We start from the raw sequence: 56662 nt of genomic DNA, 5'->3' as shown, positions 1-56662 counted from the left end.
TTGGCAAGAGCCACCCTATCGGCGCGCGCCGCACGAAATTCGCGGAGGCGGGTAGCGTCGAGGAGGTGCCGCTCGAGGCGATGATCGACCGCGAGCCGATTACCGTGGTGTGCAGCCAAATGGGGTGGATCAGGGCCATGACCGGGCATCTTGATCTGAGCCGCGAGTTGAAATTCAAGGATGGCGACGCGCCGCGGTTCATGTTCCATGCCGAAACCACCGACCGGATTCTGGTGTTTGGCAGCAATGGGCGCTTCTACACGCTGAGCGCCGCCAACCTGCCCGGTGGGCGCGGCATGGGTGAGCCGCTGCGCCTGATGGTCGATCTGCCCAACGAGGCCGCAATCGTCGACCTGCTCATTCACAAGCCGGGGCGCAAATTGCTGGTTGCTTCAACTGCTGGAGATGGATTCATCGTGCCCGAAGATGAAGTGATCGCCCAGACCCGCAGCGGCAAGCAGGTGCTGAACCTCAAGGACCCGGCACGGGCCTCTGTCTGTCGTCCGGTGACGGGGGATCACGTCGCCTGTGTGGGTGACAACCGCAAGGTGCTGGTCTTCAGCCTGGATGAATTGCCGGAGCTTGGGCGCGGCAAGGGTGTGCGGCTTCAGAAATACAAGGATGGTGGGCTGAGTGATGCAACCACCTTTAATCTGGCCGAGGGGCTGACATGGCGCGATCCGGCGGGGCGCACCCGCACCGAGAGCAATCTTGAGGAATGGCTGGGCAAGCGCGCAGGATCGGGCCGTATGGCACCGCGCGGTTTTCCCCGTGACAACCGCTTTACCTGATCGGCCCTTGTCTGTTGCGGATGGGCGGCGTATAGCCCCGGCCTGACCCAAAAGGAGCCCTTGCAATGGTAGGTAGTGCCAATCTCAACGTCATGCTCAAGGCCGCGCGCAAAGCGGGGCGGGCACTGGCCAAGGATTTCCGAGAGGTCGAGAACCTGCAGGTCAGTATGAAGGGGGCCGGCGACTTTGTCAGCCGCGCCGATATCGCCGCCGAGAAGATCCTCAAGACCGAGTTGATGGGCGCGCGTCCGACCTATGGCTGGTTGGCCGAAGAGGGCGGCGAGGAAGAGGGGCAGGACCCCACGCGCCGCTGGATTGTTGACCCGCTGGATGGCACCACGAATTTTCTGCACGGCCTGCCGCATTGGGCCGTTTCCATTGCGCTCGAGCACAAGGGCGAGGTCGTGGCGGGCGTGATCTACGATGCCAGCAAGGACGAGGCGTTTTTTGCCGAAAAAGGTGCCGGCGCCTGGATGAACGAGAGCCGTTTGCGCGTCTCGGGGCGCAGCAAGATGATCGAGTCGATTTTTGCCACTGGCCTGCCCTTTGGCGGGCGGGCCGACCTGCCCGAAACCTTGCAGGATCTGGCGCGGCTGATGCCCACCTGTGCTGGGGTGCGTCGGTGGGGATCGGCGGCGCTCGATATGGCCTATGTGGCGGCGGGGCGCTACGAGGGGTTCTGGGAGCGGCGGCTGAACGCTTGGGATCTGGCGGCAGGCGTGATCATCGTGCGCGAGGCGGGCGGATTTGTTGAGCCGTTGCGCCCCGTTGGGAATATTCTCGCCGATGGCGAGGTGATCTGTGGAAACGAGGCGATTTTCGATAAGTTTTCGGGCGTGATCCGGGGCTGACACGCTAAAATTGCAGCGCGTGGATGCTCTTAGCGGTCCGAGGGATGGTTGACCCCGTCCACCCATCCGATCGGGTCCAGATCGCGTGGATTCACGCCCTCAAGCGCCCCCAGATTGATGCCGTATTCATTGGGGTCGGATCGACGCTGATGGTGGGTGTAGATGCCGCAGGTCTTGCAAAAATAGTGTTTTGCCGTCCCGGTTCCCCATTGGTAGAGCGTGAGATTGTCGGCACCCTTGACGATCTCTACCCCGCTGAGGGGGGCCGAGACCGCCGCAGCGCCACGCCGTCTGCAAAATGAACAATCACATCGCCGCGCCGCATTCAGCCCCTCCGAGAGCGTGACGCGCAGTTCTACAGCACCGCAATGACAGGTGGCCTTGAGGGGATGGGTCATCGGCGTTTGCTCACCTTTGGAATGGAACTGCGGCGAAAGCGATAGTCAGCTTCGGGATGGGGCGGGGTGCCATGGGTTTCGCGCCAAAAGCGCGGCCCTCCAAGCCGTAGAAATACCGGCAAGGTCAGGACCACGCCCGCCACAAAGCCACCAGCATGGGCCCAATAGGCAACCCCGCCCATGTCGGGATCGCTGCCGAGACCAGCCATCACCTGAAACGCGAACCAAAGCGCCAGCATGAGTGCTGCCGGAATGGTGATGACGCGGAAAAACACGATGAATATGAGCAAGATATCGACACGCGCCTTGGGAAAGAGCAGGAGGTAGCCGCCCATCACCCCGGCAATCGCTCCCGAGGCCCCCACGGTTGGCACCATCGACCCCGGGCCGCCCAAGATATGCGCGAGCCCCGCCGCGACGCCGGTGGCAAGGTAGAAGGCGAGATAAGGCAGATGGCCCATCCGATCCTCCATATTGTCACCGAAGATCCAGAGAAACAGCATGTTGCCCGCCAGATGCAGCACGCCCCCATGCAGGAACATCGAGGTCAGCAACCCGGTGAAATCGCCCAGCTGCGTCACTTTGGCGGGGATCATCGCCCAGTCGTAGAAAAAGAGATTGAGCGCCCGCTCATCCGCGAAAAGCGGCGAATAGGCCATAAAAACCACCACGTTGAGCGCAATCAGCCCGTAGGTGACATAGGGTCTGCGCCCCGAAGGGTTATGATCGCGGATCGGGAACATGAGCGAAAGCTAGCGCGCATTCGCCCGGTCGGAAAGCGCCAAATCGCGAGGTATGCACCGCTGTCTTGAAAAGAAAGCGGTCCGAAATCTCTTGAAGATTTCGGACCCTAGTCTTTGCTTCAGGACATGCCGCTCAAAAGCGCCGCATTTCCGCCCGCTGCCGTGGTATCCACGCAGACATGACGCTCGTGCAGGGCGTGGCCGGTATCGGGCAAGCCGGTGATGAGTGGCAGGATCGGACCTGCGCGCCGTGCCATGGCCCCGGCATAGCTGCGCGCCTCGCTCTCGCATCCCCACCAGAGCACGCCCGAGAGGCCGCCCATGGTCACAAGCGCCTCGGGATCGACGCGGCCCGTGGCGATCACCGCGACACCGCCCAACGCCTCGACCGATCGCGCCTGCGCCGCCGCCAGATCCGCCCCCGGTCCCATGCAAAGGAGCGCGGGACGCACATGGCTGGTCAGCCGGTTCGATTCCCCCGTCGGCCCCGGCAGAACAAGGGCGGCGCGGGGCGCACGGGCGGCGGCATTGGCGGCATCGAGTGCCTTTTGGGCCGCATTGGCCGACATGGCCTCAGTCCACTTTTCGCCCTGTTCCGGCGCGGGGTGCGCCGTAAAGCGCGTAAGGTAATGCGGCCCGCCCGCCTTGGGGCCGGTGCCGGACATGCCTTCGCCGCCAAAGGGCTGGCTGCCCACGATGGCGCCGATCTGGTTGCGGTTGACATAGATATTGCCCGCGTGCACGGCCTCGGTCACGTGCTGCACGCGGTCGTCGATCCGGGTCATTAGGCCAAAGGTCAGGCCATAGCCGGTGGCGTTGATCGCACTGATCACGCGGTCAAGATCGCCTGATTTGAACGTGGCGACATGCAGGACAGGACCAAAGATTTCGCGCTCGATATCACCAATCCCGCCGATCTTGATCAGCGTTGGCGCAATATAGGTGCCCGCGTTGGGGGTCTTCAGCTCATGCAAGAGCCGCCCCTCGGCGCGCGCGGTCTGGATATGCGCGGCAATGCCCGCGCGCGCCTCTTCGTCGATCACCGGGCCGCAATCGGTCGCAAGGTGCCACGGGTTGCCGACAGTGAGCGCATCCATCGCGCCGGTCAGCATTTCGAGAAAATGTGGCGCGATGTCGTCCTGCACATAAAGGCAACGCAGCGCGGAACAGCGTTGACCGGCCGATTGAAACGCGCTCTCGACAATCGCCTGCACGGCCTGTTCGGGCAGCGCTGTAGAGTCCACGATCATGGCGTTCATGCCGCCGGTTTCCGCGATGAGCGGCGCGCCGGGACGCAGGTTCTTGGCCATGGCCGCGCGGATTTTCAGCGCGGTTTCTGTCGAGCCGGTAAAGGCCACGCCACCGACGCGCGCGTCAGAGGTAAGCGCCGCGCCTACATCGCCCGCACCGGGCAGAAGTTGAAGCGCTGTGGCAGGCACGCCCGCCTTGTGCATCAGACCCACAGCCAGATGTGCGATCAGCGGCGTCTGCTCCGCCGGTTTGGACAGGACGGCATTGCCAGCGGCCAGTGCGGCGGCGATCTGGCCGGTAAAGATGGCCAGCGGGAAATTCCATGGGCTGATGCAAGTGAAGGTGCCGATGGGCGTGCCCTCGGGCGCATTGGCAGCGTAGTAACGCAGGAAATCCACCGCCTCGCGCAACTCGGCCACCGCATCGGGGATGGATTTCCCGGCCTCGCGGGTGAGGACCGCGAAAATCTCACCGTAATTCTGCTCGTAGAGGTCCGCCACGCGGTTGAGGATCACGCCCCGTTCCTTGGCTTGGGCGCTCCAAGGCGTCGCAGCGGCTAGGGCCGCCTCGATATCGTCCTTGCTGGCCCAGGCCACGCTGCCGGGCGTGTCGGCGGGATCGGCGGGGTTCTCGACGGCGTCCGGCGCGTGCGGCGCGGGCGTGGCTGCGATCAGCGGTGTGGCCTCCCAGCGGTGCTGGGCATAGGGCACACGCGCCGCTTCGATGCTGTCGAGTGTTGGCTGGTGGCGCAGGTCAAAGCCGCGCGAATTGGGACGCTCGGGCTGGAACAGCTCCGGACCCTTGGGTAAGTGCGGTTGCGGATCGTTAACGGCGACAAACGGATCGCGGGCAACGTCTTCAGGGCTGACCTCTTCGTCAACGATTTGATTGACAAAGCTGGAATTTGCCCCGTTTTCCAACAGACGCCGCACCAGATAGGCCAAGAGATCGCGATGCGCGCCGACGGGGGCATAGATGCGGCACCGGGTGGCTTCTGCCTTGAGAATGATGTCATGCAGGGCCTCGCCCATGCCATGCAGGCGCTGGAATTCAAAGGTGCTCTTGTCGCTTGCCATGTCGAGGATGGCAGCGGCGGTATGGGCGTTATGGGTGGCGAATTGCGGATAGATGCGGTCCGTCATCGACAGGAGCTTGCGCGCATTGGCGATATAGCTCACATCCGTCGCCGGTTTGGAGGTGAAGACCGGAAAGCCGTCGATCCCCGCCACCTGTGCGCGCTTGATCTCGGTATCCCAGTAGGCGCCCTTGACGAGGCGCACCATGATCTTGCGGTCGAGGCGGGTGGCAAGGTCGTAAAGGAAATCAATCACATGGCTGGCGCGTTGACCGTAAGCCTGCACCACAACGCCAAAGCCGTCCCATCCGGCAAGCGCCGACTCTTCCAGAACGGTCTCGATCACGTCGAGCGACAGCGACAGGCGATCCGCCTCTTCGGCGTCAATGTTGAGGCCCATCTTGGCGGATTTCGCCAAGAGTGCGAGGCTGCGCAAGCGCGGCACCAGAACCGCCATGACCTGCTCGCGCTGCGCCACCTCATAGCGAGGGTGCAGCGCCGAAAGCTTGACCGAAATGCCGGGGTTGCTGCGGATGTCCGGGTTGGTGCAGGCAGTGGCGATCGCGGTGATCGCGCGGCTGTAACTGAGATGATAGCGGGTGGCGTCCCCATCGGTGCGCGCGGCCTCTCCCAGCATGTCATAGGAATAGCTGTAGCCCTTTTTCTCCATGCCTGCCGCGCGGTCCATGGCACCCTGAATGGTCTCGCCCAGCACGAATTGGCGGCCCATCTCCTTCATTGCGCGGCCCACGGCGGTGCGGATCACCGGCTCGCCCAGCCGCTTGATGGCGCTGCGCAGATGGCCCACGGGGCCAGGTTTTTCGTCCTTGAGCACCTTGCCGGTCAGCATCAGAGCCCAGGTTGAGGCATTGACCAAAGGTGAGGTGGAATGGCCCATATGCCTGCCCCAGTCCGAGGGCGCGATCTTGTCCTCGATCAGGGCGTCGATCGTGTCGGCATCGGGCACGCGCAAGAGCGCCTCTGCCAGACACATGAGCGCAATGCCCTCATCGGTCGAGAGACCGTATTCGGCCAGAAACACCTCCATCAGTCCGGGACTCGACTGGCCACGAATATCGCGCACCAAACCCGCGCCGCGTGCGCAAATCCGTGCCCGGTCCGCGTCAGAGAGGGCAGCAGCGGCTTTGAGGCGCGCCAGTGTTTCAGCTTCATCCGCGTAGGTGGAAAGGTCGATGGCGCGGCGGATATCGGTGTCGTATGGCATAGAGGCCCCCAATGGTTCGATGGTGCATCATAGCATCATTGAACAAGTGACTTTTCCTGATTAGAATGAATTTTTAGGCCGGATGGTTTGAAAATGGAGGGGTCGATGGATCAAAACGAGCAGCTTGACCTCGACCGCTTTGACCGGGCGATTCTGCGGGTTCTCGCGGGGGATGGACGGATCAGCGTCACCGAGTTGGCGCGCGAGATTGGGTTGTCGAAATCGCCCACGCAGGCGCGGCTTCGGCGGCTGGAGCGCGACGGCGTCATCACCGGCTACCGCGCGCTTTTCGATCCCATCCGCCTCGGGCTCGATCACGTCAGTTTCGTCGAAGTGCGCCTGCATGATACCCGCGAAGCGGCGCTGGCAGAGTTCAACGCCGCGGTGTCAAAAATCCCCGAGATCGAGCAAGTGCATCTGATCGCAGGGAACTTTGACTACCTGATGAAAATCCGCACGCAGAGCATGGCCGATTATCGCCGGGTGCTGGCCGAACATATCTCGACCCTGCCGCATCTGGCGAATACCTCGACCTATGTGGCGATGCAGGCGGTCAAGGAAAATGCGCTCTCGGATGTGATCTGATCCGCCGACCCGGCCCGCCTTTGGCTTTACACCCCCGTCAAAGCGGATATTGTCCGCTCCGCAGACCCCGTGCCCGCGTGGTGGAATGGTAGACACATGAGACTTAAAATCTCCCGGCCGTATGGCCGTGCCGGTTCGAGTCCGGCCGCGGGCACCATGATATCTTAGAGAATTATAGGTTTGCAGCTTTCCGAATGAGAAATCTGTGATGGATTGCCTTGGTTTGACGGGCGCGATGCTTCTGTTGCTGAGCACTTGGCGAGGCGGCGCCAGCCGCAGTGAGAGGCCGCCTGTTCCAAATCATTCGACGACGATGGGTCTCGAAAAGGTGATGGAGTTCGACCGACTCCTGCCGGAAGCGTTACAGTCGCGCATTCTGGAGGCGACGCAATTGGCCTGCCTGTTCTTCGCAGTATCGGGCTTGCAAAGGAGCGGCTTGGCCAGTTTGACCTCCTCGCAACGGGTGTCGATGTGGATGGGTCTTACTGTGAACCCCTGACCTATCTCCTGCGCTCCGTCGATGTCATCAAGAGCGGACTGAACCCTGTAGATCATTAAATCCGTCATCGACGCGGAAAAACGCGCAGACCAGCGTACGAAAAGATGGCAGATGACCGGCTTGCATCAGGGTGCGCCGGTCCTGAGTGCGGTCCAGACTTGGTCAAAGGCGTTGTCGAAGTAGGCGGTATTGCAGTGGACGTCCCACGGGTGCCTATGCGCGGCAAACTTGTCCTTCGAAAAGCCGCTGGCCTCGCATAGCTCCTGCGTCGGATGACAAACCACTTGAACTCGGTTGGAAGACTTGAGCGCTGCGCGGAGGGACCGGGCATACGCCTCGCGATGATGGACAAGTGAGCCGGACTCGACGAATTCATCTCCTAGCCGGAAACGGGCGGTTGCTTCGCACATATCCGGAGCTGCAATCCAGAAGACGTGTTCGAAATCGCAGAAATCTTCCAATTTGCGAATATTCTGCGCGATCTGGCGTGTGGCGGAGTCGTAGAATTTTATCAGGTTAGCCGAGACCTCGTGAACGATCGGCACGTTCGGTGAAATCTTGCGTCCGTTGCACCCCGGAAATCCGGCACGCAGGTCACCATGTGCCCGAATGATTCCATCGCCCATCAAACCACAGCCTACAATGATCAAGGTGCGGGCCTCGTCCGCGACCACATCGGCAAATTGGTCCCGCACATTGTCACGATATTTGAAGGTCCGGAACCGCGTGGTTTTGATCTTTGCGAAAGGATCGGTTCTCAAGAAGTTCAGCATCGCAAATTGCGCGGTTTGGCCAAAAGGGTTTGCCAGAGCATGGTCCCTTGCCCCGCCCAGATGGCTGTTGCCAACCACGAGCAGGGGCGTGGTGTTTGGGCGGCCTGCCGTCCGAGTGTTTCCTGCAAAGGCGTCAAGCAGTGCCTCTTCACAGTCCACATCCCCTATTCCGGCAGATGTGGCCGGGGTGTCTGACTCCCCCTCCAGACAGAGCCGCTCAAAGATCGTCATCACGCTGGCAACAGAGGCAGGTCGCACGGATCTCAGGTTGTCCTCAAAATTCGCTGAATATGCACCCGGGTTCGTGACCAATTCGAACGACGGGAAGTAATCCGCGTCGTCGTGATCCTCGCAGAAGTCTCCGGCAACGGCACGCAGAACGGATTTGGAGTAGGTTGAGGCGCATAAGACATGCTGTGGTGCGGCTGTTGCCGTCAAGGGAACCGGAGAAACAGTCAGGACCATGCGAAACTCACGACCACCGCGCAGATCACGGATTTCGGCGCAAAGGGCACGCAGGTCCGTTAAGATCTCATCATAGCGAAAGTTGACAAATTCGTGCGCGTTTTGATCGAACTGGCCCGCGATCACGCCGGGCGCCACCGGGAGAACGGTGCCGCAGGATTTGACACGCCACGCCTCGGTCAGTCCGAGGGTGAAGACCAGAACATCAAGGTCATTCAGTGCGGCCAGGACCGCTTTCAAATGCGTGGCACGCGCTGACCGCAAGGCACTTTCGTTCTGAAAGGGGGCTTCGAATTGCGCGGGTCTCAGGGGGTCGATGACGCCCCCGTCGACGGACCATGCGGCCTCGCTTGGGACACGCGCGCTGCGTGCTTCCTGCACAAGCTGAAGTGCCTGCTTGACCGTGTAGATATTGCCGTAGTTTGCGGAAAAGGACTTTGCCCTGATGTTGTCGACAGAGTCATAGAACGGAACGTTGAAATCCCGGTCGCGCAGCCAGTTGGCGATATGCTGCGCAAAGCAGCTTCCCATCGTCACGATTGTATCTTGGCGGGTGATCAGGAATTTCGGAGTGTGGATGCCCGGCATGTTCGCCGGGTCAGACTGCTGGACGCCCGTGCGCCAAAACCGGTCGGGCGAGAGCCCAGTGTAGGGATTTCCATCCTTGTGATGGGGCGTCTCGGCCCTGCCTTTGGTTTCTTTCCGTCCTGGCTCCGCGGGTTTCTGAAACCGTCGCAAGAGCCGATTCAAGGCTCGGATGTCCTTCAACTGGAATACTCCCAACTGGTATGGCCTGTATTGCCCCATCGCTTACATTGATAACGAGTTCAAGTCCGCGTGGCGTGTTTGACGCTCCTGGCGTGGGATCCCGTACATGAAACCGCTGACGGCTTCGGTCACCTCTATCCTTGGTGCTCTGCTCCAATCCCTTGAAACATCTTGAAGAGATCGACTGTGCTCTGGGTGCCGATCCGGTCGAAACTGCTATCTAGCCACGCCTTGGCAGTGTCACGCCCGATGTCACGCAGACGGGTCAGAAAGGCCCATTCCACATTCATTTTGGACGAGGCCCCCATCGGATTGAGCAGTGCCTCATTCTCGATCAGATGCACCTTGACCGGGCGGTATTCATCTGTCGAGAGCTTGCCTTGGTCAATCAATCGGTCAACGAAATTGATCGCGCGCAGTTCCTTGAGCAGGCTGGAGTTGAAGCTGATCTCATTCAGGCGGTTCTGGATTTCCTGCGCCGTGCGCGGCGCGCCCTTGCGCTCGATCGGGTTGATCTGGATGACCACGATGTCATCGGTTCCGGTCTTGCCATAGAGCGGAAAGAGTGCGGGATTGCCCATATAACCGCCATCCCAGTAAGGAATTCCGTCGATCTCGACCGCCTGATACATTTGCGGCAGGCAGGCTGAGGCCATGACCATATCCACTGTCATCTCTTCGCGGGAAAACACGCGGACGCGGCCCGTTTCGACATTCGTAGCCGAGACAAAGAGCTGAAACGCCGTGCATTTGCGCACCATCTCAAAGTCGATGCTCTCTGCCACCAGATCGCGGAGCGGGTTGATGTTCATCGGGTTGAGTTGATAGGGCGAGGCGATGCCGGTGAGGGCATTCATGAAATGATAGAACGGGTTATTTTCCAGCCCCCAGTTGCCGGTGATCCGGTCCATGGGAGTGCGTTGCAGCGGCGAGTTCTTGACGCTGCCACTCATGTCGCGCCAGAAACGATCAAGTGCCTCGCGGGCACCGTCCGGACCGCCGCGGGTATACCCATCGGCCAAGGCCACCGCGTTCATCGCCCCCGCAGATGTGCCCGATACACCAGCAATATGCAGTCGCCCATCTTCGAGCAGGTAGTCCAGCACGCCCCAGCTAAACGCGCCATGCGCACCGCCCCCCTGAAGCGCCAAGTTGATCGGTTTGCCTGTGTTGCTCATGGGGTGGTCATTCCTTCGTTGTCCCGCGCGGAGGCTGCTCAACCACAGGCTATCAGTGCGGACCGGGCTACGCTATGCCTGTGGCGGTCTTGTGTCATCACAATCCCTCTCAGACCTGATAATAGGCACGATACCAGGTTACGAATTGGGCAATTCCGTCGTGGATTTCGGTATTTGGCTGATAGCCGGTCAGACGCTTCAAGAGTTGTGCATCGGCCCATGTGGCAGGCACGTCACCCTTTTGCATCTCCATCATGTTGCGGATGGCGGGACGGTCCAGCGCGTCTTCGATGGCCGCGACGAAATCCAAGAGCCGCACCTTCTGTGAGTTGCCGATATTCACGATCCGGTAGGGCGCAACGGGGGACAGGCTGTCGCCCGCCGCAATATCCTCGGGTGCGTCTGGCCGCACGGGCGCGGCATCCATCAAGAGGCGGATGCCGCGCACCAGATCACCCACATAGGTGAAATCGCGATACATCTCGCCATGGTTGTAGATGTCGATGGGACGGCCCGCCAGAATAGCCTCGACGAATTTGAAATAGGCCATGTCGGGGCGGCCCCATGGCCCATAGACGGTAAAGAACCGAAACATCGTGGTGGGCAGGTTCCACAGATGGGCATGGGCGTGGCCCATTGATTCCGTCGCCTTCTTGGTGGCGGCGTAGATCGTCATCTGACTGTCGGCCTTCATGGTCTCGGCATAGGGCATGTCGGTATTGGCGCCGTAGATCGACGAGGTGGAGGCCATCAGCAGATGGCGTACCGCGTGGCGCTTGGCCGCTTCCATCACGGTGAACGTGCCCACGATATTGGCGTCGATATAGGCGCGCGGGTTCTCGAGGCTGTAGCGCACGCCCGCTTGTGCGGCGAGATGCACAATGATGTCGGGGGCACAGGCGTCGATGGCGGCGTCCACCGCCGCCTGATCCTCGAGCATGGCCTCGGTTGCGACAAAGCCCGGCTTTTGCAGCAGCATCTGGTGGCGGCGCCTTTTGAGGCTGACGTCGTAGTAATCGGTCATGCCGTCCAGCCCGTGAACGGTCATGCCCTCATTCAGCAGGAGATCAGCCAGATGATAGCCGATAAAACCTGCGGTGCCGGTGATGAAGACCCGTGTCATCGGCCCGCCCCCCGGACGGTCATTGCAGATCGGCAAAGGCGGATTGGAGCCGCTCTACCGCCTCGGCGACACGCGCACGCGGTGTGCCAATGTTAAAGCGCAGGAACGTCTCGCCGCCGCTGCCAAAATGCGCCCCGACCGACGGCACGACGCGCGCATCCTCATGCACACGGCGCAACACCTCAGTCATCTCCATGCCGGTCGCAGCAAAGTCGACCCATGCGAGATAGGTCGATTGCATCGGCATGCCTTTCAGCGCCGGAATCTGCGCGATCCCATCGAGAAATAACCGGTGATTGCCCTCGATATAGGCGACCAGCCCGTCGACCCAATCCGCGCCCCCCGGAGAATAGGCGGCGCGGGTGAGCGCGACTCCCATCAGATTGGGCTGTGTTTGATGCTCAAGCAGCGCTTGCCGAAAGCGCTTGCGCAACTCGGGGTTGGGAATTGTGACCGTGCCCAGACGCGCCCCCGCCGTGTTGAATGTCTTTGAGGCCGCCGTAAGCACAAAGGTGCGATCCGCGGCCTCGGGGGCCGCCTTGAGAAAGCTTGTAAATGTCTGGCCGGGATAGACCAGATCGTGGTGGATTTCATCCGCCACCATGATCAGATCGTGCCGCGCGCAGATATCGGCCAGATGCCGCAGCTCGTCCGGTGTCCAGATGCGACCCGCAGGGTTGTGGGGTGAGGAAATGAGCATCATCCGCTCCTTGCCCGTCAGCCCGGCTTCGAGCGCGTCGAGATCCATGTGATAAACGCCATTCTCGATGATCAGCGGTGCCTCGTGAACCACCCGCTTGGTCAGTTTGATCTTATGCGTGAACTCATGGTAGACGGGGGTAAAGATGATCACCTCGTCGCCCGGATCGGTGTAGGTCTCGAGAATCAGCGCGATGGCATGACCCAACCCGGCTGTGCTGGACATATGGTCAGGATTCACAGTCCAGCCGTGCCGCTCGTGCATCCACCAGGCAACCGCCGCGTTCATGTCCTCGTCGCCCGCGAAATACCCGTAGTTGCCGCGCTCGATCAGGTCCTGCATTGCCTCCTGAAGCACATCGGCGGCGCGAAAATCCATGTCGGCCACCCACATCGGAATTCCGTCGTCGGGTGAAACACCGCCATAGGCGTGCATCCTGTCCCACTTGCTGCTGCCGGTGCCGCGGCGGTCGATGATCTCGTCGAAATTCATGGGGTTCTCCGGGTCTGGGTTCGCGCGGCAAGCTAACCGATCACAGCCCGAGCGCAAGAGGCGTTGCAGAATGCCCGACCATCGCCTAAATAGCCGCCATGAAACGGTCTATTCTGATCCATCCCGACCCACGCCTGAGAAAGGTCTGCACGCCCGTGAGGGACGTGTCCGATGCCTTGCGCAAACTCTCGCAGGATATGTTCGAGACCATGTATGACGCACCGGGCATCGGCCTTGCTGCGCCGCAGGTGGGGGTGATGGACCGGTTGATCGTGCTTGACTGTGTAAAGGACGAAGGGGCCACACCGCGCCCCATCGCGATGTTGAACCCCGAAATCACCGCTTTTTCCGACCAAACGAGCGTCTATGAGGAAGGCTGTTTGTCGATCCCCGACCAATTCGCCGATGTCACCCGGCCTGCGGAGGTCGAGGTGCGCTGGATGGATCTTGACGGGGTTGAGCACAAGGAAGGGTTTGGCGGTCTCTGGGCCACTTGCGTGCAGCACGAGATCGACCATCTCGATGGCAAGCTCTTTATCGACTATCTGAGCGCGATGAAGCGCCAACTCATCACCCGCCGCATGCAAAAGCTCAAGCGCGAATTGGCGCGGGGTTAGGCCGTGGCGCCGCGTGCCTGCCTGCGTTGGCCAGACAAACGGCTGCGGATGGCTGCGGCACCGGTCACTGAGATCACCGATGCAACGCGCGCCCTCTGGGACAAGATGGTCGCGGTGATGGAGGCGATGCCGGGGGTGGGTCTTGCCGCCACGCAACTCGGCGAGATGCAGGCGCTTGCCGTGGTCGATGCCAGCACGGCGCGCGGGCAGGCGGTGCGTATGGCCAACCCGGAAATCCTGCACGCGAGCGTGCAATTGCGGCCCCATGACGAGGCCAGCCCCTGCCTGCCAGGTGTGTCTGCCGTGATTGAGCGTCCGCGCGCGGTGACGGTGCGGTTTCTGAATGCAGACGGAGAGGATGAAGAACGCGATTTCGTGGGTCTCTGGGCCACGAGCGTGCAGCATCAGATCGACCATTTGCAGGGGCGGATGTATTTCGACCGCCTCAGCACAGTAAAACGCGACATGCTGCTGAGGCGTGCGCGCAAGATCGGCTGAGGCGGTGCCTGGGGCGGCGCCGGATTTGAGTATTTTTGAAACAGTGAAAGGGGCGGCATGCGTGTGATCTTCATGGGAACGCCGGATTTCTCTGTGCCGGTGCTTGAGGCTTTGGTTGCAGCGGGGCATGAGGTGGCCGCCGTTTATTGCCAGCCGCCGCGCCCGGCGGGGCGGGGCAAAAAGGACCGCCCCAGCCCGGTGCAGGCGCGCGCCGAGGCGCTTGGTCTGCCAGTGCGCCATCCGGTGAGTTTGAAAGAGGCTGAGGCGCAGGCGGAATTTGCAGCACTCAAGGCTGATGTGGCGGTGGTGGTGGCCTATGGTCTCATTCTGCCGCAAGCGGTGCTGGATGCGCCCGCGCGCGGCTGTTTGAACATCCATGCCAGCCTCTTGCCCCGCTGGCGGGGGGCAGCCCCCATTCACCGCGCCATCATGGCGGGGGATGCCGAGACGGGGATCTGCATCATGCAGATGGAGGCGGGATTGGATACCGGGCCGGTTCTGTTGCGCGGGGCGATGACGATTGGGCCGCAGGAGACGACGGGGGAATTGCATGACCGTTTGTCTGGACTTGGTGCGCGATTGATTATTGAGGCGCTCGGGCGGCTAGATGATCTTCGGCCCGTGCCGCAATCCGAGGCGGGTGTGACCTATGCCGCCAAGATCGACAAATCAGAGGCGCGGGTGGAGTGGACGCGCCCCGCCGCAGAGATTGACCGCTTGATCCGGGGGCTCTCGCCCTTTCCGGGGGCGTGGTGCGAGGTGGGGGGAGAGCGGATCAAGCTGCTATGCTCGACCGTAGCCGACGGGCAGGGTGCGCCGGGTGTCGTTCTCGGTGACGGGTTGACCGTGGCCTGTGGCACGGGGGCTGTGCGGCTTTTGCGCTTGCAACGGGCCGGGCGCGCGGCGCAGGATGCAGACGAGTTCCTGCGCGGCATGCCCTTGCCGTGTGGCACGCAATTGGGGTGACGCGATGTTCATGCAGCTATTCGGCACGGTGGTGATCGCGGGCATCGTCGGCTACGCGAGCGAGAAAAGCGGCTTTACGCGCAATGGCTATCTGCCCTCAATCATCATCTGCATCGGCGGCGCATTTCTCTTTTACTTTGTCCGGATCATGTTCGGCATCCGCTTTGGTGCGCCGGGGATTGATGCGATCCTGTCCTCGGTCGGCGCGCTCATCATTGTGCCGACCCATTGGCGCAAGCGGAGGTAAGGCATGGGCATCCTCGGGCTCTTGATCGTGGGCATCGCGGCCGGGTTTCTGGCGACGCGGCTGATGCGGGTCGAACTGGGGGTGGTGCCGACGATCCTGATTGGGATCGCCGGGACGCTGATCGGGGCGGTGGTCATTCGCATGGTGCTGATGATCACAGGCCTTGTGGGCGGACTGATCGGCGCGGTTCTGGGCGCGATGCTGCTGGTCTGGCTGTGGAAGATGATCGGCGAGCGGCGGTGAAATCTAGTTTCTTGGTGGACGCGCGCGGTAAACCGGCAATCGCCACCCAAGGCTGAGCGAGCCTGCGCGCAAGGCCCAAGTCAGGGCGGCGCAGGTGCCCAAAATCGCAAGCGGTTCGTGAGTGAACATAGCCGCCCCCACTGCCCCAAGCGCCCCGGCAAAGGCGGCGGTGACGTAAAGCTCGCCCTGTTTGAGCACAAGCGGCACCTCGTTGCAGACGACATCGCGCATCAGGCCGCCCATGCAACCGGTGACCATGCCCATCAGCACCACGATCACCGCGCTTTGCTCCATCACCATCGCGGCGCTCACCCCGGCAGGCACCGCCACGGCCAAGGCGAAACTGTCGAGCCAGAGCAAGAGGCGATAGCGGCTTTCGACCAGATGGGCGGTGAAGAACACGAGGAGGGCTGCTCCGCAGGCGATCAGGATGTAATTAGGATTGCCGAGCCAGAAGACCGGGTTGCGATCCAGCAAAACATCGCGCAACGTGCCGCCGCCCACGGCCGTGAGGCAGGCGATAAAGGCAAAGCCCACGATATCAAGCTGTTGGCGCGAGGCCACAAGCGCGCCGGTCAGCGCGAAGATCAGCACCGAGGCGTAATCGAGGAGGGTGAGCGCGCTCATCCCTTGGCCTTGCCCGGCTTGAAGGGCGCCATGCCTGCGCGCGCCAATTCATCGGCGCGCTCATTCTCTGGGTGGCCTGCGTGGCCCTTGACCCATTCCCAAGTGACGGTGTGGCGTTTCTGCGCCTCGTCCAGTCGTTGCCACAGTTCGACATTCTTGACCGGCTTCTTGTCGGCGGTGCGCCAGCCGTTGCGTTTCCAGCCGTGCATCCAGCCGGTGATGCCGTTCTTTACATAGGCGCTGTCGGTGACAATCGTGATGGCCGAGGGGCGCGAGAGGGCTTCCAGCGCGGCGATGGCGGCGCAAAGTTCCATCCGGTTGTTGGTGGTGTCGGCCTCGCCGCCGCTCAACTCGCGTTCCTTGACGATGGTGTCTCCCTCCATGGCGCGCATCAGCACGCCCCAGCCGCCGGGGCCGGGATTTCCGGAACAGGCCCCGTCGGTATAGGCATAGAGCGCGGGCATCAGAGCAGCACCCCCACCGCAAGGCAGGCGATGACCACCGCCGTCAGTAGCATCCGCAGCGCCATCCACCAGGGCGGTGTCAGACCCCAGCGCCAGAATTGCCAATCGAGCGCCAAGAGGCCCGCGAACCCGAAAATGAGGCTTATTCCCGCCGAGATCGGCCCGCCACCGGTCATGAAAAACGCCCAGAGGGCCGGGATCACCGAGAGGCCGTAGCAGATGCTCGCCAAGGCCCCCGTCGCCCGCGTGGCGAAACCCCAGAGCACGCCCGACATGAACGACAGGATCACCGCGCCATAAAAGAGCATGACATATGGCCCGGCAAAGCGCGGCCCGATGGTCTGGGCCGTCCAGAGGCCCAGCTCGGGCATGATCACGGTCAGTGCCCCCCAGAGAAAGGGCAAAAGGCCTGCAAGGCCAAGAAAGAGCGGGGCACGGGGGATCATCTGCATGGCGCGCAAAATGGCCCGGAGGGCGGGCAGAGGCAAGAGGGAAAGCCGCCCATCTCTGCGCAGCAAGCCGGTTCCCTTGCGGGTCACAAAGGGCTGGACCGATGTGGGCAACGTGATAGGTAAATTCCATGACCCTGACTCCGACCTTGGCCCCCGCCACCCCCGCATTCATCGACGCGCTGCGCGCGCATCTGCCTGTACCCGTGTTCCGCGAGGCCACTCCCGGCTACTTTGAGGAGCCGCGTGGCCGCTGGCAGGGGCAGGGCGTGGTTCTGGCCCCTGGCAGCACCGAGGAGGTGGCCGCGATTGTCCGCGCCTGTGCCGCCGCGCGCGTGCCGGTGGTGCCCTATGGCGGCGGCACGGGCCTTGTCGGGGGGCAGATCGCGCCCGATGGCCCGGTGCCGGTGATCCTGAGCCTTGAGCGGATGCGCGCGGTGCGGGGCATTTACCCGGCTGAAAATGTGATCGTGGTTGAGGCGGGGGTGATCCTGCAAGACATCCACGAGGCCGCCGCCGAGGTGGACCGGCTCTTCCCCCTGAGCATCGCCGCCAAGGGATCGGCGCGGATTGGCGGCAATCTGGCCACCAATGCGGGCGGCGTCAATGTGCTGCGCTACGGCAATGCGCGCGATTTGTGTCTGGGCCTGGAGGCGGTGATGCCGGACGGGCGCATCTGGAACGGTCTGAAACGTCTGCGCAAGGACAACACCGGCTATGATCTGCGCAATCTTCTGATCGGGTCCGAGGGCACGCTCGGGGTGATCACCGCCGCCGCTCTCAAGCTCTATCCCCGTCCAATGGGAGAGGGCACGGCGCTGATGGTGGTGGAGGGGCCACGCGCTGCGCTCGACCTTTTGGCATTGGCGCGCGACCGGATGGGCGAGGGCGTAAGCGCCTTTGAGATCATGCACCGGGCGGGGCTCGAGTTTCTGGCCGAGACGTTGCCCGATATCCGGCAGCCCTTTGCGCAGATGCCCGAATGGTTCGTCTTGATCGACGTCGGGCTGGCGCGCGGGCTTGATCCGGCGACGGCGCTTGAGGGGATTTTTGCCGAGGCACTGGAGGCGGGGCTGGTCAGCGACGGGGTCATCGCGCAATCCGAGGTGCAGCGCCATCAGTTCTGGGAGGTGCGCGAGCAGATCCCCGAGGCCAACAGGCGTGTCGGCTCGATCAGCTCGCATGACATCTCCTTACCGATGTCCGAAATCCCTGACTTCATTGTGAAAGGCGCTGAGGTGATCGCCCGGATCGGGGCGTTTCGGATCAACTGTTTCGGGCATCTGGGCGATGGCAATCTGCATTACAACGTCTTTCCCATGCCGGGGCGCGCCCGTGCTGATCACGTGGCTGAGCGGGACGAGATCAAGCGTGCGGTGCATGATCTGGTGCATGCGATGGGCGGGTCTGTCAGCGCCGAACATGGCATCGGGCGGCTCAAGGTCGAGGATCTGGAGCGCTATGGCGATCCGGTAAAGCTGGACGCGATGCGGGCCATCAAGGCAGCGCTTGATCCTCTCGGGATTATGAACCCGGGGGCGGTGCTGCGGGGGTGAAGGGGCGGATGGCCCTTTGCTGAAGTTGGCCCCAATCGCCAATGCGCGGTCTCAAGGTGCCGCAGGCACCGCCGCGCAGCGCCCACCCGGCGGACGGGCCCCGCGCGGCTCATCGCACGCGTCGAATGCCCCTTCAGACCACACCCGACGCCAATCGCTGGCCCCGGTTCACTCCCAAGTCGGATGAAACTTGCCCGCAGGCGACAGGGTGAAAATCTCGACACCGCTCGCCGTCACCCCGATCGAATGTTCGAACTGCGCCGAGAGAGATTTGTCGCGCGTCACGGCGGTCCAGTCATCGGCCAAAACCTTGGTTTCGGGCCGTCCCAGATTGACCATCGGCTCGATGGTGAAGAACATCCCTTCTTCGAGGGTCGGCCCGCTGCCTGCACGCCCGTAATGCAGCACATTGGGCGGGGAGTGGAAGACGCGGCCAAGGCCATGCCCGCAGAAATCGCGCACCACCGACATGCGATGCGCCTCGACGTAGGATTGGATCGCGTGGCCGATGTCGCCAAAGGTATTGCCGGGCCGCACCGCCTCGATCCCTTTCATCAGCGCGTCATGCGTGACCTGGATCAACCGCTCGGATTTGCGGCTGAGCTTGCCCGCCACATACATCCGGCTCGTGTCGCCGAACCAACCATCGAGGATCACGGTGACGTCGACATTCAGGATGTCGCCGTCTTTTAGCACCTTGTCGCCGGGAATGCCGTGGCAGACCACGTGATTGACGCTGATGCAGCTGGCGTGCTGATAGCCCTTGTAGCCGATGGTGGCGGATTTCGCGCCTGAGGCGTTGACCTTGTCCTCGATCAGCTTGTCGATGGCGGCGGTGGTTTGGCCGACGAACACATGCTCTGCGATCTCGTCGAGGATCTGCGCCGCTAGGGCTCCGGCGCGGTGCATGCCCGCGAAATCCGCAGCCTCATGGATGCGGATCCCCTCGCGTGTCAGTCTTCCACGGTGTGTCTCGTTCACGTCCGGCCTCGTATGGTGTTCATTTTCCGTTTATCTAGGGCTATTTGCGCGAAAGGACCAGAGGGCGGTCGTCGCCAAACGGCAGGCTGTGACCGATTGTGATCTCTTGCGGGGTGATATTGGCACGATATGACATAACCGTGACCCCCGCCGCGCGTGCGGTTTGCAGCGCCTTAGCATAGGCGGGGTCTATGTCTTGGGCCACGGTCACGGCCTGCGTATCGGTGCGTTGCACCAGATAGAGGAGCACGGCGCGATGTCCGGACTGCGCCATCTCTGCCAACTCGCCCAGATGTTTCGTGCCGCGCGCGGTCACGCTGTCGGGAAATTCGGCTTGACCGGGGGCGCGCGACAGGGTCATGGATTTCACCTCGACATAGGCATCGGGCAGGCCCGCGCCCGAGAGCAGGAAATCGACCCGGCTGGCTGTGCCGTAGGCCTGCTCGGGGCGGACCCGATCATAGGCGGCCAGTTCCGGAATTGTCCGCGCCTCAAGCGCATTTCTGACGATCCGGTTGGCAAGACCTGTATCGACACAGACGAAATCCCCACCTGAGAGGTCCACCAGCCGCCAGCCGAATTTCAGCTTTTTGCGGGGATCTTCATTGGGTTCAACCCAGATGGATGCGCCGGGATCAGCCAGCCCCAGCATGCTGCCGGGATTGGGGCAATGCGCCGTCACCTCGCGCCCGTCCGTCAGGCGGATATCGGCGAGAAAGCGTTTGTAGCGGCGCAGCAGCACGGCCTGCACAAGAGGGGTTTGAAAGCGCATGGCCTGCGCCTATACCGGGTTTGTTCCCGGATCAAGGAGTCTGCCATGCCCAACCCGACCGCAGCCATGCTTGTCATCGGAGATGAGATTCTCTCGGGGCGCACGCGCGATGCCAACATGCACTATCTGGCGGGCGAGGTGACGAAGGTGGGCATTGACCTAATGGAAGTGCGCGTGGTCAGCGACGATCCCGGCGCCATCGTGGCCGCCGTGCGGGCGCTGAGCGCGGGATATGACCACGTATTCACCTCAGGCGGGATTGGCCCGACCCATGATGACATCACCGCCGAGAATGTGGCGGCGGCCTTTGATCGCCCCATTTCAGTGCGCGACGATGCCCGCGCGATATTGGCCGCACATTATGACGCGCGTGGGCAGGAATTGAACGCGGCACGCCTGCGCATGGCGCGTATTCCGGATGGGGCGGTTCTGATCGACAACCCGATCAGCGCAGCACCTGGATTCACCATCGCGAATGTGCATGTTATGGCCGGGGTGCCCGCGATCTTTCAGGCGATGCTGGCCTCAGTGCTGCCAACACTCACCGGCGGTGCGCCGATCCTGTCGCAAACGCTGGAGATCCGACGTGGCGAAGGTGATATCGCGGGTCCACTGTCGGATCTGGCGGAGCGGTATCCGGACCTCAGCATCGGGTCTTACCCGTTCATTCGGGATGGCTGCTACGGGGCACAGATCGTGATGCGCGGTCAGGACGGTGCACGGCTTGATGCCGCTATATCCGAATTGGCGGGGATGTTTCCGGCATGACACCTGATGTGCAGACACTTTATGCGGTGACAGAGGCCACTTGGCCGTCCGCGCAGACGCAGCACCTTGGCCCCGTGACCCTTCGCGATGGGAAGGGTGGCGGCAAACGCGTGTCCGCCGCCACTGTTGCGCGGCCGATCACCATCGAGGAGTTGACCGCAGCCGAGGCTGCGATGCAGGATCTTGGTGAGACCCCGCTCTTTCAGGTGCGCCAAGGGGATGACACTCTGGACGCGTTGCTGGCGACCAAAGGCTACAAGGTGGTTGATCCGGTTAATCTCTATGTCGCCGCGTTGGATGCGTTGACGGTTGAAAAGCCACCCCGCGTCACGACGTTCTCCATCTGGGAACCCCTTGAAGTCATGCGCGAAATTTGGGCCGAGGGTGGGATCGGCCCGGCGCGGATCGCGGTGATGGAGCGTGTCATCGGCCCCAAGACCGGGCTCTTTGGCAGGCATAAGGACCAGCCCGCCGCCACCGGCTTTGCCGCCATTCACCAAGGGATTGCCATGGTGCATGCGCTCGAGGTGCAGGTCCGCCACCGGCGCGCGGGCATGGGGCGGCTGATGATGCTTCAGGCCGCGCATTGGGCGCAGGAGCACGGCGCACAGTACCTGTCCGTCATCTGCACCAAGAGCAATCAGGGTGCCAATGGCCTATATTCGGCGATGGGCTTTGCCCATGTCGGGGACTATCATTACCGGCAAAAGGAGTGAGAGATGACCAAACCGGACCAGCCCACCGCACTTGATTTGCCGATGATCGAGCCGTTGCCCGACGCGACGCAGAAATACTTCGATATCTGCGCGGAAAAGCTGGGTATGATCCCCAATGTGCTGAAGGCCTATGCCTTTGACATCGACAAGCTCAACGCGTTCACCACGCTCTACAATGATCTCATGCTCGCCCCAAGTGGTCTGACCAAGCTGGAGCGCGAAATGATTGCGGTTGTCGTCAGCTCGATCAACCGGTGCTGGTATTGTCAGGTGGCGCATGGGGCTGCGGTGCGGCAATTGTCGAATGATCCGGCATTGGGCGAAGCGATGGTGATGAACTGGCGTGCCGCACGGCTCGATGCACGGCAGAGCGCCATGCTGGGGTTTGCGGAAAAGGTCACCAAAGCCTCTGCAGAAATCACCGAGTCCGACCGTCAAGCGCTGCGTGATCAGGGCTTGAGCGATCGCGACATCTGGGACATTGCCAATGTCGCGGGGTTCTTCAATATGACCAATCGTGTTGCCTCGGCCACGGGCATGCAGCCGAATCCCGACTATCACGCACAGGCCCGTTGATCCGGCATGCGAAGCGCCTGCACTCTCTTGCTCTCGATGTTACTGGCCTGTGGGTCGGCGCAGGCGCTCGATCTCAAATTGCCTGCCAATGCCAGCATGACACGCGAGGTGATCCGCGAGGCGGATACGCTGATCCTGCCCATCGGTCCATACTCGACCCAAGGCGCTCCACGCCTGCGGCTGGACGGTCAGATCATCAGCCGCGCTTGGCGGTTTCCGGCGCAGGGCGTCACGACATTGCAAATCCTCATACCATTGCGACGCCAGTTGGAAGACTCCGGATGGGAGGTGATGTTCGACTGTCTGGCCGAGGAGTGCGGCGGGTTCGATTTCCGCTTTGCCCTGCCGGTCTTGCCTGCGCCCGACATGTTCATCGATCTCTTTGATTATCGTTATCTTGTGGCGCGCCGTGGACCTGAGGCCAAGTTGGAGCACGTCGCCCTGATCGTCAGCCAGAGTGGGCAAACTGGGTATGTGCAAACGATCCAACTGACAGGCTTGGGTCAGGAGTCAGATGCAACGGGTCCACGCAGCCCTGAGGTCGACGACACGTCCCCTCCTGATGTCGTGCAGGCATTGAAACGCTACGGGCATGCGGTGCTGGAGGGGCTCGATTTCGGGTCTGGGGACAATGCGCTTGGGCCGGGACCGCATCCTAGCCTTGAGGCGCTTGCTGCCTATCTGCTGACAAAACCAAACACCCGCGTTGCGCTGGTTGGACATACGGACAGCACGGGCGGGTTGGAGGGGAATATCGCCCTTTCACGGTCGCGTGCAGAGGCGGTGCTGAGCGTTCTGACGGAAATTCACGGTGTGCCTGCTACCCAACTCGAAGCGCATGGCATTGGCTATCTGGCACCCTTGGCCCCGAACACCACCGGCGACGGACGGGAGAGCAACCGTCGCGTTGAAGCCGTGTTGTTGGATACCGCCGCCGAGTAGATAGCGCTGATGTGCCTTATCGCCAGAGACTTGCCTGAGAGGCCAGAGCGCCTTGCAGCTTGGCCAACAACCGGTTGGCTGGACCGGGACGGGGCAACGGCCCATGCGCGAGCCGATGGACCACCACCTCGACCGGGCAGGGCCGTCCCGTCTTTGGATCGAAATAGCGCGGATAGTCGATCAACGTGGCATGCACGAGACCAGTGAGCAATGGCCGCGCCCTGCGTCTTGCGGGGGTTTCGCCCAGATCGCGGGTCAGCCCCCATCCGGCATAAAAGGGCGCGCCGGTCGTGGTCACACGCACCCCGCGCAAGAGCGCCTCAAAGCCCAACAAGGATGTCATGGTCCACACCTCTTGGACCCGTGGCAGGAGGTGGGCCGGATCGGTGTGGATGAGGACCATATCCGCAAGCTCGTAAAGCGCCTCCGGGGGCACGTTTCCGGGTCGCAGGCCAGCCTCGACATCGGGATGGGGTTTGTAGAGGATCACGGCCTTCGGATTGGCGAGGCGCACAGAGTGCAAAAGGCTGAGATTAGTAGTGATCGCACCGGCGCCAAGCCGGATCGAGGCGTCATCCTCAACCTGCCCCGGCACAAGAATTCGGTGGCCCTCTGGCAGATCGTGGGCAGGCTCTCCTTGGTTATACTTGCTCAGCCCATGCCGGGTCAGCGCGGCAATCAGCGCCTCTGCGCGCGCCTCTTGATCGGGACGCATACGCGCGCGCGCGTCAATCAGATGTTCCAGCCTGCTGTCGTGGGTCGGATCGTAGTAAATGCCCAGATCATCGCAGACGAGCGACAGAGGGGGAATGAGATCGGCCCCAAGGCCGCGCGACCGCAAAAATCCGTCCTCAATGCGGATCGCGCCCTCTGGGGTCTTGGCCGCGCTAGACGCCCAGACCATTGAGGGGCGCTCGGTCTGGGGCCGCTTGGGGAACGAGACCCGCCGGTATTGACCAAAGAACCGCTGCAAAGGCGCACGTTTCCACAGGCGCATGCCATAGGCTGCCCATCCGGCGTGATCCTCGCGCCATGCGCGGGTCATCGCCTCGAAAGTTCCGATGGCGGTTGTCAGATCGCAGAGCCGGTCGTGATAGGGATCATACCATGTGGGATAGAGCAGCATTGCCCCGGCAAAGAGCTGCGCGCGGGTCAGCTTGCGGCCTCGGCGCCTCAGGGGCAGGGGGTGGTGATCGTCGCTGAGACCCCATCCCGCGTAGAATGGCTTGCCGAAGACCTGAGGCCGGTGCCCCGCCAGGATAGCCTCGAACCCCATCTGAGAGGACACGCAATAGACCGCGACAGCCCCCTCGAGCAGCGCCCATGGGCTGACGGGAGCAGACAACAGGGTAATGCGCGCGGACTCGTCGGCACCTGTGAAATAGCCCGGCCGATGGCCCTGTGCCGTTTCCGGATGTGTCTTGATCATAATGCGCGCGCCGGGGTGATCCTCTTGTGCCCAATAGAGCATTTCACGAAAAGTATTGGCATCCGCCCCGCCGTGGATCACCGACGCATCGCCGCGCGTCTGGTCGATGACCAGCACATAGCCCGGTTCGGGGCAGGGAGTGCGGGGATCGAACCCGGAGTATTTGCTCAGATGCGTCTCTTGCATTCGGGCCATGCCGCTGCGCGCCTGATTGAGCAGGGCTGTGTCGTCCAGCGGATGCGTGGCGAGCAGATGTTCAAGATCCGACGGGCGGCTGCTGTCGAAATAGATGCCGCGCCGGTCGATCACCAAGCCAAGCGGTGGTTCCCCCGAGCGCCCCGGATGAAGTGAGCGCAGGAACGCATCCTCGATCCGCAAGAGGCCCGCACCGGTCCGCTCGGCCATTGCCTCGCCACGCTTTGCAAAGGGGCTGCGGCCCCAGACGGCGATGAGATCCTCCGCGTCGGGCCGGCCGAGGGTCAGATTATAGCCCGCCAGTGCCAGAATACGGCGCACACGGCCTTGCCAAAGAAACCCGCCGTTGAAAAAGAAAACCCGCCGGGAGGCCTGCGCCTCGCCAGCGGGTTCACCGTCTAAGGGCTGCCTCAAAAGTCGCCCGAGAGCGTCGAGGACGCCGTTGAAATCGACCCAACCGCCCCAAGTGTGCCGGTCAGTGCGCCGATGACTTTCGACCATTGTGTGAACGGTGCCTCGGTCACATAGATGGTGTCATCGTCGCGAACGGCAAAATCGCGGGCCATGAACATGCCATTTGGCTTGGTCAGATCAAGAACGTAAATAAGGCGCTGCGCGCCTTGCAGATCGTTGCGACCCAAAACCTGATTTGCCACCTCTGCGGGTTCATTGCGTAGTACAAACACACCCGTCGGATCGGCGGCAGAGGTTGTCAGCCCGCCGACCTGCGCTATCGCTTCCAAGGCGCTCAGTGTCTGGGTCTCGAATGTCACGCGCGCCTGTGCGCCGGTGGCCCCAAGTGCGGTATAGGCGCGCGTATCGGCCTCGACCAGAATACGGTCGCCACCGCGCAGCGCGATGTCGAACTGCGGATGCTTGAAGAGATCCTGAAACCACACTTTGGAGCGCTGATCGCCCCGGATCACCGTGATCTGCGCCACTTCAGGTTCAATGGCGATCCCGCCCGCAGAGGCGATCATCGCCGAGAGCGTACGAGTGGGGGCCTCGATTGGATAGACGCCCTGACCGCTTACAGCCCCGCTGATCGACACGGTCGAGCCGTTGCCCGCGAGGCGACGCACTTCGACCTGTGGGTCAGGGGTTTGTTGTTCGAGCTTTTCGGTAATGATGCGACGCACACCTTCGGGTGTATTGCCTGCGGCTTTGATCCGCCCGGCGTATGGCACGAAGATAAAGCCTGATCCGTCTACCTGCACCTCATCAAGGAGGGTCTGGTTTGTGGCCTCTCCTGCCAAGAGCCCGTCATCAACATTTTCCCAGATGGTCAGTCCCAGAGTATCGCCGGAACTGATCATGTCGGATCCGAGGAGCCCCGCATTTCTGAATTCATCCGTGAACCCAAGGGCGGGTTGGACAGCCGTGGCGCGGGTCACGCGATCGTTCACCGTGACGACAAAGGCATCCCCCTCCTTCTGCACGGAGCCTGCGTAAAGTTCACGCTTGTTGGGACCTACACGAGGCAGGGCGCATCCGGCCAATATGGATGCAATGGCCAAAAGCGCGACAGACCGCGCCCATCGGGAATGTCGGGGTATCACTGCTCGGTCTCCTCGACCTGTTTTTGTTCTGCCTCGGGTCTTTTTTTCTTAAACTACCGAACATGTTTACGAAAATCCAGCATTTCTATCTGGATGGCTTACGGGATAAGGCGCAACTGTTGCCGAGGGGCCGCGGTGCCAGAGCGCAGCGCGTCATAGGGGTCTTCGGGTGAGAGCATCATGTCGACGGCCTGACGCAGCAATTGCCGCCGCCCGCTGGCGGAATAGAACCCGCCCGCGATCTGGCTGGTCTCGAGCAAAAAGCGGCGGTAATCGGTGTAGGCACGGCGATCCGGCCGCTCCGCCCCGGCAAAGAAATCGCGCAAGGGTTTGGTCGAGACAAACTGCGGCTTGGCATAGACCGCCTGCCCGAAGGTGCGCAGCGGAATGCCGCGCCAGAGCACCTGTTGCGCCGCCGTGGAATTGACCGTGACCGCAGATCTGGCCTCATCCAGCAACTTGGCCAGCTTGCCGCCGCGCAGGTAATGCACCCGGCCACGCAGGCCGTAGGTGTGGATCAGGCGGCGCAATTCACTGCGGATGGGGGCGCGACCATCCTCCAGCGGATGTGCCTTGATCACTAGATGATGATGCGGCGGCGCTCCCTTGGCGAAGCCGTCGATGACGGTTTCCAGAAACTCAGTCATCGTGGAAAACGGCGAATGCGCCTGAAACGAGGCGTCATGTTCCAGTTGCAAAAGGGCGATGTGATACGGAAAGCCGCCGGTGCGGACGCGCCATGTCGTCAGACGCCGCTCGATCGCCTGAACCGGCATCAGGACCAGACGTTTGAGATAGAGCTTAAATTCCTGTCCAACGGTCAGCGCGCGATGTGGGCGGAAATGCCGGTAGCGGCGGTTCAGGAAAAGGACAAAGCCGTGATAGAGCGCGCCGTAGAACACATGCTGGCGCATGTCGCCCCAACTGGCGGGGGGCAGGGCGGTGTCCATATCCGAGTTTTCCAGCGCCTGCCGCATCTCGGGCACGCTCATTTCCATCAGGCGGGAATTGCCATTGGTGCCACCGCGCTCATACGTCACCCAATAGGGGCGCATGTAGCCTTCCTCGAACACATGGACCCTGAGGCCGCGCGCACGGGCCATTTCGACCGCTTGCGCATGAATGGGCCGGGTATCGCCATAGAGCACCAGATCGGTGATGCGCTTGTCGTCGAGGATCTGGGTCAGGGTTGCGGGCCAAGTTTCGGCGTCGCTCAGAAACGGCAAATAGCTCGAGCGGTCACGCCAGAAGACTTGATCCCCGGCATTGAACCCCACGCGCCAGACATCCGCACCGGCCCGGCGCAGCATCTGCCCGAGTTTATAGAAAAAAGGTCCATGCGGTCCCTGAAGAAACAGGAACGCACGCTCCTCGCCGGTCAGACCTGTCATGCTGGGGTCTCTTGCCTTTGCGCTCAATCGTGCTTTGATACTGCAATAATCAGGCAAAAATAAGCCCCTTCCGCCGCGGTGTCTTGTCATGCGGACCCGGCGGCGCTAGGGCGGGGAGAGAGCAAGAGGAGAGCGGCCATGTTCACGGGTATCATCACCGATGTGGGGCGCATTCAAGCGGTCGAGCATCGTGGCGACCTGCGCGCGCGGATCGGCACCGGCTATGACACGGGCCGGATCGACATCGGCGCGTCCATTGCCTGCGACGGCGTTTGTTTGACGGTCGTAGCTCTTGGGTCCGATTGGTTTGACGTTGATATCTCTGCTGAAACCCTGTCCAAGACCAATCTGTCAGGCTGGGATGCAGGGCGCAGGGTCAATCTGGAACGCGCGTTAAGGGTAGGCGATGAATTGGGCGGGCATATCGTGTCGGGCCATGTCGATGGGCTGGCCGAGGTGGTGGGATTGCGCGACGAGGGCGACAGCACCCGCGTCATCCTGCGCGCGCCCGATGCCCTTGCGCGGTTCATCGCGCCAAAGGGGTCGGTGGCGCTGAATGGCACCTCGCTTACAGTCAACGAGGTAGAGGGCCGCGATTTCGGGATCAACTTCATCCCGCATACCAAGGCTGTAACCACCTGGGGGAATGTGGCCTTGGGGGATATGATAAATCTCGAGATCGACACATTGGCCCGCTATGTGGCACGGCTGGCTGAGGCAGGCTGACCGCTCTATCCCTCCTTTGGTACGGCAGCGCGGTAGAGATGCCAGGTCGCATGTCCAAGAACCGGCAGCACGATCACCAACCCGAGGAACGCAGGCAGCATGCCAATCGTCATGCTCACCGCGACGATCAGGCCCCATGTCGCAACGATGCGGGGATTGCGCCGCGCAACGGCAACGGAGGTCATCACCGCAACCGGAATGCCTGCGCGTCGGTCGATCAGCATTGGAAAAGACACCAGACTGATGACCAGAACCAGTGCGGCAAAGACGAAGCCCGTTCCCATCCCGAGCAGGATCATCTGCCAGCCGGCAGTCGTTGTCAGGACATCGCTCAGGAAACCGGTGACCGATAAGGGCGGAAGCGGTCCGAGCGTGATGTTGTAAATATAGGTCGCGGCAAACATCCAGACCGCGAAAATCCCCATCAGATAGAGCGCCAGAACCAGAACCGGCCCCAAGACATGGGCACGCAACGCATGCAGGGCCTCGGCCCAATTCGGGTCTTGTCCTGTTTCACGCTGTCGGCTCATCTCGTAGAGGCCCGCGGCGGCGACCGGACCAAGCAGGGTGAACCCTGCGGCCAATGGGAACAGCATCGGTAGTCGCGCCGAGTTGAAGGCCAAGAGCGCGAGCGTGATGCCGATCACCGGGTAAATGGCGATGAGGAAGAAAACGTCGCTGCGAAAGGCGGTGAAATCTGCGAGCCCCTTGCGAAGCGCGGTTCTCACGTCGTCCATGTCAAGCTGGCGCACTTCGGGCGGTGTGGTGATTTCACTGCCGAGCGCGTCGGCGGCGTCTGAGGCGCTACGACTTGCACTCGCTGTTGTCCCCGCCAACCACGTCAGCGGATTGCCGATGGTCTTGGTCATGATGGCCTCCCATTTATGGCGCGGAAGCCGAGAGTGGGGCGTCGCGCCGTCGCGTTGCCGTGCGCCATCCTACCACGTTTTACCCGCTCCGTCACATCACGATGGGGCGATGCCGCGCAGGTTTATTAGCCCTGCTGTCTGCGGGTTGGCACGCGGTTTTCGACCCAGCGGAACATCAGGGCGATCAGGCCCGCGATGATCATGTAGACGAGGGCCAGCAACAAAAGCGGCTCATAGACAATGAACGTGTCGGCGCGCACGCGGTTGGAGACTGAATAAATCTCGATCACGGTGATGGTTGCCACCAGCGGTGTTGCCTTGAGTTGCAGGATGGTCTCGCCGCCGAGCGTGGGCAGCACGTTGCGAATGGCCTGCGGGAGCCAGATGCGGCGGAATATCGTGAAGCGCGGCATGCCAAAGGCGCGCGCCGCCTCAAGCTGGCCCTTTTGCACGCTGGCAAAGCCGCCGCGCATCACCTCGCCCTCGTATCCCGCATAGGAGAGGGTGAGCGCCAGCACCGCATAGGGCCAGGCCTGCCGCAAATAGGGCCAAAGCTCAGAGCCGCGAATCCACGGGTATTGCGGGAAGAGAGAGCCTAGGCCGTAATAGAGCAGCCAGATTTGCAAGAGGAGCGGCGTGCCGCGAATGATGGTGCAGAAAATGCGCGCAGGCGCGGCCAGATACCAAGGCCCCGCCGCCTGTGCGAGACCAAGCGGCACCGCGAGCGTGAAACCCAGCACGACCGTCACCACCAAGATCCAGATCGTGCGCCACAGCCCCTCAAGCGCCAGAGGCAGGTATTGCGGCAGCCAGTCCCACCGCATGGACAGGGCGCACCAGAGCACGAACCCGGCGAAAAGCGCCATGAGAAACAGGCGGCGTGGGATCAGAAGCGCGCGCAAGTCACTCATTGTCCGCCCTCCCTAAGCGACGGCTGGCCGCGCCGCGCCCATTTCTCGATCCGGGCAAAGATCACGCCGGAAAACAGCGTGACGATCAGGTAAAGCGCGCCCGCCGCGAGGAAAAAGGTGAAATAGGCCCGCGTGCTGCCCGCTGCCTGCCGGGTTTCCAGTGTCAACTCGCTAAAGCCTACGATGGCCAAGAGGGCCGTGTCTTTGGTGGCGATCAACCAAAGATTGGCAAGCCCCGGCGTGGCAAAGCCCATCATTGCGGGGATTGTTACGCGTCGCAGCGTCATCAGCGGCGGCATGCCAAAGGCACGCGCGGCCTCAAGCTGTCCGGGTGGGATCGCCTGAATGGCCCCGCGCAACACCTCCGTGGCATAGGCACCCTGCACCACGCCCAAGACCCAGATGCCCGCAACAACTCCGCTGATTTCCACACGGCCATAACCCATGGCGATAGCCGCCTGATTGATCAGATCCGATCCGACGTAATAGAGTATCAGGATCAGCACCAGTTCCGGCACGGCGCGAATGACGGTGGTATAAACCGCCAAAAGATCGCGCAAGAGCGGCCCGCCGTAGAGCTTGCCATAGGCGCCGCCCAGTCCGATCACGAGGCCAAAACCAAAGGCCCCAAGCGCGATCTGGAGCGAATTCGCCAGCCCGCGCAAGAGGTTGGCACCCCAGCCCGGAGGCTCGAGCGCGAGCAGGCTGGCGGCATCCGCCAGCCCCAATGTGTCAAGCAGCGCCTCCAAAGGGCTTAGTAGATGCTGGCTTTGAAGTAGCGCGCGGTGATCGCCTCATGGGTGCCGTCGGTCAGAATGGTGGCGATGCCCTTATTCAGCGCCTCGCGCAGCGCGTCGTCCCCCTTGCGCACGCCCGCGCCCACGCCAAGGCCCAGAATAGCCGGATCATCGGCGACATTGCCCTTGATCTCGCAGCAGGCCCCCGCCTCGGTGGCAACGAAATCGGCCATGGCGATGCTGTCGGCCTGCGTGGCGTCGATCCGGCCAGAGACCAGATCCTGATTGGCCTCGTCCTGCGTCTGATAGATGCGGATTTCGGCGGCGTCCTTGAAATATTCCTGCGCATAGGCCTGATGGATGGTCGAGGCCTGCACGCCGAGGATCTTGCCGTTCAGGCTCTCGGGGCTGGCGTCCATTTCAATCGCCTTTCCAGCCACGACCACGGTCGGCGTGTTGTAGTAAGCGTCTGAAAAGTCAATGGTTTTCATCCGTTCCTCGGTGATCGACATCGAGGCCATGATGGCATCGATCTGCCCGCCCGTGAGCGAGGGGATGATCCCGTCCCAAGCCACCGGGGTGATCACGCAATTGAGGTCGGCTGCCTTGCACACGGCGTCGATCACCTCGACCTCCCAGCCGACCCAGGTTCCAGAGGAATCGAGCGAGGCAAAGGGCGGATAGGGTTCGGCGGCGATGCCGATCTTGACCTCTTGCGCGGCAAGCCCGGTGCCGAGGGCTGCCAATGTGGCGGCGGCGAGGATGGTTTTCAGTGTCATGTTAGTCTCCCTTGTTGGTTCTGGTTGATCTGCCCCGCCTTATCCGACGGTTTGCAGAAATTGCTTGAGGCGGGCCGATTGTGGCGCGCCAAAGACGCGCTCGGGGGGGCCTTCTTCCTCGATCCGCCCTTGATAGAGATAGACCACATGATTGGCCACCTCACGGGCGAATTTCATCTCATGCGTGACGATCAGCATGGTGCGCCCCTCGGCGGCAAGATCGCGGATCACGCTCAGCACCTCGCCCACAAGCTCGGGGTCAAGGGCGCTGGTGGGTTCGTCAAAGAGCATCACGGCGGGATCGACGGCGAGGGCCCGCGCAATGGCCGCGCGCTGTTGCTGGCCACCGGACAGAAAGGCGGGAAAAGTATCGGCCTTGTCGCCAAGGCCTACACGGTCAAGCAGCGCACGCGCCCGCTCAATCGCTTGATTTTTCGGGGTTTTCAGGACATGCATTGGCACCTCGATCACGTTTTCCAAGAGGGTGCGATGGGTCCAGAGGTTGAAGGCCTGAAATACCATGCCAAGCCGGGTGCGGATGCGTTCGATCTGGCGGCGGTCGGCGGGGCTTCCGTCTGCGCGCATGGCGATTTCCTCGCCATTGACCACGATCCGGCCAGAGCTGGGCGTTTCGAGAAAGTTGATACAGCGCAGCATGGTCGATTTCCCCGACCCGGACCCGCCGATGATCGCCACCACATCGCCCTTTTGTGCGGTGAGCGACACGCCCTTGAGCACTTCGAGCGGCCCGAATGACTTGTGCAGGTTTTCGACAAGGATCGCGGGCGACACCGGGTCGGGCGCGTCGGACGGTCGGGGCGCTGCGGTCAAGGGCATGTCTCCGGCAGGGTCACTTTCGGCTTGTAGTAAGGCGGAAGAGTTGTAATTATGCAAGCGTATAATTGAACCTGCGCAGGTTGGAGGCGCTCATGACCGGAGAACGCCGCAAATTCAGGCGCGAAGGGGCCGACAGCCGGCGTCAGGCGCTGGTCATGGCGACGCTCGATCTGATCGCCGAACAGGGCGTGCGCGGGGCCACGGTGCGCGCCATCGCGGAGCGGGCGGATGTGACCCAAGGTCTTATCCGGCATTACTTTTCCACCAAGGATGAGCTGGTGCAGGAGGCCTATCTGGCGCATATGGCGGGGCTGACAGAGCAGACCTTTGCCGGGGTTGTAGAGCGGGACACGGCCCTCGGACGGCTGGCGGCGCTGGTGGTGGCCTCGGTGACGCCGCCGGTGGTTGATGCGGCCTCGGTCGGGCTCTGGGCCGGGTTTCTCAACCATGTGCGGCAGGATGCGCGGATGCGCGCGGTGCATGCGCAGACGTATCACGATTTCCGCGACCGGCTGGAGCGGTTGATCGTGGCGGCGCTGGAGGAAGCGGGGCGCGCGCCGGATGCGGGGCAGGCGCGGCGGCTGGCGATTGCCTGCAACGCGGTGATTGATGGGCTCTGGCTCGAGGGTGGCGCGCTGCCCGAAGCGTTTGGGCCGGACGAACTGACAGGGATTGCCCTCACGGCGGTGGGGGCGATTTTGCAACTGGATTTGGAAGAGGCGGCGAAGACATGAGATTTTCCTCTATAAATGAACGACTTGCTGGGCTTGGCGGGGCCAAGTGGAAGGTTCATGCGCGGGCCAAGGAGATGGCGCGCGCAGGTCGCGACGTGATCCGCTTGACCATCGGAGAGCCGGATGTGCCGACGCCGGAGCACCTCAAGGACGCGGCCTATGCTGCGATGAAGGCGGGGCGCACGGGCTATTCGGACGGGCGCGGCGAGCCGGGGTTGCGGGCGGCTCTGGCGGAAAAATACAGCAAAAACAGAGGCCGTGCGTTTCATCCCGATCAGGTGATGTGTTTTCCGGGCACACAAACAGCACTTTTCGCCGTGATGATGGCGGTGGCGGAGGCGGGCGCGGAGGTGCTGGTCGGCGATCCGATGTATGCCACCTATGAAGGGGTGATCCGCGCCACGGGGGCGACGATGGTGCCGGTTCCACTGCGGCCTGAGAATGGCTTTCGGATGGCGGCGGCGGATATAGCACCCCTGATAACCCCTAGAACACGCGCGATTTTATTGACCACGCCGCATAATCCCACGGGGGCGATTCTGACCCGCGCGGATATTGCCGCCTTGGGGCAGTTGGCGATTGAGCATGACCTCTGGATCATTTCGGATGAGGTCTATGAGGATCTGGTGTTCGAGGGATCCGAGTTTGTCTCGCCCCTGTCCGAGCCGGGTTTGGCGGAGCGGGTGGTGGCGGTGTCGTCGATCTCCAAGAGCCACGCCGCGCCGGGATTTCGCAGTGGCTGGTGTGTCGGGTCGTTGGAGTTTTCGGCCAATCTTTTGGCGTTGTCCGAGACAATGCTCTTTGGAAATCAACCGTTTATCGCGGATATGACGGAACAGGCGGTGCGCGAGGGTTCGGATGTGGCAGCAGGTATGCGGCAGAGGTTCGCGGCGCGGGCCGATCTTTTGGCCACGCGGTTGGAGCGGGAGACGGCGTTGGTTGCGCATCGGCCCGAAGCGGGAATGTTCGCCATGGTGGATATTGCCGCGACGGGGATGGACGGCGAGAGCTATGCCTTTGATCTTTTGGAGAAAACCGGCGTAGCAGTGATGCCCGGCGCGTCCTTTGGCAAGACGCTGGAGACATGGGTGCGCTTGGCGCTGACGGTGGACGACGCGCCCTTTGCCCAAGCGATTGACCGGATCGTGGCACATGCCAATGCACGGCGTGTCAAGATCGCCTGAAATCAAACATAATCAGAGGGTTAGATGATGAATTCCAGCTACGAATTCCGCCGGGCGATCACCCGCAAGCCGGGCAAGAGCATTGTGGGCGGATTGCGGGCCGAGGATATCGGCACGCCGGATCTCACGCGGATGCTGGAGGCGCATGCCGCCTATGTCGCGACCCTGCGCAGCACCGGGGCGGAGGTAGCGGAACTGCCCCCGCTCGAGGACTATCCGGACGCAGTTTTCGTAGAAGATACAATGCTTTGCCTGCCGGAGTTGGCCATCACCATGCGCCCCGGAGCGCCAACGCGGATGGGCGAAGTGGCCGAGATGCGCCCGGCGATTGCGGCGTTTTATGGGGACAGGATCGCAGAAATTGCCGCGCCGGGGACCATTGAGGGGGGCGATATTCTGGTGACGGGGCGTGAGATTCTGGTGGGGCTGTCAGCCCGGACCAATCGTGAAGGAGTGGCCCAACTCTCTGATATTGTTAGTGAATATGGATATACTCTGAGGTTGGTTGAGACCTCTGCGGGGGTTTTGCATTTCAAGACCGATTGCGGCCTGATCGGGCCCGAGACGATCCTGAGCACGCGCAGACTATCGGCGTCGGGCTGCTTTGAAGGCTACGAGGTGCTGCTTGTTCCTGACGGCGAGGAGGCCGCAAGTAATTGTATTCGCTTCAATAATCTGGTGATCATGGCCGCCGGTTTTCCGCGCACGGCAGAGATGCTGGTGGGGCATGGCTATGAGGTCGTGGAGATCGACAATATCGAATGTGCCAAGCTGGATGGCGGGATGTCTTGTCTTTCGCTGCGATTCTGAATGTACATGACGTACGTTTTGTACGCGGGTTGTGGACGCAATTCAGACGCGCCCAATCGGGCGTGAGATCAGGAGAAGATCATGCGGATCGAATGGGCGCGGGAGGCCGATCTTGGCATCCCTTACTGGTGGTCGGCGCTGAGTGCGCCCGAGGCGGGGGAGGACCTGCCCGACACCTGTGACGTGCTGGTGATCGGGGCGGGCTATGCCGGGTTGTCGGCGGCGCTGGCGGCGCATGATGGCGGCGCGCGGGTTGTTGTGGTCGATGCTGCGGAGCCGGGGCATGGGGCGTCCACCCGCAACGGCGGCATGTTCGGGGCGCATCCCCGTCTGGGCTGGTCCGAGTTGGAGGCGAAGTTCGGGGCCAGGGTGGCGGATGCGCTCTTTGCCGAGGCGAAGCCGGCGCTCGACTGGGCTAAGGATCTGATCGCGCGCGAGGGGATCGAGTGCGATTTCCAGAACACCGGGCGGGTGCAACTGGCCTACACACCCGCGCATTTCGCCAATCAGCGGCGGATGGCACAGGTCGTTACCGAGAAATCAGAAGTGAACGTGCGGATCATTGAGCGCGCTGATCTGGGGCAGGAGATCACGACCGAGAAATATCACGGCGGGCTGTTGTTCTCGGAGCATGGTGCGATTCACCCGGCCAAGTTCCATCAGGGCCTGTTGCGGGCGGTGCGGGGGCGGGGCGTGCCGGTGGTATCCCATGCGGCGGTGACCGCGCGCGAGGCCGAGGGTGCAGGATACCGGGTGCAGACCGCCAAGGGGGTGATCCGCGCGGCCAAGGTGGTTTTGACCACGAACGGCTACACGCGCCGCCCGTTTCGCTGGCATATGGCGCGGGTGTTTCCGCTGCCGTCTTATATCATCGCGACCGAAGACTTGCCGTCGAACCTGATCGGCCATATCGCGCCGGGGCGGCGGATGATGGTCGAGACGCGGGCACGGCACAGCTATTTCCGCATTTCGCCGGATGGCCGCCGTGTGCTCTTTGGCGGGCGCGCCTCGATGGCGGAGATGGGGCCGGAGGCGGCTGCGGCGCAGCTCTATAAGGTCATGGTGGGAATCTGGCCCGATCTGGCGGGCGTCAAGCTCAGCCATTCGTGGCAGGGCTTCACCGGCTATAGCTTTTCGCATATGCCGCATGTGGGGCAGGATGAGGGCGTGCATTACGCGATGGGCTTTTCGGGGTCAGGGACGGTGATGGCGCCCTGGTTGGGATCGAAAGCCGCCTATCAGGCGATTGGCGATGCCCGGGGGGCCACGGCCTATAGCGCCACGCCGCTCAGCCGGAGCTGGCTGCATCCGGGCGAGCGGCCACATTTCCTGCGGGCCGCGAATCTCTGGTATCGGCAGGTGGTGGACCGGGTTGAGGACTGGCAGGCGCGGGCCGGTCGCTAGGGCGGCTGAGACAGGCTTTGCCTGTTTTGCGAGCGTTGTGGGCGGCTGGAAGGCAGGAGTGTGTCGGCCCTGCATCATATGCAACAGATTCGTGACATTCACTAATCGGTGTTTTGACTGTGAACCGTTCGTGAGCGTCATGGTGATTATCAGCCGGTCGCGAATTTTCGCGACGGCACGTATCAGAATATTTCTGGAGGGACTTCCTTGAAACACCTACTCACGAGCACCAGCGCGATCGCCCTCGGCGTCGTCATGGTCGCCCCCGCATCGGCCCAGGAATGGGATATGAAATGGGGCGGCTATTTCTCGAGCCATGTGGCATATGCCACGGTCGATACGAACACAGCCGCGCATCTTGGCGCTGATTTCGACGGCGTTGATGTCTACAGCGAAACCGAAATCGAATTCACCCCCTCGGTGACGCTCGACAACGGCATGACCTTTGGCGTCAACGTGCAGATGGAAGGCACCAACAACGGTGGCGGCGCGACCGGCATCGACGAAACCTACATGACGATTTCGAGCGACGCATTCGGCAAGATCGACCTCGGCAACGAGAACTCGGCTGGTTACAAGATGATGGTGTCGGCGCCGCAGATCGACGGCAGCATCTGGATCAACTCGCCATCGATCTCGGGTTTCATTCCGATTTCGGTCAGCGCCGGTGGCAACCTGCCGTGGAACTTTCGTCAGTCGGCCATCTCGGCCTACACCGAGGTTCTGGGCAACAACGACGTGGCGCGGATCAGCTACTACACCCCGTCCTTCAACGGTCTGACGCTGGGTATCTCCTATGCGGCTTCGGATAACATTGTCGGCACCGGTGCCAACGCAGGCAACAACTTTGGTGTGAACCGCAACGCGGGCGTGACCGACATCTTTGACGTCGCAGTGGCCTATAGCGGGTCATTCGGCGGTTTCGATCTGGATGCCGCGGCGCGCTGGGGCACTGCCGAGAACAACACCGGCCTTGCAGGCACCGATGATCCCGAGACTTGGGGTGTCGGTGCAACCGTCGGCTTCAACGGCTTTGCCTTTGGTGGCTCCTACTCGGAGAATGACAACGGCGGGCTTTTGCCGGATGAAGAGGGCTGGGCGCTGGGCGTCACCTATGACCTGGCCGGTCCCTGGAAATTCGGGATCGACACCTATCAGGGTGAATACAGCGGCACCGGTGCGGCCTCTGGCGACAAGGCCGAATTCGAAGCCTATCAGATCATCGGCAGCCGTGAACTTGGCGAGGGCGTGAGCTGGGCGATCTATGCCGTCTATGCCGAAGGCTCTGTCAACGGCAACGCCGGCGGCACCTTTGCACCGGGAACAGCCAACACCGAGGTTGAAGGCACTCTGATCGGCACGTCGATCAACCTGACCTTCTAAATCCGGATCTGGATTGACTGAGGCGCGCGGGGGTCATTCCCCGCGCGTTTTGCATGTCTGGAGCTTGTCCTATCGCGCAGCCCTGCGATGATGCGTTACGTCAGGCATCAAAAGGAGCAGGTGATGAGCATTTTCGACGAGGATCTCTTTCTCAGGGGGCTGGAGCAGCGCAAATCGACGCTGGGGGCGGAGTATGTAGCGCGCAGTCTGGAGGCGGCGGATGACTTTACCCGTCCGTTTCAAGAGGCGATGACCGCCTGGTGCTGGGGATTTGGCTGGGGTGACGAGGTGATTCCCCCCAAGACCCGCAGCATGATGAATCTGGCCATGCTGGGCGCGCTGGGCAAAATGCACGAGTGGGAATTGCATTGTCGGGGTGCGATCAACAACGGGGTTACGCCCGAGGAAATCCGTGCAATCATTCATGTCGTGGGAATTTACTGCGGGGTGCCGCAGGCGCTTGAATGTTTCCGGGCCGCAAAAAAAGTCCTGAGTGAGGACCAGGGATGAGCGAAGCCCCTTGTTTGAAAGGGCGCTGGAACTGTGGTGTGGTTTCTGCGTCACAATCCGGGCGGGATGCGGCAAGAGCAGGGGGGTTGCGTTGACAGTTTGGGGGCGAATGGCGCATTTCATAGCACAAGCCGTTTCCAATGACTGGTGCGGCGGATCTGATTAACCTGCTTCTGAGGAGGGACACCCTTGAAAAAGCAACTTCTGAGCACCAGCGCGATTGCTCTTGGCGTAGCATTCGCCGCACCTGCATCGGCACAAGAATGGAACATGAAATGGGGCGGGTTCTACAACTCGCACGTTGGTTATGTAACTGTTGACTCCGATACCCCTGCCCATGCTGGCGCAGACTTTGACGGCGTTGACGTGTATGCGAACACCGAAATCCACTTCAAGCCCTCGGTTACTCTGGACAACGGCCTGACCTTCGGCGTCGACATCCAGATGGAAGGCACCAACAACGGTGGCGGCGCGACCGGCATCGACGAAACCTACCTCTCGATCTCGGGCGACGCGCTCGGCAAAATCGACCTCGGCAACGAGAACTCGGCTGGTTACAAGATGACTGTGGCTGCGCCGCAGGTCAAAGGCGGCATCGGCATCAACTCTCCGTCGATCTCGGGCTTTGTTCCGATCTCGAACGGCGCCGGCGGCAACCTGCCGTGGCTGTTTCGTGACGCGGGCATTTCGTCCTATGCTGAAGTTCTGGCAAACAACGACGTTCCGCGCATCACCTACTACACGCCTTCCTTCAACGGTCTGACCCTCGGCGTGTCCTACGCTGCTGCGTCGAACGTTGCAGGTACCGGTGCAAACGCTGGTAACAACTTTGGTGTGAACCGTAATGCCGGCGTGACCGACATTTTCGACATCGGTATCGCATACAGCCAGTCGTTCAGCGGCGTTGACCTCGACCTGTCGGCTCGTTGGGGTACTGCAGAGTCCAACATTGCTGGCACCAGTGATCCCGAAGTTTGGGGCGTTGGCGCAAGCGTTGGCTTCAGCGGCTTTGTCATCGGCGGTGGTTACACCGAGAACGACAACGGTGGCATCCGTGCATTCGACTCCGAAGGCTGGAGCCTTGGTGTGACCTATGACATCGCTGGCCCGTGGTCGGTTGGTTTCGACACCTACCAGGGTGAGTACAATGGCGTTGGCGCCGGTTCCGGCGACGCTGCCGAATACGAAGCCTACCAGCTGGTCGGCAGCCGTTCGCTTGGCGCTGGCGTGACCTGGGCCGTGTACGCAGCCTATGTTGAAGGTACTGTGAACGCAGACGTCGGCGGCACCTTTGGTAACGCCAACACCACGACCGAAGGTACCCTCATCGGCACCTCGATCAACCTGTCGTTCTAATCGACCGGTAACAAGACAAGGGGCGGGGGGTGACTTTTCCCCCCGCCTTTTCTATGTGTGCCGCATATGTGAGCAAACTGCGGAGGCCGACGGGGCATGAAGCGAAGCATCATTTGGCTGGCCTCTTATCCGAAGTCCGGGAATACGTGGACGCGGCTGTTCCTCGCCAATTATCTTATGAACGCGCAAGAGCCGGTGCCGATCAATCAGGCGCACCGCTTTGCCGTGGGCGACGCCGTCGTCAAGATGTACAACCGGGTTGCCGGGCGCGAGATTGACCCGCAGGATCTGGCGCTGTGTTTGCGTCTGCGTGATCCGGTCCTGCGCGCCATCGTCGCCAACAATGCCGATGTCAATTTCGTTAAAACGCATAACGCGCGGGTGGCTCCGGAGAAGATCGACCTGATCCCCGACCGCTACACACGCTCTGCGATTTATATCATCCGCAATCCGCTGGATATGGTGCTGTCCTATGCGCGCCATTACGGCATCACGCAGGAGGACGCGGCCCATAAGATTTGCCATCCCGACAATGGCAATCTGCCGACAGAGACATCCGTGGCGCAATACCTCAGTTCGTGGGAGTTGCATGTCAAGAGTTGGATGGCCTATGCCCCGTGGAAGCGCCTGCTTGTGCGCTACGAGGATCTGTTGGACGATCCCGAGACGCAGTTCGCCAAGGTGCTGGATCTGGTGTGCGTGCCGGTGGACAAGGAGCGCCTGCAACGGGCGATCCGGTTCTCCAGCTTTGACGAGTTGTCGCGGCAGGAAGACGAACAGGGGTTCATCGAGCGGCCCGAACAGAGCGCGAAATTCTTTGGCAAGGGGCAGAAGGATCAGTGGAAAACCGATCTCGACCCGGCGCTGGCGGAGATGATCCGCACCAAGATGGGGCAGACGATGAAGCGATACGGGTATCTGGAATGAACGATTTGCGGCGGATCATCTGGCTGGCGAGCTATCCCAAGTCGGGCAATACATGGATGCGTAGCCTCTTGGCGCAGTATTTCATGCCCGCAGGAAAAGCGCCGGATATCAACAACTTGAGACAGTTTACGACTGGCGACACGCGGCAGGATTTCTTTGACGCGGCCAATGGCGGACCGTTTCGAGGGCAGGGGGTAGAAGACTGGATGCGGGTGCGGGGCCGCGCGCTGCGCCTGATTGCGGGCTCAAAACCGGACCATCATTTCGTCAAGACCCATTGCCAGACGGTTCGGATTTTCGATCAGGATGTGATCCCGCCCGAATTGACCGCCGCCGCGATCTATATCATCCGCAACCCGTTCGATCTGGCCCCGTCCTTTGCCCGGCATCAGAATTGCGATCTGGATCTGGCGATTGAACGGATGTGCAACGCCGACACGATCACCGGCACACCGAATGGCATCATCGACCTGCTTGGCCGTTGGGACGATCATATCCGCGTCTGGACCAATGCGCCGGGCTTGCCGATCCATGTGGTGCGATACGAGGATATGCTGCACAATCCCGGTAAGGCGATGCGCGGCCTGCTGGAGAAATTCCTCAGGGTCAAGGTGGACGGTCCCAAGCTGGCGCGCGCCATCAAGGCCACGAGTTTCGAGGCGATGAAGCGGCAGGAAGAGACGCTGGGATTCGCGGAAAAGCCCAAGGGCATGACCGCGTTCTTTGCCAAAGGGCAGGCCGGGGTCTGGCGCGAGGATTTGACGCCGGCGCAGGTGGCGCGATTGCACGAAGCGTTTTTGCCGACGCTGGAGCGGTGGTATCCTGAGATGCTCAAGGAAATTGCTGCTGTTGCCGCGCGGGCCTGAAGCCGCATAGCTGGCAATCGCGGGCCGTGTCGCTATGTTGAAGCACGAATATCAACCGCCTGACGGGAGGGTCTGAGATGATGCGCAAGAGTTTGATCCTTGGAGCTGTGGCGCTGGCCGGGTGCACGGCGGTGGGTCCGCAGATGGTGGCGCGGCTGGGCGCTGATCCGGTGGTCTCTGGGGGCCATTACGATTCCGGTGGTGGGCTGAGTGTGGCGGCGGATCTGCGAGAGCATCAGGGCCGCGTGCTGGTCTGCGGTGTCTGGGCGCAGAGCCATCAGCAATCGGTGCTGACCAAGGGCAAGGCCGTCGATGTCATGGGCTCGGGCGCGGTCTATCTGGGAAATCATGCGCTGGTGCGTGGGCTGGTATTCATGCGCGAGGTGCCGCCCGCGCTTGATTACGCAGGGAAAGAAGCGGGCTGCGTGCTGACCGAGCGGGTCTGGCAGGCGGCCTATGCCAAGGCCGCGCCGGTGATCCGTCTGCCGCGCCAAGTGGTGCATGTCGAAGGGGATGTTGGGCATTTTGTCGTGACGTTCACGCAGACCGGACCGGGTGCCGGGGCACCGAAGCCCGCAACAGAGGGCTAAAATCACACTGAATCGCCTCTTTTGCCGGGAAAGAAATTGACAGAAGACGGTTATCCCATACGGTTGCCGGAGTATGTTCCACGGTTTGCCCAAGAGGTTACGATGCGTAATTCCACGAAATCCATCATCTCAGCTCTGACGCTTGCGGGACTGGCCGCGCCGGCCATGGCGCAGAGTGCCAAGGTCTATGCCTATGAGTCCCAAGCCAATTATTGCCCTGCCGGATTGCAGCCGGTAACGATCAGCGGCGTGATCTGTTGCGGTCAACCCAATCAGACGCAGAGCTATCAACAGGCGCTGCGCCATCCTGTGACCAAGGTCCGGCATCAAACCTATAGCGCCACGTCGCATCTCAATTGCCCAGAAGGGGCAAAGGGCTGTTACTGAGGCCTGAAAGGCCCGTGGCAGAAAAAGTCACCAAACAGGGCGGGCCTCGGCGCGCCCTGTTTTGTTTTCTTGACCGTTCTGGCTGCATCGGGTTTGGGACCGCTGGCACGGTACCCCACCGGACTGCAAAAGGATGTCACATGCGTTAAAGCAGCCGCAGATCAGATGCCATTTGCCGCCCGTCGCGCCCTTCCTGAAGCTCGAAACCGACCTTTTGATTGTCTGCGAGCCCTGTCAGCCCCGAACGTTCGACCGCAGAGATATGCACAAACACATCCTTGCCGCCGCCATCAGGGGCGATGAATCCATAACCTTTGGTGGTGTTAAACCATTTCACGGTGCCGGTTGGCATTCCGCTTCTCCTTTTGCGTCGCTTCCCCGGGAATATGCCGGGCCATGTGACTCCGGACCCTCAGGGACCGGCCAAGCGTTGCAAAGGCGGAATCTGAATGCCCATCGTTACGAGGACGATGATTGCATCGCCATTGTAAAAATCAAGCAAAACTCCATAACGGGCGGGGTTTTGACCGATAATGACGCAAAAATGAAGGACTGTGCGATGATCCTCTACGGATTGAAAACCTGTGATACCTGCCGCAAGGCATTGAAAGCGCTTGAAAACGTGACGTTTCACGATGTCCGGGCGCAAGGCTTGCCCAAGGATGTGGCAGAGGCGGCACTGGCGCAGTTCGGGGATGCGCTGGTGAATCGTCAGTCAACGACGTGGCGGGGGCTGAGCGAAGACGAGCGGGCGCGCGATACTCTCACAGTCTTGGCCGAGTATCCGGCGTTGATGAAACGCCCGTTGATTGACGATGACGGCACGCTCTATCTGGGCTGGAGCAAGGAGACACAGAAGGCGCTCCTTGGTTAAGGCGGCGTGACCGCCTATATCGGGGCGAGGTTAAGGAGGCGGGTGAATGCGCAGTGCGGCAATGGTGTTGGGGGTAATCGGCGGCTGTCTGGCGGTGCTGGTCGGGTTTTTCAGCTATGGCTATACCGAGGTGATCAACCGGGTCGGCGAGGTGGACGGATTGTTCTATCAGGTGCATGATCCGGCGCTGATCCGCACCGCGAGCTTTCTGGCGCCACTTTTGGCGATTGCCGGGGGGGCGATGGCCAAGATGCGTGCGCTATGGGGTGGGCTGTTGCTGCTCGTGTCGGCGGGGCTGATGTATTACGCCTTTGGCTTCAACGTCTTTACCATGTTCCCGCTGGGCTTTACCGGCTTGGCCGGGATTCTGGCCATCGCGGCGGGCAAACCGGATGAGCCAAAGGCGCATTTCTGAGCGCGTCTGCTCTCAGAGTGCGGGCAAGCGGTACATGCCGGAGCTGGAAAAGGCGATGGAACTGCCGTCCGCGATGTCCTCTTCAAAGCATTGGGCGATGATGCGCAGAGCGGTTTGACGGCCCTTGAGAACCAGCGCGCGGCGCGAGGGCAGCGACGGTGTCAGGCCGGGGCTGAGCAGGGTTTGCGACCAGATGAGCGGATGCAATTCCTGCAAATGGTTCTCCAGAAGCCAATCCAGACAGTCGTGAATACGGCGGCGCGCGGCCTCTTGTGGGGCTGAGACGCGCTGTTTGCCGGTCTTGGGGGCCATGACGATGCCGCAAAAGGCCGAAAGTTGGTTGATCACATGCTGATCGCGACGCCGCGCCACGATGTCGCGCAGCCCGTCCACAAAGAAATCCGCGTCCAAGCGGGCCATCGCATCGGGATCTAGCGCCAGAGCGTCGAGATAGACCCACGCATAGGCCCCAGCGCCCCAAATCTCACCGGTGCGTGAGGCCGTGCGCCGCGCTTCGAGATCGAGCATCTCGTAACTGCCATAGCGCGCGGGCAAGAGCGCCTCGCCAAGGGCGCGCATGTGGCGCGGGCTGTCGGGATCAAGGTCGATCAGACGCTCGTAATCGTCCGCCACGCGCATCCGGGGCTGTCGCCGCGCCGCCAGAAGCGCGCATTGCGCGGCGGCCAAGGAGGGCGCATCGAGATCAACCCCGTCGAAGGGCGCAAGCATATCCTCGGCGCGTTTGAAATGTTCGAGAAAGCGCAATTCATGCGCCGCGCGGGTGCGGTCGGTCGCGGTGGCGCGCCACGCCCAGCCGATGTCGATATGCGCCAGCGCCACGATCAGGGCACAGGGGTAGCTGTCGGAACAGTCTGACTGCATTTCTTCGAGCGCGTCGATGCCGAAGGGGTCCGGTTCTGACCCATCATGCAGCGCGTCCTCGGCGGCGGACACCACATCGGCGCGCGCGCCCACGGCCAGAAGCGTTGTCGCGTTTTCGCCGCCGGGGGTGCGCAGCCGCGCGGCATCGGTATATTCGATCACCTGCGCCAGTTCCGGCCACATTTCTTGACGGGCGAGCTTTTGCCCCCGGTCCTGATGCATGGCGCGGGCCATTTCCTCATCCGTCACCGGCAGGGAGGGAAGCAGGATTCGTTTGGACAAGCTGTCGAGGTCTGTCTCGGGTTTGCGCCGCAAAAGTCCCAAGAGATCCGGCCAGCGTCCTGCTGCCTGTGACCGCCGCTTGCGCGGGGCGGGCTCGCTTGGTTCTGGCTTGGCAATGGGTTCAAACGGCATGATGACTCCGGTTCGCATGTTATCCCTGAATCTGCCTCTCGATTTCGACCAAAAAAGGGCAATGCTTGGGTGAAGGCAGGGAATATGAGCGAGCGGCACGGGGACATTGCCATGTCATCCGCTTTGCGCCAAAATTGCCGGATGAAGAGAATTATGACGATTGTTTTCATTGTGTTTTTCTCTCTTCCGAGCGTCGCTCAGGAGGGAGTTTCCGGGTTTGTTCCGCTCGCTCCGCCTGTCCGCGATGGCAATATTCCGCGCACGCGCTGGGAGCATCGCAGCGACGCGCCGCTCTTGACGCGCAGCGCGCTCTCGGCGCTGAAGGCGCATGGCGCCCCGCTGGTACGGACTGTGCCGCGCGATATTGCCAGTTGGTGCCCCGCCTATGCCACGGGCGGCGAGACCCGCCGCCGCGCCTTTTGGGTGGGCTTTCTGTCAACGCTCGCCAAGTATGAAAGCACCTATAATCCCAAAGCTGTCGGAGGCGGTGGGCGGTGGCACGGGCTGTTGCAGATCCTGCCCGCGACGGCGCGGGGCTATAAATGCCGGGCCGGCAGTGGCGAGGCATTACGCAACGGGCCAGACAACCTAAGCTGTGCGATCCGGATCATGGCGCATACGGTGCTGCGCGACGGTGTCGTCTCTGAGGGGCGGCGCGGGGTGGCGGCCGATTGGGGACCGCTGAGCAATGTGAACATGCGTGAGGATATGCAGCGCTGGACGCGGGCGCAGACCTATTGCAAGCCGCTGTCCTCGGTACGGCCAAGGGCGCGGCCGGTACGGGTGGCGCAGGTCGAGGATTAGGGCGCGCGGTGGCTTGAGGCTCAGCGCCCCGCGCCGAACAAGACGCGGGGGCAATGCCGCCTCTCAATCCCCCCGTATTCGCCCGACCATCTCGGTCGTGTCGCGGCTGAGATCCGGGGTGGCGAGGATGCGGTCGAGTTCTGCCGCGATCATGCCCTGACGCACCGGATCGTAGCGGCGCCATGTCTCGAAGGCCGAGCACATCCGCGCCGTGGTCTGAGGGTTGAGTGGATCGAGCCGGATGAGCATATCCGCCAGCAGGCGATAGCCGCGTCCCGAGGCGTGGTGAAAGCCTGCGGGCGAACTGCTGAGCGCGCCAAGCGTGGCGCGGAAACGGTTTGGGTTGCGCAGCGTGAAATCGGGATGGCGCGTCAACCGCTCGGCCACCTCTGCCGCGTGCTCTGGTGCGGCCTGCATGATCTGCAGGCTGAACCATTTGTCGATCACCAGCCGGTCGTGTTTCCACTGGGTATAAAATGCCCCGGTGGCGCGGTCGCCGGCCCCCGCCTGCAACAGGCAGGACCACGCCGCCAATTGCTGCGTCATGTTGTCGGCGGCGTCATATTGCGCCTGCGCGCGGGCCCCGCCATCGCGGCGGCTGAGCATCGCCAGCGCCGCATTGGCCAGCGCCCGCGCGCCGACCTGATCGGGGTCGGGCCGGTAGGGGGCTGTGACCTGATGGCGGGTGTAGAGATCCTGTGCGATGCTTTCGAGCGCTGCGGCGCGGGCGTCGCGCAGGGTCTCGATCGCCTGCCAGATCGCTTGCGGGTCAGGCGTGTGCCCCGCGTCAAACAGCGCCTGTGCAAGATCATCCTCGGAGGGCAGGCCGAGGGCCAGCGCGCGGAAGGCGGGATCGAGTGTGTCGTCGCGCGCCACGCGGGCAATCGCATCGAGATAGGCAGGATCGGGGGCAGCACCCTCGGTGATCATGGCGATGAGGCCTGCGCGGGCCAGGGCGCGCCCCGCCTCCCATTTGTTGAACGGGTCGGTGTCATGCGCCAGAAGAAAGGCGCGCTCTTGATTGCTGCTCTCGCGCTCGAGGATCACCGGGGCGGAAAAATCGCGCAGGATCGAGGGGATCGGGCGCGATGCTAATCCATCGAAGCTGAAGCTCTGGCGGGGCTGCGTCATTTCCAGCACGCAGGTTGCCTGCACCTCGTCGCCATTGGGGCCGAGCAGGCCCACGGCAATCGGGATCACGCGGGGGTGTTTTTCCTCCTGTCCCGGTGTGGGCGGGGTTTTCTGTTCGAAATGAAGCGTGTAGCGGCCATTGTTGAACTCTTCGGTAACGCGCAGGCGCGGCGTGCCCGCCTCGGAATACCAGCGCTTGAATTGGCTCAGGTCGCGGCCTGTGACATCCTCGAAGACTTGCAACCAGTCCTCGATGGTGCAGGCCTGTCCGTCATGGCGGGTGAAGTAGAGATCGAGCGCCTCTTTATAAGCCGCATCGCCCACGAGGCGTTTGAGCATACCGATCAGTTCGGCACCTTTTTCATAGACGGTTGCGGTGTAGAAGTTGTTGATTTCAATGAAGCTTTCAGGGCGCACAGGATGCGCCAGCGGACCGTTATCCTCGCGGAACTGGCGGGCGCGCAGGGCGATCACATCCGAGATGCGTCTGACTGGGGCGGAGCGCAGGTCAGAGGTGAACTGACTGTCGCGATAGACCGTCAACCCCTCTTTGAGGCAAAGCTGGAACCAGTCGCGGCAGGTGATGCGGTTGCCGGTCCAGTTGTGGAAATACTCATGTGCGACGATCGCCTCGATACGTTCGAAATTGGCATCTGTGGCGGTCTCTGCAGTGGATAAGACGCACGAGGAGTTGAAGATGTTCAAACCCTTGTTCTCCATCGCGCCCATGTTGAAATCGTCCACGGCGACGATATTGAAGAGATCGAGGTCATATTCGCGCCCGTAGACCTCTTCATCCCAAGCCATGGATTTCTTGAGCGCCTCCATGCCAAAGGCGCATTTGTCCTCATCCCCCGGTCGAACCCAGATGTTGAGCGCGACCTCGCGGCCAGAGCGGGTGGTGAAGGTATCGGGATGCGCCACCAGATCGCCCGCGACGAGCGCAAAGAGATAGGCCGGTTTCGGCCATGGATCGTGCCATTCGGCCCAGCCTGCGCCGCTGTCGGTCGGGTTACCGTTGGAGAGCATGACCGGCGCGTCGCCCTCAATCCGCACGGTGAAGATGCTCATGACATCGGGGCGGTCGGGGTAATAGGTGATCTTGCGAAAGCCTTCGGCCTCGCATTGGGTGCAATACATGGCGTTCGACATGTATAGCCCTTCGAGGGCGGTGTTGCCCTCTGGGTCAATCTCGACCTCCGCCTCAAACACGAAAGGCGCGTCGGGCACTTGGGCGCGGAGGCCTTGGGCTGTCAGCTCTGGTGTGATTTCGGCCCCGTTGATGTGGGCGGAGATGAGGGTAAGCGCCTCGCCATGCAGGAAAAAATCGCGCGACGTGGCCTCTGGATTGGGGCGAAATTCGATGCGGCTGAGGACGCGGGTGGTTTTGGGCGCAAGCCTGAAGGTCAGATGCACCGCGTCCACCAGATAGGCAGGGGGTGTGTAATCCTCGAGATAAACGGGCTGCGGGGCTGCATCTTTCATGGCGCTCTCCTTTGGCTTTGGCGCGAAGGTAGGCGTTGGGCAAGGGGGCTGCAATGGGCTTTCCTTCGGGCGGTCCACCGCTATTTCGTGTGGCATGGAACGCCCGGTCATTCTCTGGTTCAAGCGCGATTTGCGGGTGCAGGATCATCCGGCGCTGAGCCATGCCGCGCGGTTGGGGCCGATCATTCCGCTTTATATCGTCGAGCCGGAGGCATGGGCAGAGCCCGATGCCTCAGAGCGGCAGTATGCGTTTATTTGCGAGTGTCTGGAGAGCCTGCGCTCGGATCTGGCGGCGCTGGGACTGTCGCTCGTCTTGCGGGTGGGCGATGCGGTGACGGTGCTCGAGGCGCTGCGCGCCGATCAGGGCGTGGCGCATCTGGTGAGCCATGAGGAAACCGGCAATCTCTGGAGTTATGCGCGCGACCGGCAGGTGGCGGAGTGGGCGCGGGGGCAGGGGGTGCGCTGGCACGAGATGCCGCAATCGGGCGTGGTGCGGCGGCTGAGCAGTCGCGATGCCTGGCAGGGCGCGCGCGATAGGGTCATGCGCGCGCCGGTGCTAGGGGCGGTGCAGGGTGCCCGAGGGGCGGCGGTGGCCAGTGATGACCTGCCAAGCCCCGAGGCTTTGGGGCTGATGGAGGCTTGCCCGCTGCGGCAAAAGGGTGGGCGCGGTGACGGGGTACGGGCGCTTACCTCCTTCCTGAGCACACGCGGCGAGAGCTATCAGCGGGCGATGTCTTCGCCGCTGCAAGGCGCGCGGGCCTGTTCGCGGATCAGCCCGCATCTGGCCTTTGGCACGCTGTCGCTGCGCGAGGCGGTGCAGGCGGGGGCAGCGGCCCCCACCGGGCGGGGGCCGGATTGGGCGCGCTCGATGCGGTCGTTTCAGGCGCGATTGGCATGGCGGGATCATTTCATGCAAAAGCTGGAAGATGAGCCGGAGATCGAGCGCCGCTGCCTGCACCCGGCCTATGAAGGGCTGCGCCCGCGCGTGGCCGATGCCGTGCGGTTGGCGGCATGGTCGAAGGGGGAGACGGGCCTGCCCTTTGTCGATGCCTGCATGCGGTCCCTGAGGGCGACGGGCTGGCTCAATTTCCGCATGCGTTCGATGCTGATGGCGGTGGCGTCCTATCACCTGTGGCTGGATTGGCGCAGCACCGGGCCGGTTCTGGCGCGAGCCTTTACGGATTACGAGCCGGGGATTCACTGGCCACAGGTGCAGATGCAATCGGGCACCACGGGGATGAATACGATCCGGATTTACAACCCGGTGAAACAGGGGCTGGATCAGGACCCGAGCGGGGAATTCACTCGCCGTTGGCTACCGGAACTGGCACATGTGCCGGATGCGTATCTGCAACGCCCGTGGGCGTGGTCAGAGGCGGAGGCGCTGTTGGGGCGGGGATACCCCGCGCCGATTGTCGATCCGGTCGAGGCGGCGCGGGTGGCGCGCGAGGCGGTCTGGGCCTGTCGGCGGGCGCACCGCGGCGATGCAGAGACAGCGCGGATCGTGACCCGCCATGCCAGCCGCAAACGCCCAAGGCGGGCCAAGCCCAAGGCGGCGACGGCGCAATTGCGTTTGGATCTCTGATATGCCGCGCGCGCGCCGAAAATCCGATCTGCCGGTCAAGACCTGCGCCACCTGTGGGCGGCCGATGGAATGGCGGCGCAAATGGGCGCGCGTCTGGGACGAGGTGCGCCATTGCAGCAAACGCTGTCGGCGCAGCCGCAAGACGGCTGGTGTGGACGGGGAGAACCCGGCCGGTCGGGATGCGTTTGACCGGTGACGGGGTAGCCCCGCCCACAGCGGCCAGTTTGCCGCCGAAAGATCAACAAACGGTGCAGGGTTTTTGGGCAAATCCGCATCATCGCACGGAAATATGTGCGGGAATTGATGTTTTGTTATTCCATTTCGCACTATAATTTAGGCAAATGAATGAAAGTGTGGCGCAACCCAGAAAGACGAAAATGAAACGCCCGGTCGTTGGTGTCATCGCCAACCAATATCAGATCGACAATCGCTATCCGACCCATGCGGGCGGCACGATCAATTCCTCTGCGATGGCCGATGTGGCGGGCTGTATGCCGCTGATCATCCCGGCAGACCCGCGCTATGTTTCGGTGGCAGAATTGATGGAGATCTGTGATGGATTTCTGCTGACGGGCGGGCGACCCAATGTGCATCCCGAGGAATATGGTGAGGCTGCAACCGAAGCGCATGGCGCATTCGATCGTGCCCGCGATGCGATCACCTTGCCGCTGGCGCGTGCCTGTATCGAGCGGGGGCAACCGATCCTTGGTATTTGCCGCGGGTTTCAAGAGATGAATGTCGCCATGGGTGGCACGCTGCATCCCGAAATCCGCGATCTGCCGGGGCGCGACAATCACCGCATGCCCCCCGAGGGCACGATGGACGAGCAATTCGCGCTGCGCCACAAGGTGCGGTTTGCGCCGGGCGGGGTGTTTCACCGGCTGATGGGGGCGGAGGAAGTGATGACCAACACGCTGCACGGTCAGGGTATCCTGCGTCCCGGTGCAGGGGTGGTGATCGACGGTTGGGCGCAGGATGAAACGCCCGAGGCGCTCTATATCGACGGCGCACCGGGCTTTACCCTGTCGGTGCAATGGCATCCCGAATATAATGCCGCGCATGATCCGGTCAGTCGCCCGCTCTTTACCGCCTTTGGCGATGCGGTGCGGGTCTGGGCCGCGGGGCACACAGCCCCGCTGCGCCGTTCGGCCTGAATCGCCGGCCTAAATCGTCGACCTGAGCGGGCTCAGGCAACCTCTCGTTCGCCCAAGCCGCACAAAAGCTGCGCCTCGTGACGGCGCAGGCAGGGGCGCACGGTGTCGCGGTGCTGGCCCGGTGCGCTGCGTAATTCCGGAAAGATGGCGAACAGCTCTTCACGCGCGGCGGCATCGACGGCGGTCAGCGCCATGTCCCCGGCATAAAAGCTCTCGGTGCCGAGGCCATCGGCAAAGATGATCTCGTGGCGATCGAACATGACGTGGATATAGGTCACCTCGTCGCAGGGGCTGACCGTCACATCACGCCCGTTCACCATATGCTTGGCCGCAATCAGAACCTCGCTCTCGCCAAAGAGCAATTCGGCCTGATAGCCGGTAAAGAGCAGCCGGTGTTGCGGCGAGACCAAGAGCGCGTCTCGCCCGCCCATCACGCTGGAGGCGACGGAAATGGGGGCGAAATCGCCCAGACCGGCCACCGTGCGTTTGCCCACCCATCGCACCGGTTGCAACCCGTGGTCGCGTGTCACCACCATATCGCCCAAGCGCAGGCTCTCGACCGGACGCTCCCCCCATTGGGTGAGGATCCGCGCACCGGGGGTAAAGCAGATGATGTTCTCGATCTCGGAGAAGGTCACGACCGTGCCATTGACCATCGCAAAGCTGCCCGAGAGCCCGCCCGTCGCATCATCCGAATTGGAGAAGGTGATATCGGATTTCTTCGCGGTCTCGCCCAGCCAGAGCGTATCGCCTATGGTCTCGTCGCCTTCGCCGCCAAGGATCGAAATTGCGCCGGTCTCAGTCTCGCCGGTATCGGTCAGGGTAAAGAAATCGTCGCCATCGCCACCTTGGACGCTGTCGCCTTGACCCACAGACACCGTGTCATTGCCTGCGCCGCCAAAGATGGTGTCAGCCCCAAGTCCGGCCATGATCACGTCATTGCCCGCGCCTGCGTCGATCACATCGGCGTTGTCATTGTTGCGACTGTCGGCATTGTCGATCTGGTCGCCTTGGGGGTCGCCGCTATAGCTTGCGTCGATCACATCATCGCCAGCCGTGCCCTGCACGATGTAATCGGGCTGGAAAATGCCCATGGCGGCCAATGCATCGTGGCTAGACACCGAGGCGGGATCGACCCCGACCAAGGTGATGCTCTCGCCATTCGGAAAGCTGAGGACGGCATTGCCGCTGCCATCGCTGCCGACCGTGACATCTGCAACGTTGACCGGGTTGCCCGCCGCGTCCGTGAGGTTCGACACATCAAGCTGATCGCGGCCCGTAAAGGTGCCGTCGCCGTTGTCGATGGGGATCTCAAAGCTAGAGACCACATCAGCGCCATCGCCATCCGAAAAGATCAAAAGATCGGTTTCGCCGTCGCCCGGCCCGAGGTCAATCTGATCGTTGCCCGCGCCGCCCGAGACCGTATCCGCCCCCGAGGAGGAGAGGATCGAGTCATCGCCCGCGCCGCCATCGACATAGTCATTGTCAAAGCCGGAAAAGATCGTGTCGTTGCCGCCGCCTGCAAGAATGCTGTCATCGCCGTAGTTGCCGATGATTTCCTCAACCCCGTCAGAGCCGATCACCGTATCCGCGCCAGTGCCCATCTGAAAACGCTCGATCTCCGAGAACTCGGTGACAGAGGTGCCATCGGTGATGGTGCCGGTTTCAGGTGCGGTGAAGTTGATCAGCAGCCCGTCGGAAATGGCGGAAAAGTTGATCCGGTCGTCTTCGCTCACGGTCTCTTCGGTTTCACCGCCGATGATGGTGTCGTTTTGCAGGCTGCCGTCGAGGAAAATCTCGTCATCGCCCGCGCCTGCATTGATCAGATCGTTGCCAAGCCCGGAATCGATGCTGTCACTGCCCGCGCCCGCGAAGATCACGTCATCCTGAGAGCCGTTGGCGGCATCCCCGGCGTCCACCCGGTCGCCTTCGGGATCGCCGGTGTAATCGACGTTGATGAGGTCGGCACCGGCACTGCCCTCAATCACGAAATCACGCGCGTCGGGAATGCCCATCGCCACGAGGGCGGCGGTGCTGTCGACATCGGTCATCGGCACGCCGATCAGCGTCAGGTTCTCGCCGTTCGGGAAGGTCAGGATCGCATCGCCAGTGCCGTCGCCATTGGTATCTGTCACGGTCACATCGGCCGTGGTGACAGGGGTGGTGCCATCTGAGGTCAGACCCGACACATCCAGCAGATCGCCGCTGGTATAGGTGCCATTGCCAGTGTCGGTGGGGGCCGTGAACCCGGTGACCGCGTCGCTGCCCGAGCCATCGGCCAGCACCAGCGTATCAGTGCCAGCCCCGAGAAGGATGTTCTCGATTTCGGAGAAACTGGCGGTTGCGGTGCCATCGCTGACCGTGCCGCTCTCGGAAACGGCATTGGACAGATTAAGCGTGAGCGGCCCGGTGACGCCGCTGAGGTCCAGCGTGTCGCCTGCCGTCTCGTCGGTCTCGCCGCCGGTGATGGTATCCGCGCCAAAGCCGTTTTGCAGGGTGAAACGATCGTCGCCGCCTTCGCCGAACAGGTGATCGTTGCCCGCGTCGCCTGCGATGGTGTCATTTTCGGCCCCGCCGAAGAGCGAGTCATCGCCTTCGCCACCAAAGATGACCTCGGCCCCGGACTCGCCCAGCACGGTATCATTGCCAGCCCCGGCGACGATCGTGTCATTGCCAGCCCCCGCCAGCACCGAATCCGCATTGCTGCCATCGGAGTGGTCGAGATTGTCGATCTTGTCCCCTTCGGGATCACCGGCATAGGAGGCGTCGATCAGATCCGCGCCTGCCGTGCCTTCGACGATGTAATCGGAATTGGTGAGAATCAGGTTTTCGATATCGGTATAGTTGATGGTCGCGCCTTCGAATCCGCGCGTGAGCTGGATTTGGCCGCTGAATCCGGGATTGCCGTTGTTCTCGGCATTCTGGGTCATGCCAGTGATGACCCAACCGTCGGCGATCAGCTCAGAGAGATCGAGCGTGTCATTGTCAACGCCGCCTGAGCCGCCGTCGACGGTGAAGTTTCTGATGCCCGAGAGATTGAGCGCCGTGGCATGGATCAGATCGGCGCCATCGCCGCCAAAGATGCTGTCATTGTCGCCTGCGACCAGAATCGTGTCATCGCCCGCGCCGCCAAAGATCGTGTCGGTGCCATCGCCGCCGTCGAGCCAGTCGCCATCCGCGCCGCCGTCGATCAGGTCATTGCCGCCGCCGCCGAGGATCGTGTCACTGCCGGTGCCGCCAAGAAGGCTGTCCCCGCCGTTGCGCCCGTCGATGAAATCGTTGCCCGCGCCGCCATCAATATAGGTGGTGTAGATGTCCGTCCCGGAGGTGCTGCTGGCATCCGAGCCGATGAGCGTGTCGTCATAGGCCGAGCCGATTATCCCATCAATGCCCTGATTGATAACGTCGCCTGTGGCATCCCCCCCGGTTGCGGTGCCAGCCGCAAGATCGACCGTCACCGCCGCGCCGGAGGTGGAGTAGTCGACGATGTCAAGCCCGACGCCGCCAATCATCGTGTCCGCCCCGGCACCGCCGATCAGCGTGTCGTTCCCGTTGCCGCCTTGGAGCAAATCGTTGCCCGCGCCGCCATCCAGCAGGTCGTTGCCGTCCTCGCCGTAAACCGTGTCGTTGCCCGCACCCGCGCGCACGGTGTCATTGCCGGCACCGGCAAAGACCAGGTCGTCATTGGTCCCGGCGAGATTGTCTGTGTCATCAATCCTGTCGCCTTCGGGGTCACCCAGATAGGCGGCGTTGATCAGATCATTGCCTGCCGTTCCCTCGACCATGTAATCCGACAGGGTCAGATCATACCGATCTGCGGTCATGCCAAAGACATCCGTGCCGTTCGCGGGCGCTGCGGTGCCGAGGGTCACCGAAAGAATCGGCTTGGCCTCGAGCGCGGCAGAATAGGTGTTTGGCCCGGAGGGCGGTGGGATCAGATAGAGATTGCCATTGGTGTCCTGCATGACAATGGCTTCGACAATGGCCGTGGTGCCATCGGTATAGGTGATCACCGAATTGGTGTAGCGCATCGTCGCGTCATGCGTGTAGGTCACGCCGCCGATGATGAATTGTTCGTTGCTCGAGAAATTGTTCGAGTCATAGGCGCTGGACGTGGCCCCGCCGGTGTAGGAGTCGACAAGACCCAGAAGAGTTTTTGCGGGAGAGAGCGACGTCAGAGTGCTCGACACCGGAGCGAGCGCGCTGCCGAACACCTGTCCGTTCAGGGCTGTATGATTTTCGGAGGTTAGATTTCCCTCGACCGTGTCGATCTGCGGTGCAACCCCAAGGTAGAAAAGGTCAAATGTCGTAGCCATGGTCAAGATGCTCGCTGTCTGTCGGGGCGGGGCGCGACGGTGTCGCTCTGCGGGGTCGTTTCAAGTCGGGCGGGAAGAGTGGGCAGGTCGGATGCCATCCTGTCATCCGGCGGTCGTCTCAGGCGGACCTGCTCTGACGTCGGACTGTCGGGCGCAAAATGCCTCACGCCCGCCCGTGGCGGGCTGCATTCCAACTGCTGTCTCTACCGCGTATTTCATTTCACCTCACTTTCCGCACACCACACAGACCGGCGCCAAATGGCCCCGTTGATCTTAGGAAAAACCCTTTGGAATTCTGTTAATGGCCTGGCTTGCTCTAACTTTGTCTGGAGTCAGACTATTTAACGGCACGGGTTTGGCAGAATTTAGGGATCTCATCCGCAGGGTTGCAAAAGCCGTGCCTCGTGCCGCTTGAGGCAGGGCCGCGCGGTGTCGCCATAGGCGTTGGGATTGCTGCGCAACTCGGGAAAAACCGCGAACATCTCTTCGCGCGCCTGGTCCGAAATGGCCGAAAGTCCGACAGCGCCTGCATGAAAGCTCTCGGTTGCGGCGCCTTCGGCATAGATCACCTCGTGCTGGTCGAACATGATATGGATATAGGTCACCGCCGCCTGTGCGACCCGCGTGACGGCCTGCCCATCCACCAGATGCGTGGCGGCAATCAACACCTCATCGCAGC

General features: G+C 62.1%; 57 protein-coding genes and 1 tRNA gene (2 of these 58 running past the window's edge). 33 read left to right on the top strand and 25 right to left on the bottom strand.

What is annotated here, in order from left to right; translation table 11 throughout:
- Positions 1–791 carry the 3' portion of a DNA topoisomerase IV subunit A gene (locus VR71_RS06405; RefSeq protein WP_045682164.1) on the top strand. 1516 nt of this gene lie to the left of the window's left edge, so only the last 791 of its 2307 coding nucleotides appear in the window; its start codon lies off the left edge, out of view; its stop codon occupies positions 789–791.
- Positions 792–856: 65 nt separating this feature from the next.
- Positions 857–1642, top strand: a complete 786-nt coding sequence (locus VR71_RS06400) for an inositol monophosphatase family protein (RefSeq protein WP_045682162.1) — start codon at positions 857–859, stop codon at positions 1640–1642.
- 29 nt (positions 1643–1671) lie between these two features.
- On the opposite strand, the gene VR71_RS06395 is transcribed toward VR71_RS06400, so the two are convergent.
- The 3 genes from VR71_RS06395 to putA form a co-directional block, all read right to left on the bottom strand.
- Positions 1672–2040, bottom strand: coding sequence for a GFA family protein (locus tag VR71_RS06395; protein ID WP_009815654.1), 369 nt, complete (start codon positions 2038–2040; stop codon positions 1672–1674).
- Entirely contained in the window at positions 2037–2783 is a 747-nt protein-coding gene (locus tag VR71_RS06390) for a rhomboid family intramembrane serine protease (protein WP_045682161.1), read from the bottom strand. Before VR71_RS06390 ends, VR71_RS06395 begins: the two co-directional genes overlap by 4 nt.
- Positions 2784–2902: 119 nt before the next feature.
- Positions 2903–6334 (bottom strand): bifunctional proline dehydrogenase/L-glutamate gamma-semialdehyde dehydrogenase PutA, encoded by a 3432-nt coding sequence (gene putA, locus VR71_RS06385; protein ID WP_045682159.1) that lies wholly within the window; start codon positions 6332–6334, stop codon positions 2903–2905.
- Between the two features lie 105 nt (positions 6335–6439).
- Between putA and VR71_RS06380 the strand changes: the two genes are divergently transcribed.
- From VR71_RS06380 to VR71_RS06370, 3 genes are all read left to right on the top strand, one after another.
- Positions 6440–6919, top strand: coding sequence for an Lrp/AsnC ligand binding domain-containing protein (locus VR71_RS06380; protein WP_037273900.1), 480 nt, complete (start codon positions 6440–6442; stop codon positions 6917–6919).
- Between the two features lie 71 nt (positions 6920–6990).
- Positions 6991–7076: transfer RNA gene (locus VR71_RS06375), tRNA-Leu, on the top strand.
- 51 nt (positions 7077–7127) lie between these two features.
- Positions 7128–7418 carry a hypothetical protein gene (locus VR71_RS06370; protein ID WP_045682152.1) on the top strand — a complete coding sequence of 97 codons (291 nt, stop codon included), beginning with the start codon at positions 7128–7130 and terminating at the stop codon, positions 7416–7418.
- Positions 7419–7543: 125 nt separating this feature from the next.
- Here the strand turns inward: VR71_RS06370 and VR71_RS24710 are convergent, their stop codons facing one another.
- The 4 genes from VR71_RS24710 to VR71_RS06350 all read right to left on the bottom strand — a co-directional run bounded on the left by VR71_RS24710 (position 7544) and on the right by VR71_RS06350 (position 12917).
- Positions 7544–9424 carry a GSCFA domain-containing protein gene (locus tag VR71_RS24710; RefSeq protein ID WP_296429969.1) on the bottom strand — a complete coding sequence of 627 codons (1881 nt, stop codon included), beginning with the start codon at positions 9422–9424 and terminating at the stop codon, positions 7544–7546.
- A 134-nt stretch (positions 9425–9558) separates the two neighbouring features.
- Positions 9559–10602: a patatin-like phospholipase family protein gene (locus VR71_RS06360; RefSeq protein ID WP_045682150.1), complete on the bottom strand. Its 1044-nt coding sequence runs from the start codon at positions 10600–10602 to the stop codon at positions 9559–9561.
- 109 nt (positions 10603–10711) lie between these two features.
- On the bottom strand, positions 10712–11725 hold the full coding sequence (locus tag VR71_RS06355; RefSeq protein ID WP_045682148.1) for an NAD-dependent epimerase/dehydratase family protein: 1014 nt from the start codon (positions 11723–11725) through the stop codon (positions 10712–10714).
- 19 nt (positions 11726–11744) lie between these two features.
- Positions 11745–12917, bottom strand: a complete 1173-nt coding sequence (locus VR71_RS06350) for a MalY/PatB family protein (protein ID WP_045682146.1) — start codon at positions 12915–12917, stop codon at positions 11745–11747.
- 98 nt (positions 12918–13015) lie between these two features.
- On the opposite strand from VR71_RS06350, the gene def (VR71_RS06345) reads away from it, so the two are divergent.
- From def (VR71_RS06345) to VR71_RS06325, 5 genes are read left to right on the top strand one after another with little or no spacing between them, the layout of a single operon-like run.
- Positions 13016–13534, top strand: a complete 519-nt coding sequence (gene def, locus VR71_RS06345; RefSeq protein ID WP_045682144.1) for a peptide deformylase — start codon at positions 13016–13018, stop codon at positions 13532–13534.
- Positions 13535–13537: 3 nt separating this feature from the next.
- Positions 13538–14032 carry a peptide deformylase gene (def, locus tag VR71_RS06340; protein WP_296429967.1) on the top strand — a complete coding sequence of 165 codons (495 nt, stop codon included), beginning with the start codon at positions 13538–13540 and terminating at the stop codon, positions 14030–14032.
- Between the two features lie 57 nt (positions 14033–14089).
- The gene (gene fmt / locus VR71_RS06335) at positions 14090–14998 is read left to right on the top strand and encodes a methionyl-tRNA formyltransferase (RefSeq protein WP_045682142.1); all 909 of its coding nucleotides are present in this window, start codon (positions 14090–14092) and stop codon (positions 14996–14998) included.
- Positions 14999–15002: 4 nt separating this feature from the next.
- Entirely contained in the window at positions 15003–15245 is a 243-nt protein-coding gene (locus VR71_RS06330) for a hypothetical protein (protein WP_045682199.1), read from the top strand.
- A gap of 3 nt (positions 15246–15248) precedes the next feature.
- On the top strand, positions 15249–15488 hold the full coding sequence (locus VR71_RS06325; protein ID WP_009815641.1) for a GlsB/YeaQ/YmgE family stress response membrane protein: 240 nt from the start codon (positions 15249–15251) through the stop codon (positions 15486–15488).
- A 3-nt stretch (positions 15489–15491) separates the two neighbouring features.
- On the opposite strand, the gene VR71_RS06320 is transcribed toward VR71_RS06325, so the two are convergent.
- Genes VR71_RS06320 through VR71_RS06310 form a run of 3 tightly spaced genes read right to left on the bottom strand, consistent with a single transcriptional unit; the run spans position 15492 to position 17031 of the window.
- Positions 15492–16115 (bottom strand): trimeric intracellular cation channel family protein, encoded by a 624-nt coding sequence (locus VR71_RS06320; RefSeq protein WP_045682140.1) that lies wholly within the window; start codon positions 16113–16115, stop codon positions 15492–15494.
- Complete coding sequence (gene rnhA, locus VR71_RS06315) at positions 16112–16579, bottom strand: ribonuclease HI (protein WP_045682138.1); 468 nt, start codon at positions 16577–16579, stop codon at positions 16112–16114. Before rnhA ends, VR71_RS06320 begins: the two co-directional genes overlap by 4 nt.
- Positions 16579–17031, bottom strand: coding sequence for a DUF3429 domain-containing protein (locus VR71_RS06310; RefSeq protein ID WP_045682197.1), 453 nt, complete (start codon positions 17029–17031; stop codon positions 16579–16581). The genes rnhA and VR71_RS06310 overlap by 1 nt, the downstream gene beginning before the upstream one ends.
- Before the next feature lie 128 nt (positions 17032–17159).
- On the opposite strand from VR71_RS06310, the gene VR71_RS06305 reads away from it, so the two are divergent.
- The gene (locus VR71_RS06305; protein ID WP_045682136.1) at positions 17160–18584 is read left to right on the top strand and encodes an FAD-binding oxidoreductase; all 1425 of its coding nucleotides are present in this window, start codon (positions 17160–17162) and stop codon (positions 18582–18584) included.
- Between the two features lie 168 nt (positions 18585–18752).
- On the opposite strand, the gene map is transcribed toward VR71_RS06305, so the two are convergent.
- The gene (gene map / locus VR71_RS06300; RefSeq protein ID WP_009815636.1) at positions 18753–19565 is read right to left on the bottom strand and encodes a type I methionyl aminopeptidase; all 813 of its coding nucleotides are present in this window, start codon (positions 19563–19565) and stop codon (positions 18753–18755) included.
- Between the two features lie 40 nt (positions 19566–19605).
- Positions 19606–20337: a DNA/RNA nuclease SfsA gene (gene sfsA, locus VR71_RS06295; RefSeq protein WP_045682134.1), complete on the bottom strand. Its 732-nt coding sequence runs from the start codon at positions 20335–20337 to the stop codon at positions 19606–19608.
- A gap of 45 nt (positions 20338–20382) precedes the next feature.
- Here sfsA and VR71_RS06290 point away from each other — a divergent pair, with 45 nt between their 5' ends.
- Genes VR71_RS06290 through VR71_RS06275 form a run of 4 tightly spaced genes read left to right on the top strand, consistent with a single transcriptional unit; the run spans position 20383 to position 23339 of the window.
- Positions 20383–21105 (top strand): molybdopterin-binding protein, encoded by a 723-nt coding sequence (locus VR71_RS06290; RefSeq protein WP_045682133.1) that lies wholly within the window; start codon positions 20383–20385, stop codon positions 21103–21105.
- Positions 21102–21821, top strand: coding sequence for an N-acetyltransferase (locus VR71_RS06285; protein WP_045682131.1), 720 nt, complete (start codon positions 21102–21104; stop codon positions 21819–21821). Before VR71_RS06290 ends, VR71_RS06285 begins: the two co-directional genes overlap by 4 nt.
- Positions 21822–21824: 3 nt before the next feature.
- A complete protein-coding gene (locus tag VR71_RS06280; RefSeq protein ID WP_045682129.1) occupies positions 21825–22397 on the top strand; it encodes a peroxidase-related enzyme in 573 nt (190 codons plus the stop codon).
- Positions 22398–22403: 6 nt separating this feature from the next.
- Positions 22404–23339, top strand: coding sequence for an OmpA family protein (locus VR71_RS06275; RefSeq protein WP_045682127.1), 936 nt, complete (start codon positions 22404–22406; stop codon positions 23337–23339).
- 16 nt (positions 23340–23355) lie between these two features.
- Here VR71_RS06275 and VR71_RS06270 read toward each other — a convergent pair whose 3' ends face one another.
- From VR71_RS06270 to VR71_RS06260, 3 genes are all read right to left on the bottom strand, one after another.
- The gene (locus VR71_RS06270; protein ID WP_045682125.1) at positions 23356–25377 is read right to left on the bottom strand and encodes a capsular polysaccharide biosynthesis protein; all 2022 of its coding nucleotides are present in this window, start codon (positions 25375–25377) and stop codon (positions 23356–23358) included.
- Positions 25374–26522, bottom strand: coding sequence for a polysaccharide biosynthesis/export family protein (locus VR71_RS06265; RefSeq protein ID WP_040650253.1), 1149 nt, complete (start codon positions 26520–26522; stop codon positions 25374–25376). The genes VR71_RS06270 and VR71_RS06265 overlap by 4 nt, the downstream gene beginning before the upstream one ends.
- Before the next feature lie 98 nt (positions 26523–26620).
- Positions 26621–27913, bottom strand: coding sequence for a capsular biosynthesis protein (locus VR71_RS06260; protein ID WP_009815628.1), 1293 nt, complete (start codon positions 27911–27913; stop codon positions 26621–26623).
- Positions 27914–28051: 138 nt separating this feature from the next.
- Here VR71_RS06260 and VR71_RS06255 point away from each other — a divergent pair, with 138 nt between their 5' ends.
- The gene (locus VR71_RS06255) at positions 28052–28639 is read left to right on the top strand and encodes a riboflavin synthase (protein ID WP_045682123.1); all 588 of its coding nucleotides are present in this window, start codon (positions 28052–28054) and stop codon (positions 28637–28639) included.
- Positions 28640–28644: 5 nt separating this feature from the next.
- On the opposite strand, the gene VR71_RS06250 is transcribed toward VR71_RS06255, so the two are convergent.
- The 5 genes from VR71_RS06250 to VR71_RS06230 form a co-directional block, all read right to left on the bottom strand.
- Positions 28645–29508 carry a DUF2189 domain-containing protein gene (locus tag VR71_RS06250; RefSeq protein WP_045682121.1) on the bottom strand — a complete coding sequence of 288 codons (864 nt, stop codon included), beginning with the start codon at positions 29506–29508 and terminating at the stop codon, positions 28645–28647.
- A gap of 125 nt (positions 29509–29633) precedes the next feature.
- A complete protein-coding gene (locus VR71_RS06245) occupies positions 29634–30419 on the bottom strand; it encodes an ABC transporter permease (protein ID WP_009815625.1) in 786 nt (261 codons plus the stop codon).
- The gene (locus tag VR71_RS06240) at positions 30416–31168 is read right to left on the bottom strand and encodes an ABC transporter permease (protein WP_045682119.1); all 753 of its coding nucleotides are present in this window, start codon (positions 31166–31168) and stop codon (positions 30416–30418) included. The genes VR71_RS06245 and VR71_RS06240 overlap by 4 nt, the downstream gene beginning before the upstream one ends.
- Before the next feature lie 5 nt (positions 31169–31173).
- Positions 31174–31935: a transporter substrate-binding domain-containing protein gene (locus VR71_RS06235; RefSeq protein ID WP_045682116.1), complete on the bottom strand. Its 762-nt coding sequence runs from the start codon at positions 31933–31935 to the stop codon at positions 31174–31176.
- Between the two features lie 39 nt (positions 31936–31974).
- Positions 31975–32772, bottom strand: a complete 798-nt coding sequence (locus VR71_RS06230; protein WP_009815622.1) for an ABC transporter ATP-binding protein — start codon at positions 32770–32772, stop codon at positions 31975–31977.
- A 92-nt stretch (positions 32773–32864) separates the two neighbouring features.
- Between VR71_RS06230 and VR71_RS06225 the strand changes: the two genes are divergently transcribed.
- The 11 genes from VR71_RS06225 (at position 32865) to VR71_RS06175 (ending at position 42923) form a co-directional block, all read left to right on the top strand.
- On the top strand, positions 32865–33506 hold the full coding sequence (locus tag VR71_RS06225) for a TetR family transcriptional regulator C-terminal domain-containing protein (protein WP_045682193.1): 642 nt from the start codon (positions 32865–32867) through the stop codon (positions 33504–33506).
- Positions 33503–34690, top strand: coding sequence for a pyridoxal phosphate-dependent aminotransferase (locus VR71_RS06220; RefSeq protein ID WP_045682115.1), 1188 nt, complete (start codon positions 33503–33505; stop codon positions 34688–34690). The genes VR71_RS06225 and VR71_RS06220 overlap by 4 nt, the downstream gene beginning before the upstream one ends.
- Before the next feature lie 24 nt (positions 34691–34714).
- Positions 34715–35500: a dimethylarginine dimethylaminohydrolase family protein gene (locus VR71_RS06215; protein WP_045682113.1), complete on the top strand. Its 786-nt coding sequence runs from the start codon at positions 34715–34717 to the stop codon at positions 35498–35500.
- Between the two features lie 81 nt (positions 35501–35581).
- Positions 35582–36904 (top strand): FAD-binding oxidoreductase, encoded by a 1323-nt coding sequence (locus VR71_RS06210; RefSeq protein ID WP_045682111.1) that lies wholly within the window; start codon positions 35582–35584, stop codon positions 36902–36904.
- 207 nt (positions 36905–37111) lie between these two features.
- The gene (locus VR71_RS06205; RefSeq protein ID WP_009815617.1) at positions 37112–38287 is read left to right on the top strand and encodes a porin; all 1176 of its coding nucleotides are present in this window, start codon (positions 37112–37114) and stop codon (positions 38285–38287) included.
- Between the two features lie 123 nt (positions 38288–38410).
- Positions 38411–38797, top strand: a complete 387-nt coding sequence (locus tag VR71_RS06200) for a carboxymuconolactone decarboxylase family protein (protein ID WP_045682109.1) — start codon at positions 38411–38413, stop codon at positions 38795–38797.
- A gap of 189 nt (positions 38798–38986) precedes the next feature.
- Entirely contained in the window at positions 38987–40153 is a 1167-nt protein-coding gene (locus VR71_RS06195; protein WP_296429965.1) for a porin, read from the top strand.
- A 96-nt stretch (positions 40154–40249) separates the two neighbouring features.
- Complete coding sequence (locus tag VR71_RS06190; RefSeq protein WP_045682105.1) at positions 40250–41080, top strand: sulfotransferase domain-containing protein; 831 nt, start codon at positions 40250–40252, stop codon at positions 41078–41080.
- On the top strand, positions 41077–41946 hold the full coding sequence (locus VR71_RS06185) for a sulfotransferase domain-containing protein (RefSeq protein ID WP_045682104.1): 870 nt from the start codon (positions 41077–41079) through the stop codon (positions 41944–41946). Before VR71_RS06190 ends, VR71_RS06185 begins: the two co-directional genes overlap by 4 nt.
- 77 nt (positions 41947–42023) lie before the next feature.
- Positions 42024–42536, top strand: a complete 513-nt coding sequence (locus tag VR71_RS06180) for a hypothetical protein (protein WP_045682102.1) — start codon at positions 42024–42026, stop codon at positions 42534–42536.
- A 102-nt stretch (positions 42537–42638) separates the two neighbouring features.
- Positions 42639–42923 carry a hypothetical protein gene (locus VR71_RS06175; protein ID WP_009815611.1) on the top strand — a complete coding sequence of 95 codons (285 nt, stop codon included), beginning with the start codon at positions 42639–42641 and terminating at the stop codon, positions 42921–42923.
- A gap of 145 nt (positions 42924–43068) precedes the next feature.
- On the opposite strand, the gene VR71_RS06170 is transcribed toward VR71_RS06175, so the two are convergent.
- A complete protein-coding gene (locus tag VR71_RS06170) occupies positions 43069–43275 on the bottom strand; it encodes a cold-shock protein (protein WP_008280689.1) in 207 nt (68 codons plus the stop codon).
- Between the two features lie 207 nt (positions 43276–43482).
- Between VR71_RS06170 and VR71_RS06165 the strand changes: the two genes are divergently transcribed.
- Together VR71_RS06165 and VR71_RS06160 are read left to right on the top strand one after the other, a co-directional pair.
- Complete coding sequence (locus tag VR71_RS06165) at positions 43483–43797, top strand: arsenate reductase family protein (RefSeq protein ID WP_040650810.1); 315 nt, start codon at positions 43483–43485, stop codon at positions 43795–43797.
- A 46-nt stretch (positions 43798–43843) separates the two neighbouring features.
- Positions 43844–44212 carry a hypothetical protein gene (locus tag VR71_RS06160; RefSeq protein WP_009815608.1) on the top strand — a complete coding sequence of 123 codons (369 nt, stop codon included), beginning with the start codon at positions 43844–43846 and terminating at the stop codon, positions 44210–44212.
- A 12-nt stretch (positions 44213–44224) separates the two neighbouring features.
- On the opposite strand, the gene VR71_RS06155 is transcribed toward VR71_RS06160, so the two are convergent.
- The gene (locus VR71_RS06155) at positions 44225–45508 is read right to left on the bottom strand and encodes a hypothetical protein (protein WP_296429961.1); all 1284 of its coding nucleotides are present in this window, start codon (positions 45506–45508) and stop codon (positions 44225–44227) included.
- A 153-nt stretch (positions 45509–45661) separates the two neighbouring features.
- Between VR71_RS06155 and VR71_RS06150 the strand changes: the two genes are divergently transcribed.
- Positions 45662–46312 (top strand): transglycosylase SLT domain-containing protein, encoded by a 651-nt coding sequence (locus tag VR71_RS06150; RefSeq protein ID WP_045682097.1) that lies wholly within the window; start codon positions 45662–45664, stop codon positions 46310–46312.
- A gap of 63 nt (positions 46313–46375) precedes the next feature.
- Here VR71_RS06150 and pepN read toward each other — a convergent pair whose 3' ends face one another.
- Complete coding sequence (gene pepN, locus VR71_RS06145; protein ID WP_045682095.1) at positions 46376–48928, bottom strand: aminopeptidase N; 2553 nt, start codon at positions 48926–48928, stop codon at positions 46376–46378.
- Between pepN and VR71_RS06140 the strand changes: the two genes are divergently transcribed.
- From VR71_RS06140 to VR71_RS06130, 3 genes are all read left to right on the top strand, one after another.
- Positions 48927–50513: an FAD-binding domain-containing protein gene (locus VR71_RS06140; RefSeq protein ID WP_296429959.1), complete on the top strand. Its 1587-nt coding sequence runs from the start codon at positions 48927–48929 to the stop codon at positions 50511–50513. The two genes, pepN and VR71_RS06140, sit on opposite strands and share 2 nt — an antisense overlap.
- Position 50514: 1 nt before the next feature.
- Positions 50515–50709: a DUF2256 domain-containing protein gene (locus VR71_RS06135; RefSeq protein WP_045682093.1), complete on the top strand. Its 195-nt coding sequence runs from the start codon at positions 50515–50517 to the stop codon at positions 50707–50709.
- A 181-nt stretch (positions 50710–50890) separates the two neighbouring features.
- The gene (locus VR71_RS06130; protein WP_045682090.1) at positions 50891–51667 is read left to right on the top strand and encodes a gamma-glutamyl-gamma-aminobutyrate hydrolase family protein; all 777 of its coding nucleotides are present in this window, start codon (positions 50891–50893) and stop codon (positions 51665–51667) included.
- Between the two features lie 32 nt (positions 51668–51699).
- On the opposite strand, the gene VR71_RS06125 is transcribed toward VR71_RS06130, so the two are convergent.
- Positions 51700–55983, bottom strand: a complete 4284-nt coding sequence (locus VR71_RS06125; protein ID WP_045682088.1) for a Hint domain-containing protein — start codon at positions 55981–55983, stop codon at positions 51700–51702.
- A 374-nt stretch (positions 55984–56357) separates the two neighbouring features.
- Positions 56358–56662 carry the 3' end of a Hint domain-containing protein gene (locus tag VR71_RS06120; RefSeq protein WP_045682087.1) on the bottom strand. The gene runs 1948 nt beyond the window's last position, so 305 of the gene's 2253 nt are visible here — the last part of the coding sequence; its start codon lies beyond the right edge, outside the window — the gene reads right to left on this strand; it ends in the stop codon at positions 56358–56360.

The organism is Roseovarius sp. BRH_c41 (genome assembly GCF_000961715.1).
Classification (GTDB): Bacteria; Pseudomonadota; Alphaproteobacteria; order Rhodobacterales; family Rhodobacteraceae; genus Roseovarius.
Note: the sequence above shows the minus strand (reverse complement) of the source record. Positions and strands in the feature narration are given on the sequence as shown.

Coding starts and splice junctions, on each gene's coding strand:
- VR71_RS06285 (WP_045682131.1), top strand. CDS start 21,102: ATGACACCTGATGTGCAGACACTTTATGCGGTGACAGAGGCCACTTGG.
- VR71_RS06395 (WP_009815654.1), bottom strand. CDS start 2,040: ATGACCCATCCCCTCAAGGCCACCTGTCATTGCGGTGCTGTAGAACTG.
- VR71_RS06290 (WP_045682133.1), top strand. CDS start 20,383: ATGCCCAACCCGACCGCAGCCATGCTTGTCATCGGAGATGAGATTCTC.
- VR71_RS06160 (WP_009815608.1), top strand. CDS start 43,844: ATGCGCAGTGCGGCAATGGTGTTGGGGGTAATCGGCGGCTGTCTGGCG.
- VR71_RS06390 (WP_045682161.1), bottom strand. CDS start 2,783: ATGTTCCCGATCCGCGATCATAACCCTTCGGGGCGCAGACCCTATGTC.
- VR71_RS06330 (WP_045682199.1), top strand. CDS start 15,003: ATGTTCATGCAGCTATTCGGCACGGTGGTGATCGCGGGCATCGTCGGC.
- VR71_RS06190 (WP_045682105.1), top strand. CDS start 40,250: ATGAAGCGAAGCATCATTTGGCTGGCCTCTTATCCGAAGTCCGGGAAT.
- sfsA (WP_045682134.1), bottom strand. CDS start 20,337: ATGCGCTTTCAAACCCCTCTTGTGCAGGCCGTGCTGCTGCGCCGCTAC.
- pepN (WP_045682095.1), bottom strand. CDS start 48,928: ATGAAAGATGCAGCCCCGCAGCCCGTTTATCTCGAGGATTACACACCC.
- VR71_RS06370 (WP_045682152.1), top strand. CDS start 7,128: ATGGATTGCCTTGGTTTGACGGGCGCGATGCTTCTGTTGCTGAGCACT.
- VR71_RS06260 (WP_009815628.1), bottom strand. CDS start 27,913: ATGACAGGTCTGACCGGCGAGGAGCGTGCGTTCCTGTTTCTTCAGGGA.
- VR71_RS06280 (WP_045682129.1), top strand. CDS start 21,825: ATGACCAAACCGGACCAGCCCACCGCACTTGATTTGCCGATGATCGAG.
- VR71_RS06220 (WP_045682115.1), top strand. CDS start 33,503: ATGAGATTTTCCTCTATAAATGAACGACTTGCTGGGCTTGGCGGGGCC.
- VR71_RS06155 (WP_296429961.1), bottom strand. CDS start 45,508: ATGCCGTTTGAACCCATTGCCAAGCCAGAACCAAGCGAGCCCGCCCCG.
- VR71_RS06210 (WP_045682111.1), top strand. CDS start 35,582: ATGCGGATCGAATGGGCGCGGGAGGCCGATCTTGGCATCCCTTACTGG.
- VR71_RS06380 (WP_037273900.1), top strand. CDS start 6,440: ATGGATCAAAACGAGCAGCTTGACCTCGACCGCTTTGACCGGGCGATT.
- fmt (WP_045682142.1), top strand. CDS start 14,090: ATGCGTGTGATCTTCATGGGAACGCCGGATTTCTCTGTGCCGGTGCTT.
- VR71_RS06245 (WP_009815625.1), bottom strand. CDS start 30,419: ATGAGTGACTTGCGCGCGCTTCTGATCCCACGCCGCCTGTTTCTCATG.
- VR71_RS06320 (WP_045682140.1), bottom strand. CDS start 16,115: ATGAGCGCGCTCACCCTCCTCGATTACGCCTCGGTGCTGATCTTCGCG.
- VR71_RS06355 (WP_045682148.1), bottom strand. CDS start 11,725: ATGACACGGGTCTTCATCACCGGCACCGCAGGTTTTATCGGCTATCAT.
- VR71_RS06125 (WP_045682088.1), bottom strand. CDS start 55,983: ATGGCTACGACATTTGACCTTTTCTACCTTGGGGTTGCACCGCAGATC.
- VR71_RS06325 (WP_009815641.1), top strand. CDS start 15,249: ATGGGCATCCTCGGGCTCTTGATCGTGGGCATCGCGGCCGGGTTTCTG.
- VR71_RS06150 (WP_045682097.1), top strand. CDS start 45,662: ATGACGATTGTTTTCATTGTGTTTTTCTCTCTTCCGAGCGTCGCTCAG.
- def (WP_045682144.1), top strand. CDS start 13,016: ATGAAACGGTCTATTCTGATCCATCCCGACCCACGCCTGAGAAAGGTC.
- VR71_RS06140 (WP_296429959.1), top strand. CDS start 48,927: ATGGCGCTCTCCTTTGGCTTTGGCGCGAAGGTAGGCGTTGGGCAAGGG.
- VR71_RS06180 (WP_045682102.1), top strand. CDS start 42,024: ATGATGCGCAAGAGTTTGATCCTTGGAGCTGTGGCGCTGGCCGGGTGC.
- rnhA (WP_045682138.1), bottom strand. CDS start 16,579: ATGCCCGCGCTCTATGCCTATACCGACGGGGCCTGTTCCGGAAATCCC.
- VR71_RS06225 (WP_045682193.1), top strand. CDS start 32,865: ATGACCGGAGAACGCCGCAAATTCAGGCGCGAAGGGGCCGACAGCCGG.
- VR71_RS06215 (WP_045682113.1), top strand. CDS start 34,715: ATGATGAATTCCAGCTACGAATTCCGCCGGGCGATCACCCGCAAGCCG.
- VR71_RS06175 (WP_009815611.1), top strand. CDS start 42,639: ATGCGTAATTCCACGAAATCCATCATCTCAGCTCTGACGCTTGCGGGA.
- VR71_RS06135 (WP_045682093.1), top strand. CDS start 50,515: ATGCCGCGCGCGCGCCGAAAATCCGATCTGCCGGTCAAGACCTGCGCC.
- VR71_RS06310 (WP_045682197.1), bottom strand. CDS start 17,031: ATGCAGATGATCCCCCGTGCCCCGCTCTTTCTTGGCCTTGCAGGCCTT.
- VR71_RS06255 (WP_045682123.1), top strand. CDS start 28,052: ATGTTCACGGGTATCATCACCGATGTGGGGCGCATTCAAGCGGTCGAG.
- VR71_RS06350 (WP_045682146.1), bottom strand. CDS start 12,917: ATGAATTTCGACGAGATCATCGACCGCCGCGGCACCGGCAGCAGCAAG.
- VR71_RS06235 (WP_045682116.1), bottom strand. CDS start 31,935: ATGACACTGAAAACCATCCTCGCCGCCGCCACATTGGCAGCCCTCGGC.
- VR71_RS06275 (WP_045682127.1), top strand. CDS start 22,404: ATGCGAAGCGCCTGCACTCTCTTGCTCTCGATGTTACTGGCCTGTGGG.
- VR71_RS06170 (WP_008280689.1), bottom strand. CDS start 43,275: ATGCCAACCGGCACCGTGAAATGGTTTAACACCACCAAAGGTTATGGA.
- putA (WP_045682159.1), bottom strand. CDS start 6,334: ATGCCATACGACACCGATATCCGCCGCGCCATCGACCTTTCCACCTAC.
- VR71_RS06360 (WP_045682150.1), bottom strand. CDS start 10,602: ATGAGCAACACAGGCAAACCGATCAACTTGGCGCTTCAGGGGGGCGGT.
- VR71_RS06165 (WP_040650810.1), top strand. CDS start 43,483: ATGATCCTCTACGGATTGAAAACCTGTGATACCTGCCGCAAGGCATTG.
- VR71_RS06250 (WP_045682121.1), bottom strand. CDS start 29,508: ATGACCAAGACCATCGGCAATCCGCTGACGTGGTTGGCGGGGACAACA.
- VR71_RS06200 (WP_045682109.1), top strand. CDS start 38,411: ATGAGCATTTTCGACGAGGATCTCTTTCTCAGGGGGCTGGAGCAGCGC.
- VR71_RS06305 (WP_045682136.1), top strand. CDS start 17,160: ATGACCCTGACTCCGACCTTGGCCCCCGCCACCCCCGCATTCATCGAC.
- VR71_RS06130 (WP_045682090.1), top strand. CDS start 50,891: ATGAAACGCCCGGTCGTTGGTGTCATCGCCAACCAATATCAGATCGAC.
- VR71_RS06230 (WP_009815622.1), bottom strand. CDS start 32,772: ATGCCCTTGACCGCAGCGCCCCGACCGTCCGACGCGCCCGACCCGGTG.
- VR71_RS06185 (WP_045682104.1), top strand. CDS start 41,077: ATGAACGATTTGCGGCGGATCATCTGGCTGGCGAGCTATCCCAAGTCG.
- VR71_RS06400 (WP_045682162.1), top strand. CDS start 857: ATGGTAGGTAGTGCCAATCTCAACGTCATGCTCAAGGCCGCGCGCAAA.